This window comes from Pedobacter sp. JCM 36344, from assembly GCF_046546555.1.
GTDB lineage: Bacteria > Bacteroidota > Bacteroidia > Sphingobacteriales > Sphingobacteriaceae > Pedobacter.
Genome location: NZ_JBKHKK010000004.1, coordinates 1 through 57,671 on the forward strand (window position 1 = coordinate 1; position 57,671 = coordinate 57,671).

Annotated in this window: 49 protein-coding genes and 1 pseudogene (1 of these 50 running past the window's edge); 9 read left to right on the forward strand and 41 right to left on the reverse strand. The window is 39.8% G+C overall.

Going from position 1 to position 57,671, the window contains the following annotated elements:
• Positions 1 to 25 precede the first annotated feature (25 nt).
• Both ACHFIZ_RS05120 and ACHFIZ_RS05125 read right to left on the reverse strand, forming a co-directional pair.
• Complete coding sequence (locus tag ACHFIZ_RS05120; protein WP_410883521.1) at positions 26 to 1,261, reverse strand: endo-beta-N-acetylglucosaminidase H; 1,236 nt, start codon at positions 1,259 to 1,261, stop codon at positions 26 to 28.
• Positions 1,262 to 1,494: 233 nt separating this feature from the next.
• Complete coding sequence (locus ACHFIZ_RS05125) at positions 1,495 to 1,680, reverse strand: hypothetical protein (RefSeq protein ID WP_410883523.1); 186 nt, start codon at positions 1,678 to 1,680, stop codon at positions 1,495 to 1,497.
• A gap of 503 nt (positions 1,681 to 2,183) precedes the next feature.
• Here ACHFIZ_RS05125 and ACHFIZ_RS05130 point away from each other — a divergent pair.
• The 5 genes from ACHFIZ_RS05130 to ACHFIZ_RS05150 all read left to right on the forward strand — a co-directional run bounded on the left by ACHFIZ_RS05130 (position 2,184) and on the right by ACHFIZ_RS05150 (position 6,743).
• Positions 2,184 to 2,819 carry a hypothetical protein gene (locus ACHFIZ_RS05130; protein ID WP_410883525.1) on the forward strand — a complete coding sequence of 212 codons (636 nt, stop codon included), beginning with the start codon at positions 2,184 to 2,186 and terminating at the stop codon, positions 2,817 to 2,819.
• Positions 2,820 to 2,900: 81 nt separating this feature from the next.
• The gene (locus ACHFIZ_RS05135) at positions 2,901 to 3,122 is read left to right on the forward strand and encodes a hypothetical protein (RefSeq protein WP_410883527.1); all 222 of its coding nucleotides are present in this window, start codon (positions 2,901 to 2,903) and stop codon (positions 3,120 to 3,122) included.
• A 380-nt stretch (positions 3,123 to 3,502) separates the two neighbouring features.
• On the forward strand, positions 3,503 to 3,616 hold the full coding sequence (locus tag ACHFIZ_RS05140; RefSeq protein ID WP_410883939.1) for a hypothetical protein: 114 nt from the start codon (positions 3,503 to 3,505) through the stop codon (positions 3,614 to 3,616).
• Positions 3,617 to 3,720: 104 nt separating this feature from the next.
• Positions 3,721 to 6,387, forward strand: coding sequence for a cation-translocating P-type ATPase (locus ACHFIZ_RS05145; protein ID WP_410883529.1), 2,667 nt, complete (start codon positions 3,721 to 3,723; stop codon positions 6,385 to 6,387).
• A 161-nt stretch (positions 6,388 to 6,548) separates the two neighbouring features.
• Positions 6,549 to 6,743, forward strand: coding sequence for a hypothetical protein (locus ACHFIZ_RS05150; protein ID WP_410883531.1), 195 nt, complete (start codon positions 6,549 to 6,551; stop codon positions 6,741 to 6,743).
• A gap of 51 nt (positions 6,744 to 6,794) precedes the next feature.
• Here the strand turns inward: ACHFIZ_RS05150 and glgP are convergent, their stop codons facing one another.
• Positions 6,795 to 8,558: an alpha-glucan family phosphorylase gene (gene glgP / locus ACHFIZ_RS05155; RefSeq protein ID WP_410883533.1), complete on the reverse strand. Its 1,764-nt coding sequence runs from the start codon at positions 8,556 to 8,558 to the stop codon at positions 6,795 to 6,797.
• Between the two features lie 82 nt (positions 8,559 to 8,640).
• On the opposite strand from glgP, the gene ACHFIZ_RS05160 reads away from it, so the two are divergent.
• Positions 8,641 to 9,489 (forward strand): NYN domain-containing protein, encoded by an 849-nt coding sequence (locus tag ACHFIZ_RS05160; RefSeq protein ID WP_410883535.1) that lies wholly within the window; start codon positions 8,641 to 8,643, stop codon positions 9,487 to 9,489.
• A gap of 763 nt (positions 9,490 to 10,252) precedes the next feature.
• Here the strand turns inward: ACHFIZ_RS05160 and ACHFIZ_RS05165 are convergent.
• The 15 genes from ACHFIZ_RS05165 to ACHFIZ_RS05235 form a co-directional block, all read right to left on the reverse strand.
• Entirely contained in the window at positions 10,253 to 12,229 is a 1,977-nt protein-coding gene (locus ACHFIZ_RS05165) for a copper-translocating P-type ATPase (protein WP_410883537.1), read from the reverse strand.
• A gap of 82 nt (positions 12,230 to 12,311) precedes the next feature.
• Complete coding sequence (locus ACHFIZ_RS05170; RefSeq protein WP_410883539.1) at positions 12,312 to 13,451, reverse strand: efflux RND transporter periplasmic adaptor subunit; 1,140 nt, start codon at positions 13,449 to 13,451, stop codon at positions 12,312 to 12,314.
• A 6-nt stretch (positions 13,452 to 13,457) separates the two neighbouring features.
• Positions 13,458 to 14,804, reverse strand: a complete 1,347-nt coding sequence (locus tag ACHFIZ_RS05175) for an efflux RND transporter periplasmic adaptor subunit (RefSeq protein ID WP_410883541.1) — start codon at positions 14,802 to 14,804, stop codon at positions 13,458 to 13,460.
• The gene (locus tag ACHFIZ_RS05180; protein ID WP_410883543.1) at positions 14,804 to 16,066 is read right to left on the reverse strand and encodes a TolC family protein; all 1,263 of its coding nucleotides are present in this window, start codon (positions 16,064 to 16,066) and stop codon (positions 14,804 to 14,806) included. The genes ACHFIZ_RS05175 and ACHFIZ_RS05180 overlap by 1 nt, the downstream gene beginning before the upstream one ends.
• A complete protein-coding gene (locus tag ACHFIZ_RS05185) occupies positions 16,053 to 18,008 on the reverse strand; it encodes an efflux RND transporter permease subunit (protein WP_410883545.1) in 1,956 nt (651 codons plus the stop codon). The genes ACHFIZ_RS05180 and ACHFIZ_RS05185 overlap by 14 nt, the downstream gene beginning before the upstream one ends.
• Positions 18,005 to 19,312, reverse strand: a complete 1,308-nt coding sequence (locus ACHFIZ_RS05190) for an efflux RND transporter permease subunit (protein WP_410883547.1) — start codon at positions 19,310 to 19,312, stop codon at positions 18,005 to 18,007. The genes ACHFIZ_RS05185 and ACHFIZ_RS05190 overlap by 4 nt, the downstream gene beginning before the upstream one ends.
• Positions 19,313 to 19,607: 295 nt before the next feature.
• Entirely contained in the window at positions 19,608 to 22,148 is a 2,541-nt protein-coding gene (locus ACHFIZ_RS05195; RefSeq protein ID WP_410883549.1) for a multicopper oxidase domain-containing protein, read from the reverse strand.
• A gap of 10 nt (positions 22,149 to 22,158) precedes the next feature.
• The gene (locus ACHFIZ_RS05200) at positions 22,159 to 22,614 is read right to left on the reverse strand and encodes a heme-binding domain-containing protein (protein WP_410883551.1); all 456 of its coding nucleotides are present in this window, start codon (positions 22,612 to 22,614) and stop codon (positions 22,159 to 22,161) included.
• Between the two features lie 3 nt (positions 22,615 to 22,617).
• On the reverse strand, positions 22,618 to 23,196 hold the full coding sequence (locus ACHFIZ_RS05205; RefSeq protein WP_410883553.1) for a DUF3347 domain-containing protein: 579 nt from the start codon (positions 23,194 to 23,196) through the stop codon (positions 22,618 to 22,620).
• A gap of 91 nt (positions 23,197 to 23,287) precedes the next feature.
• Positions 23,288 to 23,755: a DUF3347 domain-containing protein gene (locus ACHFIZ_RS05210; RefSeq protein ID WP_410883555.1), complete on the reverse strand. Its 468-nt coding sequence runs from the start codon at positions 23,753 to 23,755 to the stop codon at positions 23,288 to 23,290.
• Positions 23,756 to 23,827: 72 nt separating this feature from the next.
• Complete coding sequence (locus tag ACHFIZ_RS05215) at positions 23,828 to 24,286, reverse strand: hypothetical protein (RefSeq protein WP_410883557.1); 459 nt, start codon at positions 24,284 to 24,286, stop codon at positions 23,828 to 23,830.
• Between the two features lie 146 nt (positions 24,287 to 24,432).
• On the reverse strand, positions 24,433 to 24,777 hold the full coding sequence (locus ACHFIZ_RS05220) for a four-helix bundle copper-binding protein (RefSeq protein WP_410883559.1): 345 nt from the start codon (positions 24,775 to 24,777) through the stop codon (positions 24,433 to 24,435).
• A gap of 22 nt (positions 24,778 to 24,799) precedes the next feature.
• Complete coding sequence (locus ACHFIZ_RS05225) at positions 24,800 to 25,360, reverse strand: helix-turn-helix domain-containing protein (protein WP_410883561.1); 561 nt, start codon at positions 25,358 to 25,360, stop codon at positions 24,800 to 24,802.
• Between the two features lie 110 nt (positions 25,361 to 25,470).
• The gene (locus ACHFIZ_RS05230; protein WP_410883563.1) at positions 25,471 to 25,683 is read right to left on the reverse strand and encodes a heavy-metal-associated domain-containing protein; all 213 of its coding nucleotides are present in this window, start codon (positions 25,681 to 25,683) and stop codon (positions 25,471 to 25,473) included.
• Positions 25,684 to 25,696: 13 nt separating this feature from the next.
• Positions 25,697 to 27,937: a heavy metal translocating P-type ATPase gene (locus tag ACHFIZ_RS05235; RefSeq protein WP_410883565.1), complete on the reverse strand. Its 2,241-nt coding sequence runs from the start codon at positions 27,935 to 27,937 to the stop codon at positions 25,697 to 25,699.
• A gap of 257 nt (positions 27,938 to 28,194) precedes the next feature.
• Here ACHFIZ_RS05235 and nhaA point away from each other — a divergent pair, with 257 nt between their 5' ends.
• Positions 28,195 to 29,517, forward strand: coding sequence for a Na+/H+ antiporter NhaA (gene nhaA, locus ACHFIZ_RS05240; RefSeq protein WP_410883567.1), 1,323 nt, complete (start codon positions 28,195 to 28,197; stop codon positions 29,515 to 29,517).
• Positions 29,518 to 29,554: 37 nt separating this feature from the next.
• Here the strand turns inward: nhaA and ACHFIZ_RS05245 are convergent, their stop codons facing one another.
• The 14 genes and pseudogenes from ACHFIZ_RS05245 to ACHFIZ_RS05310 all read right to left on the reverse strand — a co-directional run bounded on the left by ACHFIZ_RS05245 (position 29,555) and on the right by ACHFIZ_RS05310 (position 45,374).
• Complete coding sequence (locus ACHFIZ_RS05245; protein ID WP_410883569.1) at positions 29,555 to 29,965, reverse strand: response regulator; 411 nt, start codon at positions 29,963 to 29,965, stop codon at positions 29,555 to 29,557.
• On the reverse strand, positions 29,962 to 32,661 hold the full coding sequence (locus ACHFIZ_RS05250) for a PAS domain S-box protein (protein ID WP_410883571.1): 2,700 nt from the start codon (positions 32,659 to 32,661) through the stop codon (positions 29,962 to 29,964). Before ACHFIZ_RS05250 ends, ACHFIZ_RS05245 begins: the two co-directional genes overlap by 4 nt.
• 216 nt (positions 32,662 to 32,877) lie before the next feature.
• The gene (locus ACHFIZ_RS05255) at positions 32,878 to 35,916 is read right to left on the reverse strand and encodes an efflux RND transporter permease subunit (protein ID WP_410883573.1); all 3,039 of its coding nucleotides are present in this window, start codon (positions 35,914 to 35,916) and stop codon (positions 32,878 to 32,880) included.
• Positions 35,913 to 36,863 carry an efflux RND transporter periplasmic adaptor subunit gene (locus ACHFIZ_RS05260; RefSeq protein ID WP_410883575.1) on the reverse strand — a complete coding sequence of 317 codons (951 nt, stop codon included), beginning with the start codon at positions 36,861 to 36,863 and terminating at the stop codon, positions 35,913 to 35,915. Before ACHFIZ_RS05260 ends, ACHFIZ_RS05255 begins: the two co-directional genes overlap by 4 nt.
• Position 36,864: 1 nt before the next feature.
• A complete protein-coding gene (locus ACHFIZ_RS05265) occupies positions 36,865 to 38,127 on the reverse strand; it encodes a TolC family protein (protein ID WP_410883577.1) in 1,263 nt (420 codons plus the stop codon).
• On the reverse strand, positions 38,114 to 38,860 hold the full coding sequence (locus tag ACHFIZ_RS05270) for a phosphatase PAP2 family protein (RefSeq protein ID WP_410883579.1): 747 nt from the start codon (positions 38,858 to 38,860) through the stop codon (positions 38,114 to 38,116). The genes ACHFIZ_RS05265 and ACHFIZ_RS05270 overlap by 14 nt, the downstream gene beginning before the upstream one ends.
• A gap of 69 nt (positions 38,861 to 38,929) precedes the next feature.
• Positions 38,930 to 39,349 (reverse strand): hypothetical protein, encoded by a 420-nt coding sequence (locus ACHFIZ_RS05275; protein WP_410883581.1) that lies wholly within the window; start codon positions 39,347 to 39,349, stop codon positions 38,930 to 38,932.
• 73 nt (positions 39,350 to 39,422) lie between these two features.
• Complete coding sequence (locus ACHFIZ_RS05280) at positions 39,423 to 40,043, reverse strand: phosphatase PAP2 family protein (protein ID WP_410883583.1); 621 nt, start codon at positions 40,041 to 40,043, stop codon at positions 39,423 to 39,425.
• A gap of 139 nt (positions 40,044 to 40,182) precedes the next feature.
• Positions 40,183 to 40,593 (reverse strand): response regulator, encoded by a 411-nt coding sequence (locus ACHFIZ_RS05285; RefSeq protein WP_410883585.1) that lies wholly within the window; start codon positions 40,591 to 40,593, stop codon positions 40,183 to 40,185.
• A gap of 392 nt (positions 40,594 to 40,985) precedes the next feature.
• Complete coding sequence (locus ACHFIZ_RS05290) at positions 40,986 to 42,239, reverse strand: PQQ-dependent sugar dehydrogenase (RefSeq protein WP_410883587.1); 1,254 nt, start codon at positions 42,237 to 42,239, stop codon at positions 40,986 to 40,988.
• Between the two features lie 31 nt (positions 42,240 to 42,270).
• A pseudogene (locus tag ACHFIZ_RS05295) lies at positions 42,271 to 42,324 on the reverse strand (DUF2256 domain-containing protein); the annotation flags it as partial.
• A gap of 419 nt (positions 42,325 to 42,743) precedes the next feature.
• Entirely contained in the window at positions 42,744 to 44,177 is a 1,434-nt protein-coding gene (locus ACHFIZ_RS05300) for a PQQ-dependent sugar dehydrogenase (RefSeq protein WP_410883589.1), read from the reverse strand.
• Positions 44,178 to 44,251: 74 nt separating this feature from the next.
• Complete coding sequence (locus tag ACHFIZ_RS05305; protein ID WP_410883591.1) at positions 44,252 to 45,016, reverse strand: sulfatase-like hydrolase/transferase; 765 nt, start codon at positions 45,014 to 45,016, stop codon at positions 44,252 to 44,254.
• 61 nt (positions 45,017 to 45,077) lie between these two features.
• On the reverse strand, positions 45,078 to 45,374 hold the full coding sequence (locus tag ACHFIZ_RS05310; protein ID WP_410883593.1) for a sulfatase-like hydrolase/transferase: 297 nt from the start codon (positions 45,372 to 45,374) through the stop codon (positions 45,078 to 45,080).
• Positions 45,375 to 45,701: 327 nt separating this feature from the next.
• Between ACHFIZ_RS05310 and ACHFIZ_RS05315 the strand changes: the two genes are divergently transcribed.
• Complete coding sequence (locus ACHFIZ_RS05315; protein ID WP_410883595.1) at positions 45,702 to 46,160, forward strand: helix-turn-helix domain-containing protein; 459 nt, start codon at positions 45,702 to 45,704, stop codon at positions 46,158 to 46,160.
• Between the two features lie 308 nt (positions 46,161 to 46,468).
• On the opposite strand, the gene ACHFIZ_RS05320 is transcribed toward ACHFIZ_RS05315, so the two are convergent.
• A complete protein-coding gene (locus ACHFIZ_RS05320; RefSeq protein ID WP_410883597.1) occupies positions 46,469 to 46,666 on the reverse strand; it encodes a hypothetical protein in 198 nt (65 codons plus the stop codon).
• Between the two features lie 272 nt (positions 46,667 to 46,938).
• Between ACHFIZ_RS05320 and ACHFIZ_RS05325 the strand changes: the two genes are divergently transcribed.
• Complete coding sequence (locus ACHFIZ_RS05325) at positions 46,939 to 47,841, forward strand: prohibitin family protein (RefSeq protein WP_410883599.1); 903 nt, start codon at positions 46,939 to 46,941, stop codon at positions 47,839 to 47,841.
• A gap of 366 nt (positions 47,842 to 48,207) precedes the next feature.
• Here ACHFIZ_RS05325 and ACHFIZ_RS05330 read toward each other — a convergent pair whose 3' ends face one another.
• The 8 genes from ACHFIZ_RS05330 to ACHFIZ_RS05365 all read right to left on the reverse strand — a co-directional run.
• Positions 48,208 to 49,962, reverse strand: coding sequence for an ATP-binding protein (locus ACHFIZ_RS05330; RefSeq protein WP_410883601.1), 1,755 nt, complete (start codon positions 49,960 to 49,962; stop codon positions 48,208 to 48,210).
• A 26-nt stretch (positions 49,963 to 49,988) separates the two neighbouring features.
• Positions 49,989 to 51,119, reverse strand: coding sequence for a sensor protein KdpD (locus tag ACHFIZ_RS05335; protein ID WP_410883603.1), 1,131 nt, complete (start codon positions 51,117 to 51,119; stop codon positions 49,989 to 49,991).
• Between the two features lie 139 nt (positions 51,120 to 51,258).
• Complete coding sequence (locus ACHFIZ_RS05340; RefSeq protein WP_410883605.1) at positions 51,259 to 52,329, reverse strand: porin; 1,071 nt, start codon at positions 52,327 to 52,329, stop codon at positions 51,259 to 51,261.
• Between the two features lie 119 nt (positions 52,330 to 52,448).
• Positions 52,449 to 53,015, reverse strand: coding sequence for a K(+)-transporting ATPase subunit C (locus tag ACHFIZ_RS05345; RefSeq protein ID WP_410883607.1), 567 nt, complete (start codon positions 53,013 to 53,015; stop codon positions 52,449 to 52,451).
• 18 nt (positions 53,016 to 53,033) lie between these two features.
• Entirely contained in the window at positions 53,034 to 55,064 is a 2,031-nt protein-coding gene (gene kdpB / locus ACHFIZ_RS05350; protein WP_410883609.1) for a potassium-transporting ATPase subunit KdpB, read from the reverse strand.
• Positions 55,065 to 55,076: 12 nt separating this feature from the next.
• A complete protein-coding gene (gene kdpA / locus ACHFIZ_RS05355) occupies positions 55,077 to 56,795 on the reverse strand; it encodes a potassium-transporting ATPase subunit KdpA (protein ID WP_410883611.1) in 1,719 nt (572 codons plus the stop codon).
• Between the two features lie 9 nt (positions 56,796 to 56,804).
• A complete protein-coding gene (gene kdpF, locus ACHFIZ_RS05360; RefSeq protein WP_133575248.1) occupies positions 56,805 to 56,882 on the reverse strand; it encodes a K(+)-transporting ATPase subunit F in 78 nt (25 codons plus the stop codon).
• A 277-nt stretch (positions 56,883 to 57,159) separates the two neighbouring features.
• Positions 57,160 to 57,671, reverse strand: partial view of a sigma-54-dependent transcriptional regulator gene (locus ACHFIZ_RS05365; RefSeq protein ID WP_410883613.1) — the final stretch only. 823 nt of this gene lie beyond the right edge of the window; the window shows 512 of its 1,335 coding nt (coding positions 824-1,335); its start codon lies off the right edge, out of view; it ends in the stop codon at positions 57,160 to 57,162.

Below are 57,671 nucleotides of genomic sequence, written 5' to 3' on the forward strand. Positions count from 1 at the left end.
ACAACTATTAAATTATATCTATTTGTTACTGAATTTTAACAGATGTGACCAAGTCATTTGCATTTGGTGAAAGCGTAGTAAAATTTGATTGATTACCATTCAGTACCCAAGATGTTCCTGTGGAATTATTATCAGCGTACATGGTAACAGTCCATCCTGCCGGAATGCGTACTGAAGAAGCCCAGTCATTTATAAACCCATATCCTTCCAGCTGCGTCAACGTATACGTTCCTTTTGGGATGCCATTGGAAGTTACACCACCATAATTGGCATTTTGATAAAAGTTTACACCTGTTGTTCCTTCACCACCGGAATTATAAAGCGAATTTGTATTATATAATACATTTGAGACACTCGAAAGGTAACTTTCCACATTAGTATTTGGCAAATTGTAATAAAGGTATACGCCGTAATTGTTATTTTTTGTTTGCGTAGCCAGGTTTGCGGCTGTTGAACTGCTGGTAGCCTGGATATCGATTGCCGCTGGACCCAGATTACTTATTGGCAACCCAGGCACATTTGGAACTGAGTAACTACCATACATGGCGTTCCAGCTATAATCTATCTTAGAACCTACAGTTACTCCGTTAAAAGAAAGCCTGGATGTCGCAGGACCATAAAAATAAAATGAGATCAGCTTTGTTGGCATAAGCTGCCGTAGAGCTGTAACAAGGTAAACAAATGAACTGGCGTTAGGCTGACCTGTTCCGTTAACTCCATAATCTGAATACTCATCGTCAAAATCAATCCCATCCAGTCCGTACGTAGTTACCGCATTACTAAGTTGTTGCGCAAATGCCTGTGCGTCTGCCTGACTAGCCAGATTGCAGATGCCCATTCCCTGGTGGTTTCCAAGTATAGAAAGAGTGACTTTAATACCTTTTGCTTGCAGCGGCTCAATATAAGTTGCTTTGTTGTTGAGGACATTCGCAACATTCGCATTGAAAAAGAGTTCCGCTTTTCCAGTGCTGGCATTGCGATTAATATTGGCTGCAAAAATAATCGCCATATCAAAAAGTCTTTTACCACCAGCGTTGAGTGTATATTTACCTACATTTCTGATATCGGCATTGTTCACTTCTACATAACAGATGCCTAATGGTCCATTTTTAACGCTGGGGATGGAGATTGCCGAGACCGCCTGATCCTTTGGTAACTTCAAAGCTGGCGATTCCTGGATCGTGCTTTCTTTTTTACAAGAAAACATGGAGAGGCAAATAGCAACGATTGCTATAAACCCATAGGGATAGTTTCGATTCATTGGATTTGATATTTGGTTAAGATTTAAATAATCAACAAGTTAAGAACAATTCCTTGAAAATTTATTGTCGCAAAGTTAACGCTCCATTTTTAACAAATCCTTTTGTGCCTGAAGTAGATAATATAGCATAGCAAGAGAATAGAAATCGCTCAGCCCAACCCTGCACCCTGCAATTCTCAAATAGTGTATTCCTTCGGGAGTTTTTTATTTAATAGCAACTAAGGCGATCATTTCTAACATTTCTTTTGCTGATTACCAAGAAGCGTACGTGCCGAATCCAAAGCCTCTTCAAGGCAGCTTATATAATTTTCAAGTGGCCATTCTTGTATGTATCCAGATGTTTTCAGGGTTTTAGAAGCGACAGTTACATTGGCGACCTTGGCGCTCAGGTCATTTTTAAGGGATTCTATATCTTTCATTCAGAGCTATAATGGTGCAAACAAATTATGTTATTTGTCATAAATGAAAAACTGGCAGCGAAGATAGTGTGGATCATTAATAGTAAGAATCCTTAATCATCATAGAACATACAAGTCAAACATTTATGAAATTATATTGGCATAAATATAAGCGATTTATTCATTCGAAAGTATTATGGCTTACTCAGTTCCTTAAACAAGCTTCTTATCACTGTAGTACGTTATTAAATAAGATAGAACTAAATCTTATCTTATTAGTAAATAAACTATCAGAACACCAAAATCACGGTCTAATCATGACCATGGGCAAAGGTGGTGTGGGTAAAAACACTTCCTGACAATTACAGGTCCGGCAGCACATATCCGGGATTATACACCAACGTAAAAAACAAGGAGATGTTTGTGTAAAATAAAGCGTTAAGTTTACAAATCTAATCGTTGAAACAATGAGATTTCCTTTTCAAATACCATCTTTTAAACAATCAAACCTCATTCGAATGAGTATGAAAGTAAAACTATACTTCATTATCTTAATCACTATTAGTTTTAATGCTTGTCAAAATAATAAGCAAAAAAACAATCAAACAACCACAGAAAAAGACAGTTTAGTAGCATTAAAAATAGACTCAGCTGAAAATATTCAGCCTAAAGAAATGCAGTTTGCTTTAGCACTCAGTGCAAACGCCATTCAAATTATCAATCCAAACAATGGTTCTACCAAAGAAATTGGTTTCGATATACCCTTCAATCAGACCATAGAAATAGTTGAAAAAGTGTTAAAATCAAAACCAACCATTAACATCAATAGGGAATGTGGGGCTGGTCCGTTAAAAATGGCAACATGGGATAATGGCTTGACCTTACTTTTTAAAGAAAATAAGAATGATGAATGGCTATTTGTTGGTTGGGCTGCAAACCAAGCTAAAAACCCTCAATCTAAATTAAACACCATAGCAAGTATTGGCATTGGCAGTACCAGAAAAGAAATGGAAAGTGCTTATGTAGTTAAAGTTGTTAAAACAACCCTGGGTTATGAATTCTCTACCAAATCCAATGATCTTTTTGGAATATTTGATGGAGCTAATGAAAATGCAAAAATCACCAATTTATGGAGTGGTGTAAGCTGTAACTTTAGATAATTGAAATTCCCTACCGAAGACTCTATTTAGAGCGCGACATCTTAGTATAGATCTCTACTGATCATTTAGTACTTTTGTTCCATGTACTCCACTTACGTGATTTATGAATTGCTGATCAGATTGCAAGCTCTGGATCCAGCGGTAGGGGATTATGTCTCTTTCAAGAAAATTAAGGCCGGTATTTGTGTTATGACGACAACCGGACCATTAGAAATCCCAGACATACTTCTGGATTTGCAATTCAACAATCCGGCAAAGATCAACAATGAAGACTTACTCAAAGTCTTAAGATCCCTGCCCTAATTCGAATTAAGCACTGATATGCTACCTGGCATTGTTATAAAAGCATTTGGATATTCCTCTTTCACCCTACTATTTTTTGACTGTGGTTATTCTTTATTTTATTGTTGCAATTCCACTGTAAGCAATAAAATTCTTATTGGTTGTACCCTAACGATAGAGAAATAATAATTCCGATTTAAAAAGTTTCCGTGGAAACTCCAATAACATATTAATGCTGGCTGTAAAATTGATACTTCTTATTTAGCAAACTTGCTTTCTGTAGAACTCATTTTAATAAAATAAAAAAGGATTATCATCACAACAAAAACACCAAAGAAAAAATTACCCCAAAGCGTAATAAATTACTTAAATGCTGTACCGGAATTTAAGGCTTTGACGAAATTACCGAAGGCGGGCTTCCGCAGAACGGAACCACTTTAGTTTCCGGAAATGCCGGCTCCGGGGAAACGCTTTTTGGGATAGATTTAAATAAAGGTGTAAAAGTGAGGAAATAATAATCTAAAATCAATTTGAATATGCAGGTAGAATAATTGAGTATCATATCGCAGAAAGATTTAAAAAAGAAGAAAAATCAGGTAAGTAATAAAAACTTAAAACTATGGCAGCAAGTAATGATAAAACATATCCAATAAAAGATGCTCATTCAACAAATGTTGACGACCTAGCAAAGCTGCTAGACGTAAATTTAAAAGCTGGTTTGAAGGAAAGTAGTATTGAAGAAAGGATTACGAAATATGGGTTAAATAGTTATGCAGAGCAAAAGCAAAAAAGTATTTGGGTCATTTTATTTGAGCAATTTAAAAGCCCAATCATAGCGTTGCTGGTGGTAGCCGCCGGCTTTTCTTTTTTCTTTCAAGATTGGCTTGAAGGATTTGCTATTGTTGGCGTAATAGCTATTACTGCAGCACTTGGGTTTTTTATGGAGTTGCAAGCCCGTAATTCTCTGAAGGCACTAAAGGAATTGGACGTCAGCGTTTCAAAAGTATGGAGAGACAATGCCCTTAAAGAAATCCCATCTGAAAAAATTTTACCCGGTGATGTATTGGTTTTAGAAGCTGGTGATATGGTGTTAGCAGATGCAAGGTTAATTGAAGTAAATCAATTTGAGGTGGATGAATCGGCACTTACAGGGGAGTCATTAGCGGTTGAAAAAAATATAAAAATTCTAAAAAAAGATGTTTCCCTTGCTGATAAAATTAATTTAATATTTAAAGGCACATCTGTTGTAAAAGGCAATGCCAAAGCCATTGTAATTGGTACAGGATTACAAACCGAATTAGGGAAAATTACAGCTTTGGTAGAAACGTCAAAGCAAAACGATACCCCATTAGAAAAAAAGCTCCAAGGACTTACAAAAATATTAATGTGGATTACGGCTGCATTTGCTAGCATATTTATTATAACAGGATTGTTCCAAGGCAAACCCTTTTACCTAATTGTAGAAACAGCATTAGCATTGGCCGTAGCGGCCATCCCCGAAGGGCTGCCTGTGGTAAGTATTATTGCACTTACTTATGGCATGTTGCGACTTGCGCGAAAGAAGGTGCTTATTAAAAGACTGACATCGGTGGAAACACTTGGGGGTATAAATACCATTTTTACAGACAAAACCGGGACGTTAACAGAAAATAAAATTGATGTAAACAGCTTGATCTTTTTTGATGAAGACGTAGCAATAGACAAAAATAACGAGGACAGTAGTGCCAAGATTACTAAAAATAAGTCTGCGTTTGAAAAGTTGCTAATTATAGCCGCTTTATGCAATAACGCTGTAACCAAAAAAATAAAAAATAAGCAAAAACATTTAGGTGATCCCATTGAAATTGCCCTGTTACAATTCATAAATTCAGGCGAAACAAAAGCGGCAAAAATAAACGCCTTGTATCCCCGAGTGTCAGAAGAACCTTTTAATTCTGAAACAAAATTAATGGCTACTTTACATAAAAAAGATAATGGCAATTTTGTAGCGGCCAAAGGAGCTGTAGAGGAATTAATACATAGATGCAGTTCGTATTGTGAAGGCGATAAAATAGTGCCTTTAACAGATGCTAATAAAAAAATATTTCTGAAAAAAGCAGATGCTATTCAGGCACAGGGCTCAAAAGTATTGGCTTTTGCTTTTAAGGAAGCGAAAAATATCTCCACAGATAATTTTTCATCGGACTTAACACTTGCAGGGCTTATAGGATTTTTAGATCCACCCCGAATGGAAGTGGTAGCTGCTTTGCAGTCATGCAGAGATGCTGGAATTAAGGTAATTATGATAACAGGCGACCATCCGGCAACTGCACTCAATATTGCCGAAAAAATAAAGCTATCAGAAAAGGATAACGTGGTAATTAATGGTAAAGAGTTAGATTCAAAATTATCCGATAAAAAATTATTTGCCGCTACTATTTTCGCAAGGGTTACGCCAAAGCAAAAGTTAGATATGGTAAGCCTATATCAAAAAAAGGGCAATATCGTAGCCATGACAGGTGATGGTATAAATGATGCCCCTGCGCTAAAAAAAGCAGATATTGGGATTGCCATGGGCATACGGGGCACGCAGGTGGCCAAAGAAACGGCAGCAATGATTTTAAAAGACGATTCGTTTAATTCCATTGTGGCAGCTATTATGCAGGGCAGGGTAATTTTTAAAAACATAAAAAACTTTTTAATATATCTTCTTTCTTGTAACCTTAGTGAAATATTTATTGTATTTCTTTATGGATTATTAAATCTTCCATTCTTCGTACTTCCTTTACAAATACTTTTCCTCAATTTGGTTACAGATATTTTTCCCGCCTTGGCATTAGGGCTTGGCAAAGGCAATAAACTCATTATGACAATCCCGCCACGAAATCCACAGGAGCCTATTGTAATGAAAAAAGATTGGTTTACTATAACAACCTATTCGCTGTTGTTAGCAATACCCATTATAGCGGTGACATGGTACTGTAATATTTATTTAATGTACGATGCAAAAGTGTGTAACAACATTACCTTTTTCAGCCTTGCTTTGTCACAATTGTGGCATGTACTAAATTTATCCTCACGTAAAATTTCATTTTTTAATAATGAAATTACCCGTAACAAATTTATTTGGGGAGCATTACTGCTATGTATAGCTATAATAGCGGTATTCTATTCCATTAAACCACTTAGTGAAACTATTGGGCTTCAAGTACTAAGTTCGAGCACTTGGCTTATAATAGTTGCTACCAGTATTACGCCTGTTGTTTTAATCCAATTATTTAAGCGGGTTTTTAAAATCATTGATTAGGATGATGAAAAAAAATCCACGTTTGCCACTTTACTAAGGATCGACGTTATCAAAACAATTATTTTGATTTTTCGTTATATTAAATGAGCAATTATTATTAAAGAAAAGACCCTTTGGTTTACTATTCTTGAGCAATTAAAAAAATAATAAATTTTATTTACATGGCTAAGGACAAAAAAAGCACAGATCAACAGAAAGATTTGAACAAAAAAGTTAAGCAGGTAATTATAGCGCCTGTTAATGATGGCATGAACACACCTGTGCCAGATAGATCCGATGTTCCTGTTATCTCTGAAAGTGAAGCAGCACTCTTCAAACAAGCGGAAAACCCGTTAGGTGATCCTGACAAAATTTAATTCGATGTTTATGTTTGACACTCAACGCCTTGAAGCGTATATGTTCCCTGCCTAAGTCTTATTAGCCCTGTTATAAAGTTTTTGGTAATATTCTGTCACCATTCTAGCAGATTCAAACTCAGGCACGACATCTTCAACAGCATTTTTTACCATTTTGCCCCAACCTATTACATCCTCATAATAAAGCGGTAAAATTAAATGCTGCAAGCTGTCCATCAAGTTAAGATTTTCCTGTCTATTAATTTCTTCTTGCGAATAATCACCCGTAGCTGGAGTGATCAAAAAGCAATTCAGCCTATCCTTTGCAAATTCCGGCACCCAACCATCTGGGATGGAAAGATTGATCGCACCGTTCATTGCTGCCGTCATACCACTGGTCCCCGATGCTTCCCTATACATCATCGGGTTGTTGAGCCAAATGTCTGCTCCTTTTTTTAACAATGCCGAAAGATCTAGTTCGTGACCTGTTAGTACTGCGCAGTTGCCGAAAGACTTCGTACGCTCGGTAATTTCGTTGAATAATTGTGTAGCCGAATGATCTTCAGGATACGGTTTCCCAGCCCAAATTACCTGCACTGGTTTTACATTATCTGTAATAAGTTGAATGAATCTTCCCCAGTCCTGCAGCAAAAGATCCGCGCGTTTATATTCCGCAAAACGTCTTGCCCAGACAATGGTTAACACATCAGGATTAAACTTTTTACCAGTTCTCTTTTCTACCTCTCGAAAAAGATCAACTTTCATTTCCTTCTTTCTTCCGGCTAAATTGTCATCATCAACTTTCAAAATGTATTTTCTGAATGCCTCATCCTGCCAATATTTTTGGTTTTGTGCGTTGGTAATGGAGATTATCTCGCAAACGCCTGAGTTAGCACTCCACATCCTCTTGGCAACCTCAGCATGTATCTTGGAAACCGCATTTGCAATACCTGAAAACTTCAATGCCGCTAGCGTGTAATTAAATTGGTCACCTTCCATGTCCAATAAGTACTTTACCTCATGTACCTGCAGATGATAGAAAAACGACATTTCCTTCAGCAATTCAAAATGATGAACCTCATTGCCAGCCGCTTCCGGGGTATGGGTGGTAAACACCATTTTCATTTTGATCTCAGCCAAATCTTTAAATTTAGAATAAAGAAAAAAATTAAGCGGAATAGCATGACCCTCATTCATATGGTAACGGTCAGGTACTATTTTCAATAGATCCAGCAACATGCCACCACCGATGCCTAAAAGTATAGACTGAGCAACCCTAATTTGTTCATCATTATCGTAAAGACGCCCTGAGATAGATCTTCCAAAATCATCATTTTCTGGCAAATCCGTACTTAAAAGGTAAAGTGGAGTGGTTCCGAAAGTTGATGGCTTAAGAAGAAATGCCTTTACAGCAACATCATAGTTTCGGATTGGAACTTGAAATACTATTCCCGTATCTTCTAGAAAAGGATAACTTTTTGCTGTAAACTCGACCCGCATACTCCCATCCTCATTGCTGCACTGGTCGTAATATCCATATTTCCATAGGATACCGATACCGATCAGATTTTGTTTAAGTTCATACGCACTGCGAAGATGAGAACCGGCCAAAAAACCTAAACCACCGCTATAAATAGGCAACTGTTGGTCAATGGCAAATTCCATAGAAAAATAAGCAACTGAGGTATCGAATGCAGGACTTGGAGTATAACCTAAGATGTTTGTGTTCATATAGAATTGGAAGTCAGTAAAAAGTGTAAATTCAAAACTCAAATTTAGAATGGTAGTGGTCAGAAATATATGATTCGGCAACGGAAAGCCAATGATGTCCGTCATATTCTACCTAAAGCTATGATAAAATTTAGATCGGATTGATACAGGTTTCCTTATCTTTAAATAAAATCCTGCGCCAAGGCTTATGAAGAACGAGAGAGACCTGAAACTTGCTGTATTAATAGACGCCGACAATGTCCCTTATGCCAATGTAAAAGAAATGTTTGAGGAAATCGCCAAGTATGGTACGCCTACTTTCAAAAGAATCTATGCTGATTGGACCAAGCCAACAGTTTCCGGATGGAAAAAAGTACTGCTGGAAAATGCCATCACACCCATTCAGCAGTACAGCTACTCCAGCGGCAAAAATTCGAGCGACAGTGCACTTATTATTGACGCTATGGATATCCTTTATACAGGGAACGTGGACGGCTTCTGTATTGTCTCGAGTGATAGTGACTTTACCAGATTGGCTACAAGGCTTCGAGAAGCAGGAATGAAAGTAATTGGGATCGGTGAAAAGAAAACACTTGCCCCTTTTATTACTGCCTGTGATAAATTCATCTACATTGAGATCCTGAAACCTAACCTACAAGCTTCAGAAGACAATAACGTTCAGCAGACCGCTACAACTGCGAAATCTTCGGAAATGCAGCCTTTAAATAAAGTCGATCCCGGAATTATCAGGCTCTTCACAGATAGCATTACCGACTTGGCAGATGAAGACGGATGGGCCTACTTAGGAGATCTAGGCAATTTGATGATGAAGAAAAAGCCAGATTTTGATTCCAGGAATTATGGATTCTCTAAGTTGCTGCCCATGATAAAAAGCACCAATCGCTTCGAAGTGGATGAAAGAGAAAGTGGTAAAGCGAGCGTTAAACACATTTATATTAGAAAAATGAGCCAACCGGCTCCCGCAGCTACCATCACGAAATCTGATACCAAAAGAAAATCGACCAAACAAAAGGGTCATCGGGAAAGAGAGGTTTAAAGCTTAATTTTTCGTCAAATTTAGCGATTCGGTGTTCTCTGAAACATTCCACACTAGTATTTTCGCTCTAATTGACTCCTCAATCTTAGCTTAGACATAGTTTTTGTTGTACTGAACGCAAGGTATGCCTCTAAACTCCTAAAATTGCACGAATAAAATCCAGTTTTATTAATTGATTATCCCTGACTAACAGCACGTTAACAGCACATTAACTTGGGTACTACTTTGCCTGGAAACAACTAAAAAACACCTTAAAACCATATCAAAAACAGAGTTGCTGTATCCTTGCCGTATAGTTGCCATATTATTGACGTATCGTTGACGTATTTAATTAGATACCGCAACCATACAGCAAAGATATTTTAAGGATATAGCAATGATACGGCAACCCAGTTTTTAACTTGATGTTAATATGATTTTTACATGATTTTATATGTACTCCTTTCCAAGTTAATGTCACACTTAATGTTAACTTGCTAAAAACAAAATATTACGGGAATTTTAAAGAATGGCCTTAATGGCCCCGTTAAAGGAAGAGTGGGTAAAATAGTTTATCTCCAAAAAATTATCAATTTCCTTCTGGTTATTTTCATTTATAAATGTATTGGGACTTACAGCTTTAAAGTGTAAAAATTCACCGTCACTACCGTTGCTTTCTAAAAAAACCTGGCCATGCTGCTCATCATATGGTACAAAATGTGGCAATGGAAAAACTAATTAATATTGAGAAACATTTTCATAATAGCGCTACTTAAAATCTACACTATTTCCTTACTTTTAGCATGCTTGCATTTATAGCCACAATAACAGTACTCAAACTCATCAATACTGCGCCCGCTGCAGGGCTTAACAGGATGTCCCAATTATATAAAACCCCTGCTGCTAATGGCAAGGCTATCACATTATAACCCGTTGCCCAGGCCAGATTCTGTATCATTTTACGGTACGTTGCTTTCCCAAATAGAATTAAATTAACCACATCTTTCGGGTTGCTGTTTACCAAGATAATTCCAGCGGTTTCTGCTGCAATGTCGCTTCCTGAGCCCACTGCAATACCAATATTTGCCTGTGCCAATGCCGGGGCATCGTTTACACCATCGCCAGTCATTGCCACAAATTCACCTTTGTTTTGTAGCTCCTTAATTTTTTCGAGTTTTTGATGGGGTAATACCTCCGCAAAAAAACCATCCATATGTAAAGTGTCGCTTACGCTTTTCGCTACCCGCGAATTATCACCAGTTAACAAGTAAGATTTAATGCCGTTTTCTTTAAGTGTTTTTATCGCTTCTGCAGATTCTGGACGAAGCTGGTCTGACAGGGCAATGTAACCGGCTAATTTCTCATCCAACAGCAAAAAAACAACTGTTTCCGTATCGTTGGGCTTAAAGTTTTCCGGCAAATCAATGTTTGCATCTTTAAGATAACCTGGACTCACCACTTTTACATGTTTACCGTTTATTTTTGCTTCGACCCCTTTACCAGTGATGGCATTAAATTCCTGATTTTCTGGTATGGATATTTTCTTATCAGCAACTAACTGCAAAATACCGGTAGCTATCGGGTGCTCTGAATTTTTCTCTAGTGAACCGGCAAAGCCCAATAGTTCCTCTTCATTTATCTCCGGAGTAAGCACTACTACTTTTGAAACTTCAAATTTACCGACGGTTAACGTACCTGTTTTGTCAAATATCAACGTCGTAATTTTTCGTGAATCTTCAAAGGCAGTCCGATTTTTAATAAGCAACCCACTTTTTGCAGATAATGCAGTAGATTTGGCTACAACCAATGGAACTGCTAACCCTAAAGCATGGGGGCAACAGATCACGATCACTGTTACCATCCGTTCAATAGAGAAGGCAAGCGATTGTCCACCGATCCACCAGAACAAGAAGGTGCCGATGCCGGACACCAGCGCAATAATTGTCAGGATTTTTGCCGCACGATCTGCCAGGAGTTGCGTTTTAGACTTAGATTTTTGGGCATCGTCTACCAGTTTAATCACCTGGGATAAATAAGAATCTTTACTGCCATGGGAAACGGAAACCCGTAATGCACCACTGCCATTTAAAGATCCGGCAATTACTTTTTCACCCGTTTTCTTTTCTACCGGTTTAGATTCACCGGTCAGCATAGATTCGTTTAAATAGCTATTACCTTCTTGAATAATACCATCCGCCGGGACTTTTTCTCCGGGTTTTACTAAAATTAGATCTTCAGGCTTTAACGTATCGGTCTTTACGTCTTGTTCATGCTCGCCACTTATTAAATGTGCATCTGAAGGCATTAACTGTACTAAAAGCTCCAATTCTTTGGATGCCCCTGCCACAGACTTCATTTCGATCCAATGCCCCAATAACATTATCAAAATTAAGGTGGCCAGTTCCCAAAAGAAATCCATGCCTTTTAAGCCGAAAACCGTTGCAACGCTATACACGTATGCAACGCTTATGGCAAAGCCGATGAGGGTCATCATCCCAGGATTTTTTGCTTTCATTTCATCCAACCATCCTTTTAGAAAAGGCCATCCCCCATAAAAGAAAACTACGGTTGAAAGGGCAAATAAAATATACATGGATCCTGTAAATTGCCAATCAACTCCGGCAAATTTCTGGATCATGGGTGAAAGCAAAACGATTGGCAGGGTTAGGATCAATATGATATAAAATCGCTTTTTAAAGTCTGCTATCATCATGGCGTGATGGTCGTGGCCTTCTTGAGAATGATGTTGTGCGTGATCCATAATTTAATATTTTAGAAGAATTAGGTGATTTTTGTTATAAAGGTTGTAAGTCATCATAGCTTGCGACAATCAATTTATCAGCTCACATTTTCATTCCGTCCATCGGGTTTGCGCCATTTTGGAAGATAAATTCACTGTTTATCAGGTATGCCCCCGTAAGCACTACAATATCGCCAGCTTTCAGTCCTGATTTTATTTCAATCAGGTTGCCTGTTTCCATACCTGTTTCAACCATTTTGCTTTTATAGGTATTTTTTCCTGTTTGTATCCAAACTGTAGCACCTTTCCCGTCCCGTATTACGGCATCAATAGGCAATGAAAGCATGGAATGTTGGCTATTTTTTAAAATTACGTATGCCACCATACCTGGCTTCAGCTTATTGTCAGGATTAGCTATATTTACTCTCAACAAATTAGTCCGTGTATTTGTTACCACTTCCGGGTTTACAAATTCAATTTTACCCGTAATTGATCTGTCGGAAACATCAGGTATCTCCACTTGAACTGCGGCATTTGTATTAATTTGCGATAACTGTGAGGTGTAAATTTGAGCTTCTGCCCATATAGAAGATAGATCAGACAGCTTCATTATTGTTCCTCCTTCCATTGTATAATCACCTTCAATCAATTCAAGGGTGTTTATGTAACCGCTAACAGCACTATAGAAAGGAGTAGTTGAAGTTGCCTTTCTGGTTTTTACCAGCTGGTTTATTTGTGATTTACTCATACCCCAGAGCAGCAATTTATATTGGGAGCTTGTTACAATTTGATTGAAATCAATAAGAGAATTATCCAACTTATTTTTTTGTTCCAAAGCCAAAATTAGTTCCTGTTTAGCATTATTGAGCTCTTCGCTGTATAAATCGTAGATTCTGTCGCCCTTTTTAACATAATCCCCTTCATTTTTAAAATAAAGCTTTTCGATTCTTCCCATCACCCTGGCACTAATGGAAGTAGTTTTAGTTTCGTCTACAGTTAAAGTTCCCGTTAAAACAATTCGGTCTCCTAGCATACCGCTTTTTATGGTATCTGTCTGGATGTTTGCCAATTGTATTTGCTGATCGCTTAATGTTAAACCTTTTTCATCAACTGGAAGATTTTTGTTACCTGAAGCCATATCCTTCATTCCTTCATGCCCGGCACTTTCTTTTAGCTCTCGATTCTTTTCGTCTTTACAGGAAAACAACAACAGTGTAATAATCAGTATCCAGATTGCTTTCATAACTTGCTAATTAACCTTAATAAAACTTTCACTATCCATTAAGTATGCTCCGTTTTTGGCCACACTGTCTGTGACCGCTAATCCGCTCAATATTTCTGTTTTTTGCTTAACAGCTAATCCAGTTTTTACCATGTGGGGCATAAATCCGGTACTTGCTCTTACAAAAACCACTTTATTCAATCCCAGAGATACAATGGATTCGGTAGGCAGCCAATCAGCAGTGTGTGAACCACTAAGAATGGTTGCTTTCACCTGACTTCCTATCGGAATATTTAGCTTAGAATTGTCAAAATATACCCTGACCGAAAGCGTTTTACTTCCGTTTCGGAAGAAAGGCTCAATAAAATTGATCTTTCCGCTGAAGGGCTTATCAGGGGCTGTTTCTGCAACTATCCTCACATTGTCGCCTTTCTTTACCGAACTTTGATTTTCCGCATAGATGTTTATCAATGCCCATACCAGGGTAGGGTTATAAACAGAAAAAATGCTTTGTCCTTTTTTAATGTACATGCCTTCTTTTAACGACAGTTCTTCTGTAACGCCACTCGCATCATTCATTCCGGCAGGGCTATTTTTTTGGTTAGTCATGCCGGAAGTTTCATGGATGTGTCCGCTGTATTTACTGTAGACAGCTACAGTAAAGGATGGTTTTTGAGTTTTAATTACCTGCCTCAGTTGCTGGCTGCTCATCCCTAGTAATACTAATTTTTCTTTTGCTGTCTTTATAAAACTGGTATTGCCTGCATCATTGCTTAAAAGAAACAACAAATTTTGCTGTGCGGTCAATAATTCTGGACTATAAAGATCCATTATTTTTTGACCGGCATTTACTTTTTGATAACGAAAGCGGACATAAAGCTTTTCTATACGGCCAGATACCCTTGCAGAAATAGCACCCACCTGCCGGGTGTCGTACGCTACAGACCCTAAAGCCTCTATCTCCATATCCTCAGTGCTTCTTTTCAGTGTTATCACAGGAATTGTTGAAATAACAAAACGATCGGTAGGTTTTAAGAGGGTCGTGAGATTTATACCTGAAATTTTCTTATCGCCGGTGGTTTTCTTTACCAAATCCATACTGCAAATGGGGCATTTGCCAGGCTGGTCGCGTATAATTTGAGGATGCATTGAACAGGTGTAAACTTCAATACCAGCCTCTTCATTGTGTTCATGTTGTGAATGCGCAACGGTATCCTGTTTGGTGTCTTCATGCTGCGAGTGGTTTGTTACTTTCTTTTCGCTACATGCACTAAAAAAAACGGCAACTAATAGTAGCAGGGAAAGTATTACCTGGTGTGTGTATATTCTGACGATAGACATCTTATTTACAATATGTTTTTGCTTTCGCCTCATTATGGGTTTCGGTTTTCGATGAGTTGATCAAGCTGCGCCTGCATTTGCAATAATTGCTGTACCTGATTCATGTACTCCAGTTGTGTCATGTTAAGCGTTTCCCAGGCATCAAAAAGCATAAACAGTTCTTCGGTATTTTGCCCATAGCCCAACTGCATGCTTTGGTAATTTTTACGCAAGGCCGGAATTATATTTTGTTCATACAGTTTTATCTGATTTTTCTTTAGTTCAAATTCAGTACGCATTCCGTAAGCCATACCACTGTATTCGTTCAGCATCATTTCTTTTTGAGCTTGCATTGCGCTGGCTTTCCATTTAAGGCTTTCAATATTTGCTTTGTTCATTTTAGCTGACCACCCGGCCATGGGCAGCTTCACCATTCCCATTAAAGAATATTGCATAGGTAAACCCCCGAAACCAAACATGTGCTCGTACCGAATGGCGAACTGAGGCTTCAAACTTTGCTTCTCGGTTTCCTGCTTTAGTAAGTTAACATTGATATTGCGGTCTATGGCTTTCAGATCGCTTCGATTGGCATTAAATAGTGTACTGTCGAACACTAAGTCGGAATAATCTTTCAGAACGTAGCTTGTATCAATATCAAAATCGATCATCGCATTTCTACCCATCAAAGCATTAATACGGATGCGATTAGATTTGATTTCGTTTTTAAACATCAGCTGCATGTTATTGATATTGCCTAAGGCCGCTTTGGCTTTGTAATAGGCACTCATTTTCTCCATCCCGTTTTTATACCGTATCTCTGCGTTTTTAATCATGAAATCTAAAAGCTTTTCGTTTTTATTAACGATATCTAATTTCTTTTTCAGGATGATCCAGTCGTAATAAAACTCTTTGGCATTATTTACCAAATCGTTTAATGAGGCGTTTTTATTTTCTTTTTCTACGGATGACATGGCTTCCATATAAGCCGCATCAGCATTTTGCTTCTTTCTGTTAGGAAGCATTTGCTGTCCACCTATCATATACTGTCCCATCCCGGTGCCTCCCATATCTCCTTTTTTCCAAAGCCTGGTGTTGTATGGAACCATCCATAATCCGGTGGTTACCTCTGGCGGCATCCAGCTTTTTGCACCCTTGGCGGCTTCATCCATTGAACGGATTTCATTGTTGTACATCTTTACAACAGGATGCGAATGTGTGATGCTGTCAATAATAGCATCCAGTTTCAGGGTCTGCGCATTACCGGCAGAAGCGGTAGTTACTGCAAAAAGGAATATGACAATTTTATTCTTTAACATCGATGAGTTTAATTTTGCCTTTGTGTTTTAATTCATGTTCTTTTACCATTTCAAAAACTACCGGCGTTACAAACAATACATAAACAATGGCGGTTAATGTCCCCCCTATCAATGGAATAGTAATCGGAAGCATTACATCGCTCCCGGTACCTGTTGCCCATAATATGGGAATAAGGCCAAACAGGGATACAGAAACGGTCATTACCACTGGACGTAATCGTTTAGTAGCCCCCTCAATAATATAATTCCGTATATCTTCGGGTTCAATAGTTTCCTTGGAGTTGCCTTTGTCTTTTACTAATTTCTGCATTGCTTCGTTTAAGTAAATGGTTAGTATCATCACCGTCTCTATAGCCATACCAAATAGTGCGATAAAACCGACCGCTACCGCTACAGATAAATTTACGCCGTAGAAATAGACCATATAAACACCGCCGATTAATGCGAAAGGAACGGTAATCATACTTATTAAAGCTTCTTTCACGGAGTGATAGGTAAAATACAAAACCATAAAAATGATAACCAAAACAATGGGTATTACAATTTTCAAGGTCTTGTTTGCCCTTATCTGATTTTCCCATTGACCGCTCCAATCGATAAAATATCCTTTCGGCATCTGCTTCAGCATCGTATTCAATTTCTGCTGGGCTTCGGTAACGGTGCTGCCCAAATCTCTGTCGCGGACGTTGAATAAAACGGTGCCCCGAAGCAAAGCATTTTCAGAATTGATCATTGGCGGCCCGTTGGTAATTTTTACATCGGCAACAGCTTCTAAAGGAACAGGGCCGAAACCCATCGTTTGCACCTGTAGCCGCTTTAAATCCTGAATATTATTTCTAAAATCTTGACCAAATCGTGCATTCACAGAAAAACGTCGTCGTCCTTCAACCGTTGTGGTTAATTGCATACCGCCCAAGGCAATTTCAACTACTGCATTTACATCATCCACACTTAAACCGTATCGACCTATCTCCTCACGTTTTATAATAATATCAATGTATTTTCCACCTGTTATCGGTTCTACGTACAAATCTTTTACGCCGGGTATTCCTACCAATGCTTTTTTTAATTTTTGGGAAAAGGCATAAATAGTGTCCAGGTTTTGCCCGTATACTTTTAAACCGACATCGGTACGGATACCGGTAGAAAGCATGTTGATACGGTTGATAATGGGCTGCGTCCAGCCATTGGTAACACCGGGTATCTGTAGTTTGGCGTTGAGTTCGTTAATGATTTTATTCTTTGTAAAACCTTTTCGCCATTCGCTTTTAGGTTTAAGCATGATAATAGTTTCCACCATGCTGATCGGCGAATTGTCGGTAGCGGTATACGCCCTGCCTGCTTTACCTAAAACATTATGTACTTCGGGCACGGTTTTGATAAGCCTATCCTGGAGTTGCAATAGTCGCTTTATCTCACTGTTAGAAACATCCGGCATGGTGATCGGCATAAAAAGAATGGAGCCTTCATCCAATGGAGGCATAAATTCTGAGCCAATTTTAGTCATCATAAATACTCCCGCAGCCAGTGCAACAATATTAACTGCGATAATAGTTTTTCGCCAGTTAAGGCAAAACTCTAAAGCGGGCCGGTAAATTTTCTCAAGTAACCTAGTCACCGGATTTTTTGCATCTGGTCGAAGCCTGCCTTTTAATATAAATGAAATTAACACGGGGGTTAGTGTGATGGCTAAAAAGGCATCTACCAGTAAAATGAATGTTTTTGTCCAGGCTAATGGGCTAAATAATTTGCCTTCCATACCCGTCAATAGAAAAACCGGCAGAAAGGAAGCAACTACAATAATAGTAGAAAAAAACACGCCCGGCCCAACCTGCTTAGAGGAACGTTCGATAATTACTAGCTTATCTGCGGAGGTAAGCGGGTCTTTTTTACTGATGAACAAATCTTTAAAGTAAACCCATATCATTTTTCTCTTTGTCATTTGCTGTCTATGTTTTTGTCTTCGGGGAGAGCAGCATCTGCGGCTTCCTGCGCATCAGAAATATGCCGGTACGAATTTTCAACCATCACAATGCTGTCGTCCACTACTACTCCTATGGCCAGCGCTATACCAGTAAGCGACATGATGTTGGAAGAAATACCGAATGCCTGTAATAATATAAACCCGATTGCTACAGAAATAGGAAGTTGGATAAGAATGATTAAGGCACTACGCCAGTGAAAAAGAAAAAGAATGACCACAATAGATACGGTGATCAACTCTTCGATCAACGTTCCTCTTACAGATTCAATGGCCTCCTCAATTAGTACACTCCGGTCATAATCATAATGAAAAGTTACGCCTTCGGGCAAACCTTTCTGTACTTCTTTTATTTTTTGTTTGACAGCCTGTATCACGTTATTGGCATTTTCACCGTAACGCATCACTACAATTCCGCCCACTGCTTCTCCTTCGCCGTTCCGGTCAAATATCCCTAACCGTAAATCGCCACCCATTTGTACACGGGCTATGTCTTTTACCCTTACGGGGATGCCATTATTATTTGTTATCGCAATACTTTCCAGATCTTCTTTACTCTTTACATACCCCAATCCACGGATAATGTATGCCATATCGGCCATCTCAAATTTCCTACCACCAACATCATTATTGTTGGCTTTTACCTTATTCATTACATCCATTAATGAAACCTTGTAATACTGTAGTTTGATCGGGTCAACCACGAGTTGGTATTGCTTTTCAAAACCGCCAAACGAGGCAACTTCGGCAACGCCATTTACGGTTTGCAGGGCAAATTTGATGTACCAATCCTGCAAAGCCCGCTGCTCGCCCAAATCCATATCTTTAGCTTTAAGCGTGTACCAGAATATATGTCCTACACCAGTTCCGTCTGGCCCTAGAGAAGGGGTTATTCCTTGCGGTAAAAGCCGCTGGGCATAATTAAGTCTTTCCAATACCCTTGTTCTTGCCCAGTAAACATCTACGTCATCATTAAAAATAATGTACACAAAGCTCATCCCGAACATGGAGGTTGCCCTTATATTTTTGATCTTGGGAATGCCTTGCAAATTGGAAACTAGCGGATAAGTTACCTGATCTTCGATTACCTGCGGACTGCGACCCATCCATTCAGTAAAAACTATTACCTGATTTTCGCTTAGGTCGGGTATAGCATCAATTGGATTTTGCTTGATGCTGTAAATACCCCAGGCAAACAATACTCCGGATATTAGCAATACCACAAAACGGTTTCGAAGTGATACAGAAATGAGTTTTTCGATCATATGATGAAGTACTTTAGCGCTAAATGAATTCGCTTATTTTATTTTTTTAGCCTTTTCCTTTATCGCTAAACAATGGGCGGCACACGCATGGAGCTTATAGTTTTTGTGTACCGTCCCCATATTTGGTAGAAAGTGCCAGTGTTAGGATAAGTAGATAGTTTATTTTTTTCATGATTTCTTTTTTTATTCAATCAAAGATCCTAAATCATAGGTATTGCCATGTGACAGCCATTGTGTTAGGTAGTGATCTTAGTCATATACTTGCAGAAAAAGGACCAACATTTAAACTGTAAGTTTAATAAGTGATTGTAACCCCTGCCCCATAACCCATATCACTATCGTAATGCGTTGAGAAAGAGAAGTATTTGGTAACAATATATCTCAATCCTCCCATATACTCCCTATCGGTATTGGCCATAAAGTTCATTCGTAACCGGCTGGTCAAGGGAACATCCTCTCGCTTAAGCTGAAAACGTAATTTGCCTTTGCTATCAAGCCTAACTTCGGCATTTACGAGCATTGGGAGTATGTACTGAACCCCTATCACAGCAGCCTTCCGGTTCTTTTGGTTACTGAGCTGACCGAATAAATTGTTTTCTCTTCCATTGTTTATACTGTTGTAGTGATAATCAAAACCAATAAAGGGAAACAGCCATTGCATCCTGCCGATGTACCGGCCAAAATAGGTTTCGCTTTCAGTGCCATGATCTGCCTTTAAGCCAACTCTCCACTCTGTGGAAAAGCGGTAGCGGGTATTGGCCAGCATAAATTCACCATCGCTTCCGTTACTTTCCAGCCCAACTGTGGCCATTGGATGATATGCCCTGTCATCAGAATTTAATCCGCGCTTAGCAACTTTAGGGTCGGTAATATCAGTTTTATCAACAAGGGCGTTCTCATAACTAAAAACCCTGCCCATGCCACTCATCATATGGTACAAAATATGGCAATGGAAGAACCAATCGCCACCCGCTTCATTAGCGGCGAATTCAATAGTATCCCGTTCCATCGGCATGATGTCAAGCACATTTTTCATAGGTGCGTTTTCGCCTTGCTCGTTGAGTACCCTAAAATCGTGCCCATGCAGGTGCATTGGATGGCGCATCATGCTATTGTTGAACATGATAATCCTTACATTCTCCCCCTTTTTGATGAGGATATTGTCGCTTTCGGAAACGGTCTTATTGTCCAGAGTCCAAACATAGCGGTTCATATTTCCCGTCAGGTCGAATTTTAATTCTTTCCAGGGTCCTTTAGGCAGCGTAGTTTTCTTGGGGTCACGGAGCATATTGTAATTAAGGGTTATAATATCCGTGCTTTCGGCAGCCATATTCATTCCCGCCATGCTTTTATCATTAGGCATTTGCATGCCAGGCATATCGGTTTTTTTGTTGTCAGCTTTTGTGTTTTTCGAGCCTGTTATCTCAGGGTACATGACCGTGTTCATATCCATGATCTGATTCTGCATTTTCATGCCTTCCATCTCAATCATATTGCCCTGCATATCCATCATCTCATTCATCATTTTCATCCCGGCAAAGTATTTCAACTTAGGCATCTTCCCGGCCGGCACCTTTTCTCCCTTCCCTAACCATAAAGAAGCAGATTTAGTACGGTCTTCGGGAGTTACCAAGAATTCGTAGCTTTTATTTTCAGGAATAGTCACCACCACATCGTAGGTTTCGGATACAGCTATGATCAACCTGTCTACTTCTACCGGTTCCACATCATTTCCGTCTGTAGCTACCACGGTGATCTTACCGCCAGCATATTTCAACCAGAAATAATCCGACGCGCCACCATTAGCTATACGCAATCTTACCTTATCGCCAGCTTTAAATTGTGGCTGCTCGTTTTGGTTTTTACCATTAATCAGAAATGCATCATAGAAGACATCACTCACATCCATAGCATTCATGCGCTTCCACTCATTATTAACTTTAGTTTTGAAATGACCTGTTTTGATCGCTTCGGCATAACTTTGGGTAGTACCCTTTTGTATAGCGAACCAATCTGTCGCATTCTTTAGACTTCGGTGAACTTCTTCAGGTTTCATGTCGGTCCATTCACTTAATACTATTGGGATGGTTGGTATGTCCCATTCCTTTCTTTTATTCATAATGAAAGCACCGTACATTCCAATCTGTTCCTGCAACCCACTATGACTGTGGTACCAGTGTGTTCCATGCTGAACGATAGGAAACTTATAGATGTAGGTACTGTGTGGCTTTATTGGCATCTGCGTAAGAAATGGAACACCATCCATCCTGTTTGGTAAAAATAATCCATGCCAGTGCAAGGACGTTTCTTCATCGAGGTTATTGTGTACATAAATTAACGCCGTGTCGCCTTCGGTAAAGGTTAGTGTAGGCATTGGAATTTGCCCATTTACGGCAATTGCCCGTTTTGATTTATTTCCATAAGTCACAGTCGTATCGGCTATGTAAAGATCGTAACGAACAGTACGAGGCGCTGCACTACTTGTAATGGTTTTGATCGGACCTAAATTTGTTTTTGCCTTTTTGATATTTTCCATCGTTGGATTGTCATCTCCCATCTGCATCCCCTCCATGTTGTCCGTCTTTTTAGACTTTTCTTTCATTGGCATGTCCATACCATCATGCTTGATGGGGGATGGCTTAGGAGTTTCCTTCACCAGTTTCATTCCGCATTTAGGACAGTTACCAGGTTTGGAAGCATGAATTTCCGGATGCATTGGACAGGTGTAGGTTACAGGTTGCTGCTTCGCTTGGCCAGGCATTTTATGACCCTCATGCTGTGCAGAAGCGAACACATAGAGACCCATGAATAAGATATATAATATTAGTTTTTTCATTTTATTTATTTTATAAAAGACTGTATCTCATTTGTTCCACCCAATTGGTTACTAGGTCTCGTTCAGTTTGGGAGAGTTTTGCACTCCTGTGGATTAATGTGTACGAGCTTAATGGCATAGTTTCATCTTTAATGCTGTTACCAATTGATTTTAGTTTGCTTTGCTGTATACGCCTAGAGTAACTGCCAAACTCATTAAAATTCAGTTCTTGTTTTCCTTTTTTAATGTGTGAGGCCAAAAGCCAGCCTCCCGGCTGTAACATGGCATACCAGGGATATCGGGTATTGTTACTGTGGCAGTCATAACAGGAATTTTTCAATATTCCATTTATCTTTTCTGGAACGGGGAAAACCCTCGTTATATCCATTCGGGACGCCTGCCTGCTTTTATTGCGTGTGGGCTGAATGAACTGTATAGTAATAAGAACCAGTAACAGAAACATAAATCCCTTTGTTACCCAGCTCATGACTTAGTTCAATTCTTCTTTAACACTTCCACAGTTAAGCATTGCTTTACCCAAATAAGGGTTTTGTATATCCTTAGTTTCACTAATCCAATTACCCCCTTTACCACCATTGTACATCGGGCAGTTAACATAATAAAGCTTTTGGCCAGTTTTGTCTCCGGCCTTAACCAATTCATAAATCTCCGGGCTGAGCATTTCGAAATGCTCCCGCTGGTGATTTATATTTCCGGCATTGGAACCGATATGTTCCGCGTGTTCTTTGGCATCATCAGAAATATCCTTAAATACTTTGGATTGCTGAGCGGTCAAGGAAGCTTGATCTACATTACCTATTGCCTTCACCAGGTTATTCCCACTTTCTGCGGCATCCTTATCGTTGTCGTTAGCTAATGCATTTTTTAATTGTAGGTATGCAGAGATAACTTCTTTGGTCGAAGCTGTGCTAATGCCTGCTTCAGTATGCGCAACCTCAGTTTTAGCGCTATCAATTCCGCCAACGGAATTATTGGTTGTCTTTGAACCGTTATTGCAGGCTGTGAATAAAAGAATGGACACAGCCATGCTCAATATTGTGAGTTTCATATTGTTTTTTTTAAAATATTAAATTAATTAATACTTGTAGAATTTATTAAAGCCCTAAGCGAAATACTTAGGGCTCTTGAAATGGCAAGAATTACTTTATAGTTTCTACTACCTTCCCGCAAGTCAGCATAGAGCTGCCGTAATACGGGTTTTTAACTACTTTCTCACTGCTTAGCCAATTGCTCTTTTTCATGGGGCAATACATTTGATAAACAGGTTCGGTGGATAGTTTTGATCCTTTAGCAAGGACGATCATGGCAGTCGAAAGACCGGCAAAATGTTCACGCTGACTATTAAGATCTTTGCTTCCGGCAATCTTTCCTGCATGTTCAAGCAGTTTGTCGCGGTTAGTAGCACTCAGTGTCTTGGTATCTGCGCCGTTAAGGGCTTTTACCAGCTCTCCGGCTTTCGAGGCGGCAAGCTTTGCGTTTCCGCCTACTAAGGCATCTTTGACATTGTAATATAAGGGAAGCAAGGCAGATCCTTGAACTTGTTGTGCAAATCCGATTTGTGTAAAGGCAGTCGCCATGATAGCAACCATTAAAAATATCTTTTTCATAATATTGATTTTAAAAGTTAAATAATTATTATTCCGAATAGTCACCTACCCGATCAAACTTAAAACTCTAAATCAAATCTGAAAACTTTGAATGGCTATACGTACATCTGGGACGGGTGCTCGGAAGTGCCGGACGAAATACACATTAGGAGTGTTTACCGGAAATCTTTTTAACCCGCCTATAGGATATGTCGTAACTGGCAGATTAAAAACAGAAATGGTTAGCAAACTGTAGTCGAAATTGCGCTGGGCCACTTTTTCAGCATTTGTGATTCTAGCCACTTCATCTTTACAGCAATCGTCTTTCGATCCTTTGGAAGAATGATGATCGGATGTAGCTTTATCATGCCTATGAGGCTCCATATGCTTATGTGCATGGTGGCTATCAAAAGTTCCATTATCTTCCTGGTGATGATCAGAATTAAACCCCATGTTGACACCAACAGCACAAGCAAATCCAACTAGGGTATTCAAAAGGAACACTGTAGTTAAAAATGCAGCTTTAAACTGTGTGGATCTACGGATTTTCATTTGAGATAAAAGTAAACTATTATTTTTAATTACATTCTAATATCTAAATATAGCCGAATGCCTGTTCCAAAACTTACATAATTTTGTAAAAAACATACAAAATTCATGCCTACCCGAAACCAGTAGACTAGAATTTTCCAGCTTATTTAGGCGGCTGTTGCTATTTGCTCACAGGCCTCAGCACATTTACGGCAAGCTTCAGCACATTCTTTGCAATGTTGGATGCCCATTTGTCCATGCTTTTCACATTCTTCAGCGCAAGCGCTACAAACATCAGCGCAAACTCTGCACAAATGAGCACTGTATTCGCTTCCCAAACTCATGAGTTCTGTAGCTGAGCGGCAGATCGCCGCACATTCCAGGTCTAATTGAATACATCGGACCATCATTTTTACATTTTCTTCTTTTAAACATTCGGTAGCACAGTGGCTACAGGCTACTGCACATGCTACACAGGCATCAATGCAATCTTGAAATCTTTGATGTGACATAATCTTTTGTTTATAAATAGTTTTATACTTTGTCAAGTGGTTTACGACTGTTATTCTCTAATGCTTTAAATTCTCTGGGCGACTGGCCGGTAACTGCCTTAAACTGGTTGGATAGATGGGAACTGCTGCTATATCCCATTTTCCAGGCAATTTCGTTCAGATTTAGTTCACCGTATTGAAGCAGTTCTTTTACTTTTTCAATTTTTTGCTGAATGATGAACTTTTCAATGGTAAGATCCTCCTTGTCGGAAAATAACCTACTTAGATAGCTATAATCTTTATTAAGCCGCTCTGACAGAACCTGGCTAAAGATAACGTGTTCTGGTAGATCTGAATGATGCACCAATTCAATAATGATGTTGCGGATACGCTCAATAAGCTTATCCTTGTCTTTATCAATCAGTTCAAAACCGAGTACCTTAAGGGAAGCAGCAATTTCACTCAGTTTGTTTTCCGAAGGTTCCGGATCTACAAGTGCTGTGCCTAGAGAAATCTCGGAGACCTGCATATCGAGGTGTTCCAATTGTTGGCGTACAACAGTAATACACCGGTCGCAAACCATATTTTTTATATGTAATAACATTGTTTAAAATCAAGTTAAAATAAAAAAAAAGCCAGGGGGATTAATTTTTTGCAAGGTTTCCTCATCATTCTAGATGGCTTAACAACAGGTGAAATCCAATTTTGTTCTGATTAGACTTTTTCTGCTTTGTAACCAGCTTTTGCAAGTGTATCGATCACTTTCTGCTCATCTATTCCTGCTGTGCCCTCAACGGTCAATATCTTATCCGGATTTTGCGTATCAACTTCCCATTTTTCGATATCAGAAAGCTTATTTAAATGAGGGGTAACGGCAGCTATACATCCGCCGCATTTGATATTTGTTTTGAATTTTAGTGTTTCCATGATTTGTTATTATTTAATTTGATAATAATTGAGAAAATTTAAGACGGAGACTGTTACTAACCACTGATACCGAGCTTAAGGCCATTGCCGCTCCGGCAATCATTGGGTTTAATAAGAACCCGTTTATTGGATACAAAATACCAGCAGCAATTGGAATACCGATCAGGTTATAAATGAATGCCCAGAACAAGTTTTGACGGATGGTTCGAACCGTTAGCTTGGATAAGCGCAGGGCTTTGGGCACCTGCATCAGGTCGGAAGACACCAATGTGATTTTGGCTACGTCAATGGCGATATCGGACCCTTTACCCATAGCAATGGAAACGTCGGCCTGTGCCAATGCCTGGCTGTCGTTGATACCATCACCGATCATAGCTACAACCTTACCTTGCAATTGTAGTTGCTTTACAAATTCTGCCTTATCTGTTGGAAGTACCTCAGCCTTGAAATTAGTGATACCAGCTTGGGCAGCTACCGCAGCAGCCGTCTGTTGATTATCTCCGGTAAGCATATAAACTACTATTCCCTGGCTTTTTAATTCATTTACAGCATTTGCAGAATTTTCTTTGATCTGGTCTGTTATCGCCACAATAGCCAGTACATTGGTTTGATCAGTAAAATAGATGACCGTCTTTGCCTGTTCTTGCAGGGCAAGTACCTGTTGCTTTAAATCCCCGGGAACATCGATCTGCTGATCCGTTAATATCTTATGGCTTCCCGCCCGATAGGTCTGTCCTTCGTAAACTGCCTGCACGCCTTTTCCAGTCAGGCTTTCAAACATGGTTAGCTCCGCAGAACTACCATTTTCTTGTTTCAGGTAACGGGTAATGGCTTCTGCAAGGGGATGTTCGGATTGCTGCTCCAAGGCAAAAAATATTTTCGAAAGTTTTTGCTTGTCCTGTTTTAATCCCTGTTGCCAGATCAGATCCGTTACTTCGGGTTTGCCTTTAGTTAGGGTTCCTGTTTTATCTAGAACAACGGCATTGACTTTATAACCCAGTTCCAATGCTTCTGCGTCTTTGATCAGAATGCCGCTTTCTGCGCCCTTGCCAATACCAACCATGATTGCGGTAGGTGTGGCCAGACCCAGTGCACAAGGACAGGCGATTACCAGTACGGTTACCATTGCGATCATTCCCTGCGTAAAAGCATTCTCACCGCCAGTCAGCACCCAGATCAATAAGGTGAGCAGGGCAATGCCGATGACCACAGGCACAAATATCCCGGCGATCTTATCCACCAGTTTCTGCACTGGAGCCTTAGATCCCTGCGCATCCTGAACCATTTGGATGATCTGCGCTAGCATGGTTTCCCCGCCTACTTTCTCGGCGATAAAACGAAAGCTACCTTTTTGATTGATCGTTCCCGCAAAAACTTTGTCGCCCTTATTTTTGGCTACTGCCACAGGCTCGCCGGAAATCATACTTTCATCAACATACGAACTGCCCTGGTAAACCTCCCCGTCTACGGGTATTTTTTCACCCGAACGCACCATGATTTTATCGCCGATATGCACATCAGAAAGAGGCGTCTCTTTTTCGCCGCTTTCGGTAACGATAAGTACTGTCTTAGGTTGCAACCCTATCAATTTTTTAATGGCAGACGAAGTGTTGGACTTCGCCCGTTCTTCTAGTAGCTTTCCGAGCATGATAAAAACAATCACAACTGCAGCAGCTTCAAAATAAACATGTGAATGCAGCCCCCTGAGATGCCAGAATTCGGGATTTAATGTATTAAATACGCTGAACAGGTAGGCAATACCTGTGCTTAAGGCAACCAGCGTATCCATGTTTGCTCTACCATGACGGGCCTGTTTAAAGGCACCGATAAAAAAGTTATTTCCAAACACAAACAATACAGGGGTGGTCAGTCCCCACATATAATAGTTTGCATTGGGGATATTCATAAAAAACATCCCTATTACAACAATAGGCAGTGTCAACAACGCTGCTGCTATCATTCGGGCTTTCAATGCCTGGTAATTGCTGCGCTGTACTTCTTCCTGTTTTTCTTTCCCGCTCTCTGTGTCTAGTATAAGATCATAGCCTATGGCCTGAACGGCTTTTTGAAAAGCAGATGGAAGAACCTGGTCAGGGTGGTAAGAAACTTTCAGGGACTGGGTCGCGTAGTTTACTTCTGCCCTGTCTACGCCGGGTTGTGAACCGATTATGCTTTCTACGCTGACTGCGCAGGCTGCGCATGACATCCCCAAAACGGGTAGCGACAGGGTTTCTATATTTTCTGATGATGTCATCTCTCTTGTATTTATCTTATACAAAAGTAGGCTTTAGCAGGGCGGATATTTTACATGATTTTGGGAAAAAGTTATACTATTCCGTCAGAAATTTGGAGTATCAGACTTACAGATTTTACAATCTAAATTTTGAAGTTACCAAAGGGCATTTACGCTCCTCTTTTAAGTTATATTTGCTATCAGCGTAAGAATAAAAATGCTTGGTGGATTACCTACCTATTTTCTTAAATTTATTACCTGAACAAAGTCCGATACCAATGAACAAAAAATCCCCGATAGAAAAAATCATCGCCCCGGTAAGCAGGTTCATACATTTAGAGTACACCAGTGGAATTGTTTTGCTGATTAGTGTCATTGCCGCCATCATCTGGGCCAATTCTGCCTGGCGTGAAATGTACCATCACATTTGGGAGATTAACTTCTCTATAGGCTTTAATACTAATGTGCTTAGTCATCCTCTGCACATCTGGATTAACGATGGGCTGATGGCAATTTTCTTTTTTGTAATCGGACTAGAGCTCAAAAGAGAATTTATGAATGGCGAGCTCTCCTCCTTCAAAAAAGCATCGTTACCAATGAGTGCGGCCTTTGGCGGGATGATCGTTCCAGCGCTGATTTACTTTGTAATTAATAAGGGCACCGATGCCGATCATGGCTGGGGTATTCCCATGGCCACTGACATTGCTTTTGCACTGGCTTTACTCTCTGTGGCTGGCAGGCATATCCCCTCTTCCATAAAAGTATTTCTGTCTGCCCTTGCCGTAGCTGATGACCTGGGCGCAGTACTGGTGATTGCATTTTTTTACACTGCTGATGTTAATTTTACTGCTTTGGGCATTGCCGGAGCTTTTCTGCTGGTATTGATTGTAGGAAATCGCCTAGGAATAAGAAGCAGCATGTTCTATTTAATAATTGGATTCGGAGTATGGATTGGTTTCCTGCTCTCAGGAGTACACGCCACGATTGCGGGTGTTCTGGTTGCTTTTACCATTCCTGCAGTCACCAAAATTAACGAAGTTGTATATTCGAGTAATCTCAAAAAACTTACCGATGAATTCGAAAAAGAAATACCAAGCAATAGCACGCTAACAACACCACAACAGCACAAAACGATACAGCACGTAAAAAAATTGAGCATGGAGGCCGAAACTCCTTTACAAAAGATTGAGCATGCGCTTCACCCCTGGGTGGCTTTTGGCATTATGCCCCTGTTTGCCTTAGCCAATTCCGGAATCGTGATTGGTTCTGATTTCCTGACCTCAGTGATCAACCCGGTTTCCATCGGCGTTACGGCAGGGTTAGTACTGGGTAAATTTATTGGTATCCTGTTTTTCACTTGGCTAATGGTAAAAACAGGAATGGGTATCCTGCCAGAAGGCGCCAATTGGAGGCACATCACAGGTGTTGCCTTGCTTGGAGGAATCGGTTTTACCATGTCATTGTTCATTAGTGGACTGGCCTTCAAAAATCCAGAATTTGTAAACCAGGCTAAATACGGGATTCTGATCGCTTCCATACTAGCAGGCTTATTAGGCACTTTAGTTCTAAAAGGCGGACTAAAAAAGAGTAATATTGAATGAATTGTTAAATGAACTGTTCTTCCTGATATAAAGTCGCTTATGATAATCTCAACTCAGTCTCCAAAACTTCCTGGAACTGTGACTTTGATATGGGCTTGATCAGATATCCTTTTAATTTGGGATAAGTTAGAAATTTATCACGGTCATATTTACTGTCGGAAGAAGTGGAAATGTAGATTGTAATCAATTCCTTCTTAAAGGTATTAGTGGTGAATTCGTCCAGAAATTGCCATCCATCCATGTAGGGCATATTTAAGTCCAGAAACACGAGATCCGGCAACATCGCTTCTTCATCCTTATGCGCTAAAAAGTATTGAATAGCAACTTCCCCATCAGAAAATTCAATTAAATTTTCTACCAAATTGGTAGCCTCTACAATCTTTCTGGTTGAAAACTGAAAAAACCTGTCATCATCAATAACACTAACTAAAGCGATCTTCTTAATCATAAAATAATTTTAAACTCTGTCCCAACGTTTGGCTCGCTTTTAACTGTTATGTTACCTCCAAATGTTTCTATTTGATTCTTCGTCATAAACAGCCCAACCCCTTTACTATCAAACCCCCGGTGAAATACTTTATTTAATTTAAACATATTGTTCCCATGCCTTTTTAAATCTATACCGAGGCCATTATCCATAAAGGTTAGCTCGGTGCGGCCATGACTCATTTTGGACGTAATAGTAATTTCAGGCGGCACATCTGGCCTTGCATACTTCAGTGAATTGCTAATCATATTGTAAAAAATGCTTTCCAAATAAATCTTAGGATAGCTAATCTTTGCACTCTCAAAATAGTGCGAAATAACTGCTCCTTTTAAAAAGATTTCACCTTTCAGCATGTTTTCTACACCTTTCAATATAGTAGCTGAGTCGCATTCCTCGAAAGAGATATCCTTATTTAATCTTATTTCTAAAACCTGCATGAGTTCCTCAAGCGTTTGGTTGAGGCTTAAACTTGATTGCTTTAACATCGACAACAATTCTACCCGTTCGGTTTCTATATCTGTGGTTTCGAGCATGGTGATTATCATACCCATACTTCCCGCGGGACCCCGGAGATTGTGTGCGACTATTAGATTATAATCTTCAAAATGGCCGATCTTACGTTCCAAATCAAGAGCTCTTTTGTATTCGTCAATATCGGTGCAGGAGCCAAACCATTTTATCACCTCACCCTTTTCATTTTTCATCGGATGTGCACGGCCTAAGTGCCAACGATAGAAACCATCTGAAGCCCTTTTGAATCGATATTCGACATTATATGGATTTCCTGTTTCGAGAGATTCTGTCCAGGCCTTAACACAATCATTCAAATCTTCCGGGTGCAACACCCGTTCCCATCCCCAACCTTGAGTTTGTTCTAAAGTCATTCCTGTATAGTCAAACCAATGTTGATTGTAATAATCTATATGTCCATCAGGTTGAGATGTCCATATAATCAGCGGAATTGAATTTGCTAGAAACTTGAACTCTTGTATTTTTTGGATGGTTTGATCCTGTAGCTCAACAATTGCGATCTTTTCCTTAAGCATATTATTCAATTCTTCCTTTGTAGCAATCGATGCTTGTAAAGAAAGTTGAAGAAGCTTATAATCATCTATATTTTGAAACGTTCCGAACAGCCGTTTACAAATACCATCCATAAATTCCGCATTACCAATCGCTCGTACCCAAATCTCTTTACCATTCGCGTCTATCAATTGTAATTCTTCATCCCAACTGACACCTTCACTAATTGCTTTATTCAGCACCTTGGTAACGGTATCTCGGCTTTTCCCCTCTTTATAAAAATTAATGCTCGATGCAAGTTCTGGTTGATAGTTCAATTCCACCCCGTGAATATCCTTGGTTATCGAAGTCCATCTTATTTTCTGCGATTGAACATCAAACTCCCATCCACCAACCCTTGCCACTTTATTGGTTTGTTCCAATATTTCCTTTAGGTGTTCCAGTTTTTTTTCAAGAAAATGCCGCTGGGTAATATCTATAGCATTTCCGATAACATAAACCTTATTTTCAAGAATGTTATTGAATAACCATATCATGGTTGATCCGTCCTTATGCTTGGTCAACATTTGACCTTTAGAATAGCCTTGTTCTATAATTTCAGATAAGTAGGATTTTAATTGAGTTTGAAGATTTTCAGGGACGATATCGACAAGATTAAGCTTTAAAAGCTCTTCTGTACTGTAACCTAATATCGCCGCCCCGGCACTGTTAACAGATAAAAAATTACCGTCTAGATCATGAGTACACATTAAACCTTGAGAATTCTCAAAAAACACCCGAAGTTTGTTTTCACTATCTTTCAGTTGCTGCTCCCTTAACTTTTCTAAAGAAATATCGCGCCCAATACAAAATAACTCACCGTTGGATTTGTCCAGGGTTATTCTCCATTGTATAGTTTTATATGCTCCCGACTTTGTCCTAACCCCATAAACTGGAAAAATCTGGTCATTTCCATCAGCAAATTGATGTAGATCATTTTCGACAGTTTGTCGATCATCTAAGTGAACGAGGTTTATTAAGCAGGTTGATAAGAGAAAAGCTTTGTCCCAGCCCAAAACTTTTTCAAAAGCAGGATTTATTTTTTTAAAGCAGCCCTCGGCGTCTGAAATGCAGATGAGGTCATCCGATAAAGTAAATAAGCGGTCAAAGTGTTTGAGCTCTTGTTTTTTTCTACGTTCGATAATTAGCGTTATAACTTCTTTTGCCAATATAGCTAACGCTTCTTTTTGATTTGTGTTCAGCGACCTGGGTTTTCGGTCGATTACGCATAGGGTCCCTAAAGCATAACCATTATCATCAATTAATGGGCACCCGGCATAAAACCGGATATCAGGGCGACCGGTCACTAAAATATTGTTTTTAAACCGTTCGTCTTTTGAGGCATCTTCCACCTCTAGTATGCCGCTACCGGCGATAGCATACAGGCAAAAAGCTAGTTCTTTAGGCGTTTCTTTCACCTCAAGTCCCAGTTTTGATTTGAACCATTGTCTTTCTTCGTCGATAAGCGAGATCAGCGAAATTGGCATATCGCAAATTAGTGACGCAAGTTTAGTGACCCGGTCAAAATCCTCTTCAGGGCTGGAATCTAGTATAGCATAATTATGAAGGGCTTTTAACCGTTCGGCTTCCATCATTTCGTTTTTCGATATTCAACCGCAATAAAAATTCTGTGGCACTAATATGAATAAAATTATTTTTAGTATTAAGTTTATTTCTGACAATTAAAACACCTTCATTTTCTTTTACTCTTTTAACAGATTTAATCCGCTTCCAAATGGGACAAAAGAAAAATGTAAGAATTCTGAATTTAACTTTAAAGGATTGAAACCCATTTCTCCAAAATCTTAGCCTTATGCAGCTGAAATGTTATTAGTTTTATACCAAAGGTTGATCATACTAGGCAACACAATTAACAATAATGGTATAGCTACTACAAACCCTCCAATTACTGCGATGGCAAGTGGTTGGTGCAACTGTGCTCCGGCGCCTATTCCTAAGGCGAGCGGGAACAACGCGATGATTGCGCCAAGAGCGGTCATCAGTTTTGGCCTCAGCCTGGTGGAGATCGCATAGGTAATGGCTTGATCTACGTCCTTATCATGCGATGAAGCCCTGAACTGCAGGAAGGTGAATATGGCATTCTCCGCAATAATTCCCACAATCATGATCAGGCCAGTGTAACTTCCCACATTCAGCGGTGTTCCGGTGAAAAATAAAGCTAGATAGCTTCCTGATATGCCAAGTACTGATATTAGGAGAATTAAAAGTGCAATTCTGAAATCTTTAAACAAAAATAGTATGACACTGAACACCAGTAGACTTGAAGCAATCAGAATCGTTAATAGCTCCTTAAATGATTGCTGCTGTTCCCCATAAGCACCACCGTATTCTATATTATATCCCGGAGGCAGACTGATTTTAGCTGATATCTGTTGCTGCACATCGTTCATCACACTTCCTAAATCTCGGTTGTCCAGCCTACTGGTGATGACGCCGATGGACTGTAGGTTTTCACGCTGTACTTGCGCACTCCCACCCTTCATGATAATTTTAGCAAGCCCTGCTATTGGAATAACTTTACCATTGGGCGAAAAAATTTTCAGGTTTTGAATACTTGCGGTTTCAAAGTTTGAACTGCCTGGGTATACCAATCTAATGGGAGATAAATATTTATCGTATAAGTTGCCTGTGACGTTACCTTGCATTGCGGTTTGCACTTGAAACTGGAAACTTGCGGGTGTAATGCCATACCTGGCCATGGCAGAAAAATCAGGCAGAATTTCCATTGTTGGTCCTGAGCGCACAATGCCATCAAACACATCTGCAGTACCTTTAATTCCAGTAAGAATTGAAGCTATTTTTCTGGATAGTTCCTGCAGTTTCAACTCATCATTACCAAATACTTTTACTTCTATGGGCTGCGTTGAGCTCATCAAATCTCCAAGCATGTCCCCAATCACCTGCCCAAAATCCACCTTTAAAGACGGCTGGGAGCTCTCAATAATTTTACGAATTTCAGAGATCACTTGTTCTGTTGTTTTGGTTCGTTTTACTTTGAGTTGAATCAAGTAGTCTCCGGTATTTGGTTCAGTGATGAAAAAGCCCATTTGGGTTCCTGTTCTCCTGGAATAGGCTTGTACTTCAGGGATTTTTACTATATCATTTTCTACCTCTTTTAGAATCCTATCCGTTTCCTCAAGGGAAGTTCCTGGCGGGCTACTATAATCAATTACAATACTACCTTCATCCATTTCTGGTAAAAAGCCTGTCTTCAATCTGGGAAAAATTAAAATAATAGACATAGTTAGCACCAGAATCATACCAATGCTAATGTATGGTCGATGAAGAAAATATCCAACCCAGGATTGATTCTGCACATGCTGAACTTGTCGTTTTCCTGTTTGGGAAGCAATAGCTGCGTGCTTTGTGAGTAATAGGTAAACGACAGGAAGACCAATCCAGGTAACTAAAAATGAGCAAATTAGGGTAATAATCATGGTATTGGTCATCACCTGAAAATAGGAACCTGCCACCCCAGTCATTAGTACAAATGGAACAAAAATCACAATGGTACTTATGGAACTACCAAGCATTGCGGGAAATAGGTAATCAATTGCCTTTTTTAATAGGCTGGTCGTCGGTTCTTCCGGGTGCTCTTCGTGCGTCCGGTGGATTTGTTCCGCCACCACAATAGCATCATCAATAATCAACCCCATTGCTGCGGCTATTGCTCCGAGGGTCATGATATTTAAGGAATATCCTACTGAATAAAGCACAATAATCGTTAGGCAAAGCGTGATTGGGATAACGATCAGGATGGTTGCGCTCGCCTTTAAAGACCTTAAAAAAATGATCGCCACAATAATGGCCAATGCAAGCCCAACTAACAAGCTGTCACTCACACTCTTTATGGATTCATTTACAAAATCTGCCTGCAGGTAATAGGGTTTAATAGCTACCCCGGATGGCAGTATTTTTCTCAGCTGCGCAATCTTTGTCGACATCTCTTTCGATAAGTCGATCAGATTGGAATTGGGTTGCTTGATAACGGCTACAAGAATTCCATCTTTTCCGTTCGCATTAATTTTGGTGTACTCCAAACCCTCCCTGATCTTAACATTAGCAATGTCTTTGATAGTTAGTATCCGGTTGCTATTTTTGCCAACAACCAGGTTCTCCAGTTCTGTCTTTGTTTTCACAGTAGCGTCAGTAACAGATAAGTAAAGGTGGCTGTAATCCGAAAGATAACCATTGGATCTGATAAAATTAGTTTGACCAATCGCGGTATTTATCTGCTCAGGAGAAACTTTTAAAGCCATCATGTTTGCTAAATCCAGTTCCAACCAATATTCCTTTGTCTTACCACCGATGATCCTAATTTCGGATACACCATCTACTTGCGATAAGAAAGGCTTGACAATAGTGGTGGCAATTTGCTTAAGTTCAATTGCAGATTTACTTTTACTTTCCAGGCTGTACCCGCTTACCGGAAGTATGGATGGGTTCATCTTTTCCACAGATATGTTCAACCCTGTAGGCAAGCTAGCACTAATTTTTGCGATCTGAGCTTCGATGCGTTGCTGGCTTAAATCAATATCTGCACCAGGACTCATATAGGCAGAAATTTCTGCGCTTCCACGGCTAGTCGTACTACGTATTAATCTCAGATCCGGAACTTTCTTCACGACATTCTCTAGTGGACGAGTAATAGTCAGCACCATTTTATCCACAGGCTGTAATTCCGCTTCGACTATAATTTTGATTTTTGGAAAAGTGATCTCTGGAAAAAGTGATGTTTTCAATTGTTGGAAACTGTAAACCCCAGCTGCAACTAATAGCACCAGTAAAATAAGCAAAGGGTTTTTATAGGCAACAAAAAAGTTCTTCATGGTTTGAAGCCTTTAACAATTTTGACCCTTGCTGTATCAGGAATACCATAATTTCCTACCACTATGATGCGGTCATTTTTATTAAATATCGGACTAATGACCTCAACTCTTTGACCATAGGATATTCCTTTGATAACTGGTATTTTAATAGCAGTCGAATCATTTATCAACTTCATTACCCAAAACTTATCCTCAGTTTCGTTAGCTAGAACTGTAGATTTTGGAAGCGTTTGAGCAGCTGGCTTAAAGTTTTTCACCAGTTGAACTTTTGCAACCAGGCCTTCTGGAATAACAGCATTACCATCCACAATAATGATCAGGCGTTTAGTTTGAGCCAGGGAATCAACCGAGGGCAGTGTATTGCCAATGGTGCCATTGATCTGCAACCCGTCAGGTAAAGTTATCTTTACTCTTTTATTCATTTGAATCATCCCATTAAGTTCATAGGGGAGATCAAGCAAAAAAATCAAACTGCTTTGATTGGTGATCACTGCCATTGGTTCCCCGTCTTGAACATAGTCTCCCGTTTGATGGTTTACTACAGTAACAAAACCAGTTTGATCTGCTCTCAAGGAGGATATGCCAGAAAATTTCAAAGAAGGATCAAGGTCATTTATCCCATTACCGATGGCCCGGGCTTCTTTAGTTATCAGACGAAAAAGCAACATACCCGAACTAACATGCTGACCAACACTGGCATTAACAGACTGCACATAACCGTTGATCCCTGCCTTGATATAGCTTTTACGAGGATAAGACGATACCGCAGTAAGCTCAATATATTCCGAAAGTGGAGCAATTTGAGTGGTTGTTACCTCAACGGGTGTTACAACTACTGAACTAATCTCGTCTGCCGGATCCGCAGCTGGAGAGCAATAGATATTCAGCATCAACATGGCGAGAAATACTAATTTACATGCTTTATTATTCAATGGGTCGTTTGTCATGTTATCTATTCCAGTAATTAAGTTGACCGATCAGTTTCCAGCGATTGATGTTATTTTGTTTCAATAAATTTTGTGCAGACAGGTAATTGCTGATAGCAATGATAAAGTCTGCAATTTTTACATTGCCGGTATGGAGTAATTTGGCATCAACGGAAATTAGTCCACGAATTAATTGAATTTGACTCCGAATCTGCTGAGATATGTCCGAAGTAGCAACTATTTGTTGTTTCAGCTGGCTTAACTGCTGCTGCTGCTGCAGGGAAAAGAACCTGTGATATTGTGCCGTAGTTTCTAATTGAAGGTTGATCTGATCATGTCGCATTTTACGCTGACCTCCATCGTAAAGTGGTAAAGCGAGTGTAAACCCTAAACTTGTTCCGAAATTTTTATAGGGCTGCAACATCAGTGAGGAATTGTATCCACCATTGACATAGATGGTTGCCTTAGGCTTATAATAATCCAGGTCTAGAGCCTTACTTTCATTTACAGCCTTTAAACTGTCGATTTTAAACCTGGTATTAAAAAAACTATTTACGGGCATTAGTGCCATACTATCTTTTAACAGCGGTTCTGTAAGAAGCACTATTTTAGTATCTAGAATTCCTGAGAGGTAATTCAAACTAAACAAATCATTTTCGTATTGTGTCTCTGCTTGTTTTAAAGAAAGCTGCTGTTGTTTAAAAGTAACAGAAAATGTGAGGTATTCCACCTGGGTGTATACGTTGGACCTTGTCAAAGACTTTAATACCTTTTCTTCTTCGGATAGCAACTTAAACACTTCTTTGTTAAAGGCTACCTGCTGCTGACTCGAATAAGCCGTAATGTACTGTTCAACGATTGCCCTTTGTAAGTCAAGAACGGATAATTTGTTGGCATAGTTGATTGAGTCGCGCTGCAAACGTATTGCTTGAAACTGGTTCGATCTCCTGGCTTTTCCTGTGATAGTATAATTCAGCGTAAGCAGGGCATCCAAATTCTGTCCATTGGTAATAACCTCGTCAAACCCATATCCGTGTATCCTGGGCGCATAGACAGCACTTGAACTGGCAATGAGTTGTGGTCCAAGTCCTGCAACAAGCCTCAGACTGTCGATTTCTGCTATTCTGAGTTGATTGGTATAGTCCTTAAGAAGTGGACTAGCCTTCAACCCTTTGTCTATAAAATAATCCAATGTTTTCTCTGGTAGGGTTTGTTGCGCTATTGCCGGTAAATTCAAAGCCCAAAGAAGGAATATGACAAATAATTTAAATTTAAAATGCCCCATTTAAAGAAAATCCAAAATGATTACCCTGATAAGTGGGCATCAAGTTATAATTCATATTACCCTTGCCTACCACAAGCCGTTTCAGCTTAGGGTAAATAATGTATGCAAGTTTTGTGGATAGGATTCCAAACCCGGCGCCAGCGACAACGTCGCTTAGCCAATGCCTATTGTTGTACATTCTAAAAATCCCAGTTGCTGTTGCCACCGTGTAGCCTGCATACCCATACCAGGGCGATAAGTCCTTATATTCTTGATTCAAAAATTCAGCAGTAGCGAAAGCGTTGGCTGTGTGTCCGGAGGGAAAGGAATTGAAGCCAGAATGATCAGGCCGCTCACGATTGGTGATAGTTTTTAGTACATGTACTGTTCCGTTCATAATAACTTCAGATACAAGAAAAAAACCAGTGGCATCCCCCAAATTGTGCCTTCCCTTGATGCCTGCCAGATTCAGCCCATATACTGCAACAGCAGGAACAAATTGAAGATAATCGTCGACATGGGAAGCAAATAATGGATGGTCTTCCTGGAGTTCCTCTTTGGTGGTCCTGTCTAACTCCCGGATTACATTGTTTCCTGCCAGGGATACCGCACCATATCCTATTAGTGCAGCTGGAATAATAAAAGACGAGACCTTGGGATGAAAGGCGGCGGTATCCTTTACCTGAGCCCTAGTGGGGGCAATGATTGACAAATAAGACCCAATAAGGCAGAACCAAAACAATTTACGATACATAATAGTAATTTTGATCAAAACTTTTGTAAACTACGTAGAAAATCTGGATTTCAGTTGAGCAGCTTGAGGCTAGTTGATAGGATTTCCTTTCTCGTCAAACAGAAAATCCTTACCTCCGATTTCTGCTTCATACTGTATCTGTCCATTGGCTTTTGTAATTTTTGCGGCCTCTTTGACTTTCAAACCTTTGTGATGAATGGCAAGAAAGTCAAGCACTGATTTGGGCAGTTCTGTAATGGCAAGTCCTTTCTCAGACTCAAGAAGATTACCGGAAGCGGCATAATTTTCAGACATTTTTCTTCCATTTAGCTTGAATACAGCTTCATAAGCACCTTTCTCTTTCTCCCAATTCACGTCCTTCACTTCCGGATGTTGACCGGAAAATTTATTCTTCACTGCTACAGGCACTCTCGAGAGCGGTAACTTTTGGGCTTCGACCAAGGAAACATAACTTACTAACCCTACCACAAGAATGATTGCTTTTTTCATAATTTTCATGTTTTTATGGTAAGTTAAAATTGAAGTATGAAGAAATTCTGAATTTTGTTACCTTTTATGAATCTCATTGTGTAGGGTTTTTTAAACCAAGGTAAATATACCCGAGGATGAACAGATAAACAATACCTAATATGAAACCTCCTAAGACGTCGGTGAACCAATGCGCGCCCAGATAAACCCTTGATATCGGGATCAAAAAAATCATTCCTGCCGAAAACGATATGACTGCAAACTTAAGCACTTTATTTACATGCTTTAAGTTACCCATGGCTATGATCAGAAAGCCAAAAAAAACCGTGTAAAAAAGAGTGTGACCGCTTGGATAGCTTTGTTGTTTTGCCTTTTCGATAATCCTCACTAGATTCTCAGTTGGGCGAGGTCTCCCAATAAGTAGTTTAAGCGATGAACTAAAAACTCCTGATAGTAAGGTTAATAGCGTGAAAATGGCTTCCCTTTTTAACTTGAATAAGAAAAAGAGGATGGCTGCAAAGATTACAATGATTAGAGATTGCGGCAAGTTTCCAAACCAACTGACCAATTTCATTATAACTTCAAGTGTCCCGTTGTGCCGCTCCTGAATCTCCTCAGAGATGTGCATATCAACATAAGATGGCGGAGTAATTAGTACAAAATAACTCAGGCTGATGAAACCAACAATCAGGGTTGTAATAATGCCAAACAGCATTCGTGTCTTATTTTTAAGAAAATCATTTAACACAGACATATCAAGAAATTATTGCTCGAAATTAAAGGAAAATAATGTAGAAATTCTGGATTTAGCTGAACCGGATCTATTTCCCATCAATGTTAAATATTAAGATTCCTTAGACTAATCCCAACTCCGCCTCCAGAACTTCCTGGAACTGTGACTTTGATATGGGCTTGATCAGATATCCCTTTAATTTGGGATAAGTTAGAAATTTATCACGATCATATTTACTGTCGGAAGAAGTGGAAATGTAGATCGTAATCAATTCCTTTTTAAAGGTATTAGTGGTGAATTCGTCTAGAAATTGCCATCCATCCATGTAGGGCATATTTAAGTCCAGAAACACAAGATCCGGCAACTTCGCTTCTTCATCCTTATGCGCTAAAAAGTATTGAATTGCAATTTCCCCATCAGAAAATTCAATCAAATTTTCTACCAAATTGGTAGCCTCTACAATTTTTCTGGTTGAAAACTGAAAAAACCTGTCATCATCAATAACACTAACTAAAGCGATCTTCTTCATCATAAAATAATTTTAAACTTTGTCCAAATGTCTGGCTGGCAATTAACAGTTATGGCCCCACAAATGTTTCTAGTTAATTCTTAGTCATAAAAAGCCCAACCCCTTTACTATCAAACCCCCGGTGAAATACTTTATCTAATTTAAATATATTGTTCCCATGCCATTTCAAATCTATACCTAGGCCGTTGTCCATAAAGCTTAGCTCTATGACCTTTTAGGCATAAGTGGCTTGCTGACAATGAAAAAGGTTTTGAATTGATAGAATACAACCCTTCACTAGCTCAGGAAATTGGAAAAGAAGAACGTTATCGGTAAACAAAATTCCAATTAATCATTGATTCAAAAAAACGCTAAACAAGGAGCGAGAATGTTTTAAACTAAAGTTGCCATTCGAGTTATTTTTTATCCATCCTGTATAATCGACCCTGATCTGTAATGGCATACAAGGCGCCATCAGTTCCTTGAGTGATATCCCTAAAGCGTTGGCGCTCGCTTGCAAGCAATCTCTCCTCCCCCACAACCTTATCATTTTCGAATGCCAGGCGAATAATATGCATTCCACTAAGAGCGCCTATAAAGAGATTATTCTGCCACTCAGACACACGGTTGCCGCTGTAAAAAGTCATTCCGCTCGGTGAGACTACTGGATCCCAATAATACGCCGGTTGTTGCAATCCGCTACGCTGTTGAATACCCTCTCCAACCCGCTCACCACTATATTCTATTCCGTAAGTGATGATCGGCCAACCAAAATTACCTCCCGCCTGTAATTTATTGATTTCATCACCACCACGCGGACCGTGCTCAGCCTGCCAGATGGCTCCGGTAACCGGATGGATGGCCAGTCCCTGTGGATTTCTATGTCCCAAAGAATATATCTCTGGACGAGCATCTGCCTGTCCAATAAAAGGATTGCCTGCTGCGGGCTGTCCGTCTTTTGTAATCCTAACAACTTTACCCAATCCTGAATTCAATGATTGTGCCTGTGGACGGGTAACTAAATCCGATCGTTCTCCAGTACTTGCCATCAGGTTTCCAGTTCGATCAAATAATATCCTCCCACCATAGTGATTGGTTCCTGAATATCCAGGAGTTGCCCGGTAAATTACAGTTACACCTTCCAGGCTTCGCTCGTCAATAGATAGTTTTCCTTTAGCAATCGCGGTGACATTCCCATCTGCCGATGGCTGAGAAAATGACCAGTATACCATTCTGTTAGTAGTAAACTCGGGGTCGAGACATAGTCCTAGTAATCCACCTTGTCCGGCCGCATTAACAGCAGGCAGACCCGAAATTGGCTCACCAATTGCCCCCGTTGCTGTTACAACCCGCATCTTACCGGCTTTCTCATTCACAAGAAATTTACCACCGGGTAGTGATGCTATTCCCCATGGACTTTGAAGGGCGCTTGTTATAATTGCTGAACTATAGGACGTAGTTGTTTTGATACCGCTAACCCTGGTTTGCCCTGTAAATTCTGGCTTATAATTGGCGTTAGGAGGCATCGTTTCTACAGGAGCAGTTTGGGTACCTGGAGATGGCGTTTCAGGTTCTTCCGCGGGGTTTTTATCTCCAGAACAGCTGTTCAATGTAAAGACCGATAAAATTATTACAATTATATTTTTGAGTTGATGATACTTGGTTTTCATAAGCTTTCTTTTAACTGACTTTGGCGGAGCTTCACTTTTTACTACAATAACGAACCTGTTCCCAATTCTCTTTCCATTTTTTTCGCTACGCAAAAAGACACTGGCAGAATAGACAATTTTTTGTTGGTAAATCCTGCATTTTAAGGTGCTTCATCCTGATAGTAAAACACATCCGAGTGCAAATAGTTTCATAGTACGAGCTTCAATCACTCTAAACTGCCCCTTAACTATGAGCAGCCACTTTATGTTACAGAGATGGGATTAAGGATATTCTGTTGAAACCAATGGAAGACGAAGACAAAACAAAACCAACCTGCGTATGGGCTCATTGGGAACTCGGAGGGAACTCAGAGCAAGCTCGTTGGGATAACACCCCCCATTTGTGCTAGTAACTAGCTCCAATCCCGCTTTCATACCTCTTTAAGCCTAGGCGATGATCAATATTAAGTTGAATAACCTAGATACAATATCCTAAGAAGCGCATTTTTATTAGTAAGCGTGTATTTATTCAGGCTTAATCCTTAAAACGGCATCAGGCGAATTGGTTAGTACGTATAACGCACCATCCGGTCCCATACAAACATCCCTTACCCGACCATAGCCTTTCAGCAAAATCTCCTGTTCTTTGACTTGATCGCCCTCAACCACCAATCTCCTCAGCTCTTCAAACTTAAGGGCTCCTACCAGCAGGTTATTCTGCCATTTAGGAAACAACTTTCCTCCGGTGAATGCAATCGCACTAACGGCAATTGATGGTGTCCAATAAGTGATTGGTTGCTCCATTCCTTCTTTTTGAGTCAAATCAGAAACCTTACTGCCATTGTAATCAATACCATACGTGATCACTGGCCAGCCATAATTTGCACCTTTTTTAATGATGTTTAGCTCGTCGCCTCCCTGCGGACCGTGTTCAGTCCCATAAATGACGCCTGTTAAGGGATGCTGGGCGATGCCCTGAACATTTCGATTTCCGTAACTATAAATCCCTTCTAAAACACCGGGCTGACCGTAAAAAGGGTTGTCTTTTGGTATCGTTCCGTCTTTATTAATCCTATAAATTTTCCCGGCGGGTCTGGAAAGAATCTGTGCATCTTTAGCCCGATCCATGTCGCCAATTGTAAAATAAAGGTAGCCTGCCTTATCAAATAGGAAGCGACATCCCCAGCGTGATCCCCCTTTAACTAATAAGGAATCATTTACCTGAAACAACACTTGTTCTTCCAGCCAACGGTGGTCTTTTACTTTTCCCCGAACAATTTTAGTCATTCCGGGCGTTCGCTTGTCTGGACTGTTCGCAGGGTTATGACTATATGCAAGGTACACCCATCCATTTTTAGCATAATCGGGATCAATAATTACATCTAACATACCCCCCACCTGATCAGACGCGTACGACTTTGGGATTCCATCAACCTTTTGGGTATCCAATTTTCCATTCAGCATCCAGCGTAATTCTCCTTTGTTACCTGTAATTAAAGCCTTTTTTGAATCTACAAAAGCGATTCCCCATGGCCGCTCTATCCCTTGAGTTATTAATCTTTCGATCTTAAGCTTATAGTGTTTAGTTTGAACTTGCAGCGGCTTCTCCGTTTTCGTTTTAGCAAGGTCAGGCGACTTCCTCACTGCCAAAATATAGTCAGTAACTGCATCAATTTGCTTGTCTGTGATAACCCCAGACCATTTGATCATTTCAGTCCCAGGAATGCCGTTGCGTATACTGCTGATTATAGAATTGCGGTCTCCTCCATGTTTAAGCTCCTTACTGAGGAGTGAAGGTGCCGATGCACCTTCCAATTGTTTGCCATGACAACCCGCACAATTGGATTGATAAACCAGGGCTCCATCTTTACTGATAACCTCTTTACTTTGCGTGTAGCCAGACTGTTGGAAGGCTATTACAAGCAGCAAAGAGGGCAAACAACTGAGTTTTATTTTCATTTTAGACATTATTTGTTTTCTGCCGGAACTAACATGCAGTGAGCGCAATAGTTTTGTTAAGATAGTAATTAAATTTAAGCACCAAGCTTTGGGATTGATCGCCACCAGACAATCAATTTTTCACTCAATTGCGCTGTCATCTTTGGTTCAGTAGTCATGAGGTTATTCGTTTCCTTCGAATCCTTTACAATATTATAAAGCTCAATTTTACTTTTATCGCTATCCATCAAAAGTTTCCAGTCGCCCGATCTGATCGCCAATCTTGGGCTTCGATCCCTTCCCTTGGGAAAATTATATGCAATATCATTTCTACCATACTCCCAGTAAAGATCTCTATTTCTTGAAGCAGGTTTGCCAAGCAACAATTCAGATTGGTCAAGACCATCACCGCTATAATTTTTGGGGAGCGTGATACCAGCGATCTTAGCGAGAGAAGGCAGTAAGTCCGTAGTATGCAACACGGAACGATCATCAATTTTACCAGCTGGAATATGTCCCGGCCAGCTCACTAGGAAGGGCATGCGGATTCCACCTTCATATAAAGATGCTTTCGCCCCGCGAAACCCTCCACTCCTACTACCTCGAAAACTTGGTGCCGGACCATTATCGCTAGTAAAAATGATGATGGTATTCTCTGATAGTCCCATTTCCTGAAGCCCGTCTAGTAAGCGCCCGATTTGAACATCGTATTCTTCAAGCACCCCTTTAAAAGCTGTCTCCTCCTCCGGATTCATTGGGAATTTTCCATTAAATTCTGTTTCACTTCTAGGCACCCATGGTGTGTGAACATCATCAGACCAGAGGTTTACAAAACAAGGCTTCCCTTTGTGACGTTTCATAAAATCAAGGGTTTTATCTACAAAATACCTTGCTCTATCCCATCTCTTGATACTGTCTTTATCAGACCAGATCCAATTGGTAGCGGTAAGCGCGGGATCGGGCTCTGGAGGGCGAACAGATTGGAGCACCACAATAGTATTGGGTAAATTTCAATCCCTTAGATGCAATCCTATCAATGTTAGGGGTTTTCACAAACTTGCCCCCAAATGTACTCACATCGCCATATCCCATATCGTCTGTTAATATAATAATGATATTAGGCGGCGTATTTGGCTTTACAGAACTTTGGCTTGAAAAAAGGAGATAGGTCGAGGCGAGTTCAGCGCAAATTAGGAGGTTTTTTAGTTTGATCTTCATTTGGGGCGTATCATTTTGTCAAAATGTACAAAAATAAATACTAAAAATGCGATATTAGAATCAGATACTGACCCATTGCTTAAGTAGTTTGACCCCCTCCCCAAAAATTGGCCAATTAAAATTAGAGAATCGGGTGTTAAATTTAAGATTTCAATAAACTAATTCGGACTCAGACATTAACCATCAACGTTAAAAAGTATTACATTTAAACATCATCAAAGCAACATAATAAAATAGATTTATGAAATGACGATAGTGTAAATATCCAATTGATAAGCACAACAGGCTGAAGCCTTGTTAAGAATTTACAAATCCCGGAGCAAACTTATGAGCATAATACTAGGCATAGAAACACTAATTGATAATCTTGACTCTGATAAACTGGAACAATTAGATAAAGCTGCGGCAATACTTAAAAGTCAATCAAATATTGAATTTCGCATCCTTAGCGTTGATGAAACGAATATTTCGATTGAAACTGCACAGTCTGAAACTCGCTCAGGCAAATATGCCAACCAGGCTACACTCGTAAAACGCACGCTGGAAATCTTTGAAAAGATCCTTTCGGGGTTCAACATTGACGTAGAGCCTGTCCCCTACCTTCCTACCCCAACTTCAGTAGTTAATCCCGCTTGGCTTAATAAGAAAATGAAGGAAAAAGGAGTCCGCATTAAACAAATCGCCTTCGAAACAGGCGTTGACAGAGAAAGTATTTCCGATTGGATAACCGGTAAAAGGGCGATGAGCCAGATTGTTAAAGCAATGTTTTACTTCTACTTATCATGATAGTCATTTGAAACAAATTTATAGTGTGATTGATGTTGCCATGGACCTCCAAGGTATTCCCACACATCCATGCCCCTCAGCAGTTATTGTAAATGCCTCGAAGCTTGCCAACAGTACCTTCAGAAGTTCCCTTGCCCGCTCTGGAGTAGTCTTGTTTTGCACTGTAATATGAACTTTAAATCTGTGTTTATCCTGAGGAATAAGGTGGTTTTCAAAAGCTTGGCAAAGTTGTTATCGAAGGTTTTCAAGTTCAAAACTTTCCAATTTATACGCCACCCCCGCACCGAGATTGATTAGCCTAATTGTTTTTATTTTAAAGGGCTTCCATTCAATGTCAATAAAATTCTAAAGGTTTCTAAACTGAAAGGCAACTGATGAAACAACGTAAGATGCGCTTTCAAAAGATTAAGTTCAGGAAGGAAGTACCGACTCCTCATCTCATTAAAAAATTGCTGACTCTTTTCGTCCAGTCTTACTATTAAAATCAGAGGATTTCCTGTTTCCATTTATCAATGCTAAAGTAATTCATTTTTAATCAAGTCGGAGTTAAAAAACACCTTCTGTTCCAGACATCATTGATCTTTTAGCGTTGCCAGTCCAAATTATCGAACCCTACCAAAATGACAATTACCGCTTCATTTTGGTAGCTTTAACTTATCTAAAATACTAATGGGAAAAATAAAACATTATTTTAAAGCCGTCAAACAGTTCTTTTTACCAAGTTATTTTTTGGGGCATGCACTTTGCAATACTATCTAAATTACTTAAACCGAAATATATGTTTCTCATTATCCTGGGCCTACTAATCACTATTGTAAGCTTTTTTATTGCCAAAGGCGATAGCCCCTTAACAAGTTACAGCGTTGTTATACGCATAACTGGAATTTTATTTATGCTATTAGGTACTGCCCTTTCCATGTTTAAAGTCATCGACGCGGGCCAAGTCGGTGTCAAAACTCTTTACGGCAAGGTTGATAATGAGGTGCTTTACAGTGGGTTGAATGTAATCAATCCATTAGTTGAGGTGACAACTTTTGATGTTAAAACCCAAAATTACACCATGTCTGCGATCCATGATGAAGGAAATAAGGTTGGCGACGATGCCATAAGGATCCTTACATCCGATGGGCTGGAAGTTACCATTGACTTGTCGGTATTGTTCAGTGTTAAGCCGAAAGATGCACCACGAATCCTGAAGGAAATTGGCGATGATTACCTTGACAAAATCGTCCGTCCGATAGCCCGAACTGCTATACGGGACAATGCAGTGTCTTATGAGGCTGTAGCACTGTATTCTACTAAGCGTCAGGAATTTCAGAACAAAATATTTGCTGCTATCGACTTAAGCTTTGCTAAACGCGGATTGAAATTAGAACAACTGCTTGTTAGGAATGTCACCCTTCCAGAATCGGTAAGGAAAGCTATTGAATCCAAGATTAATGCAGAACAAGACGCCCAGAAAATGCAATTTGTGCTTCAGAAAGAAAGGCAATTGGCAGAGCGTAAGCGTATAGAAGCTCAGGGTATTGCAGACTACCAACGCATACTTTCTACAGGCCTCAGCGATAAGCAGCTTCAATACGAGTCTATTCTTGCTCAAAAGGACATTGCACTTTCACAAAATACGAAGATTATAATTATGGGGAATAGCAAAACTCCGGTAATATTAAGCTCCAATTAAAGAACTTTAAGCGATTCTATTACTGAATTATAGAAGCGCTTAAAGTTAATTTCTAGTCATCTTAAGAACCAACACATTTTCATTCTAAACAGCGTATTGGCGGAGACGATTTTATAGGCTATTTCATTTTTCGGAGATGATGATGCAGAATTTTCCATAGGATCATCGGTGACAAATTACCTACCCCGACTTGCCAAATCTATTGCAATACCCTCTAAATGATCTGTAAACATCGATTATCTGCTAGTTTTATTAAAAACGTTTGCTTCACTTTACGAAAGGTTAATTATCCCATTCCTGGTAGAAAAGAAACACTTTAGAACTGCTGTAATAGCGCTAAACAGCTCAATGAACGAACTACAAAACTCAACTTACAACGGGAAGCAGAAAACAAAATCTGCTTCCCTCACCTATAGCACTTTCTACCCAAATTTTCCCACCTTGTGCATTAATAAAATCTTTGGAAATGGCGAGACCGAGTCCCGATCCCGATTTATTATTGCCATCAGTAGGTACTTGAAAATACCGGTCAAACAAACGCTTCTGATATTGTTCATCTATCCCTTTTCCAAAATCACGGACTGAGAATTCAATGTTATTTCCTGATTCTATAATTTGAATAACCACTCTGGATTTTTGAGGACTATATCGAAGGGCATTCGAAAGAAAATTGACCAAGACCCAAGCCGTTTTTTCAGTATCTACGTTTACTTTAGGCAAGTCATTTTTGGAGATAAGTTCAAGTTCTACTTCTTTCTGCTCCGCCTGAAACCTAACGGCATCCATAGCATAGATCGCTATTTTACGAGGATCAGACTTCACAAAATTCAATTGAAGATTTCCAGTTTCAACTTGCGCCAGATCAAGTAATTCGCTGGTAATCTTTAAAAGCCGGCCACAATCCTCTTTCATATGCTGAACAAGTTCCTTCTGCTCAGGATTCATGCTGCCGACACGTTCATCATCCATTAATTTTAAACTCATTTTTATAGAAGATATGGGTGTTTTTAACTCATGAGAAACGGTAGCGATGAAATTTGTCTTTGCTTCATCGAGTTCTTTGTACTTAGTAATATTTTTAAGAATATAGACCTCTCCTGCGGTTTTCCTGCTGGCTTTGATTACTAAATCTTGTTGGTCTTCCCAAACCGGTACCGTAATCTCTCTACGCTCAAGCTGAAAGTAAGATTCTTTACTGTCTGCGTAAATTTTCATTGGCTTGTCAGTACTATTGATCTGCAATATCTTGTTGAGGAGGTCATTTTTCTTCATCAGCTCACGCGCGTTTGCACCTAGCACTTCTTTTTCATTTAAATTGAGTAGCTGTGCTGCAACGGTATTCATAAACAATACTTCATTTTTTTCATTTAACCCGATGATCGCATCCTGCATTTGCTCAATAATAGCCTCTATCCTTAATTTTTCCGATTGAAGTTTTGCCAGGTTACTGTTTTCCCATTTATTTAATTGAGCAGTCATCAAATTAAATTCTTCCGCAAGTTCGGAAAACTCGTCACTACCGTTAAATTCCAGGCGCTGCTTATAATTCTTACGGCTAATTTCCTTAAGAGCAGCGGAAAACTCCCTTAATGGATTAGCAACGAATCCTGGGAAGTTTATAACAAACGAAAACAGGATCAGGAAAGACATTGAAGCGGCAAAAATAAGATAGGTGGCAGCCTGTTTAACACCACGCTGTGCAGCATCGTTCTTTCTTACAATAGCATTCATATTCAAATCATCGATAGATCTGAGTAGCTGGCGTGCGTTATTCAGCGCCAATTGAACTTCTGCCCGACTGCTGGATGGATTGGAAAACTGCAGGTAAGCGTTTTTAAGCATTTCTACAGCTTTTGCTTCACCAAGCTCGGTGATGTTTTTTTCTTCGAGCATCAGTTGTGAAACAAACTCTTTATTGATTGCGGGAGACAAGGGAAGACTGTGGTCTTCCAAGATAGATCTCATTTTTCCGCTGAATTTTAAGCTCTTATAATTATCCTTCAATACTACCTTCGCACTTTCAGAAATCCGATTCATAAAGAACATGGACATTCCTCCAAAAACCAGGATTACCAGAAATAGGAACCCGAAGCCCAGGCGTAATTTTGTTTTTATTTTCATTTCTATTGAAATTTACATAATAAGGTTTAAGACAGAATCACAAGATCGGTCTCTGTGTCGGCAATACTTTTTAATAATTTACTGAATATAGCTGTCCGCATGATAACCTGGAATAAGTTCAAATGTGGCTTACCAATGCAAATTGTAGTAATCTCTTTTTCAGCAGCAACTCTGGTAATCGTTTCTGTTATATCATCGCTTTTAATCTTGAGCACTTCCCCTCCTAGTTCAGTGGCTAGCTTTAAGTTATTGATTAAATGCCGCTGCAAATCAAGCTTTATCCGATCTCCATTTTCAGCACTTCGCTGTACATAAAGTACAATCCATGGAGAGCGATAGTAGGACGCTAGTCTTGCAGTTTTACGAATGATAATCTTAGCAGTCTGGTGATTGGTAGAAATACAGGCCATAAACTTCTCCGGGCGAAGTTTTATCTGTTTTGGTACTTCAATATTGATCTTCCTTTCCAAATGATGGGCTACTTCTTTCAATGCCAGTTCTCTCAATTGAAGTATCCGTTCAGGTTGAAAAAAGTTATTCAATGCCCTTTCGATTTTTGTCTGATCGTAAATCTTCCCGGCTTTTAAGCGTTCAATAAGCTCATCAGCTGTCAAATCTATATTTACAATCTCATCCGCAGATTCCAATATTTTATCAGGGATGCGTTCGGTTATTGGTATTCCAGTGATGGTCTCAATTTCCTCATTCATACTTTCCAGATGCTGAATATTTACTGCGGAAATGACACTGATGCCGGCTTCCAGGATATCAGAAACATCCTGCCAACGTTTCGCGTTCTTACTTCCCTCCACATTACTATGAGCCAATTCATCCACAATCACTACTTCAGGGTGAATATTTATAATGGCATTGACATCCATTTCCTCCAGCTCTTTTCCTTTGTAGAAAATTTTACGTCTTGGTATGGTATTGATCCCATCTAGTAGTGCATGTGTCTCGGCCCTATTGTGCGTCTCGATATAACCAATTCTTATGTCTATGCCGTTTTTTCTCAAGGCATGGGCTTCCTGGAGCATTCGATAAGTTTTCCCAACTCCAGCACTCATACCAATGTAGACCTTGAACTTCCCCCTCCTTGATTTTTTTACCAATTCTAGGAATTTCTTTACTGAGCCAGATTTATTTTCATCTTCCATTGTATAACGTTACCATTTTAAATAGATATAACATTCTTTATTTAGATACCAAATTATAGCAACAATTACTCCTATGAATGTTCACAGGAGTAATTTTGCAAGCGGATTTTTAAAGAACTCCGGTGCCATTGTTGTCGTTTTAAAATGAGACTGCAAAACTTGCTGTAAGTGCTGCGTTATGATTAACAGCGTTCAAATCTCTCGTAAATATCCTATCCTTACTATCATATAATTTACCTTCCAACCTAATAACTGCGTTACTAATTGGAGCGTAATCAAGGTTTAAAGAATACCCTGTAGTTTTAAATCCATTAGCGGTGCCAGTTGATATAAAGACACCATTCTTATCTTCATAATATTCTACTCTTCCGGCAACAGCCCAATTTCCAGAAATTTTATATTGAGCAATAGCCACTGGGGACAATACCACATTAATTTCATTGCTGCCTTTTTCCTTTTCCTGGGTACCATAGTCGAATCCAACTGTAACTCCAAACTTCTCAGTTAGTTGAAAGATCCCGTATACATTGTGATAAAATCTTTGCACACGAACCGAATCTGCACCCTCTGTACCCAAATAATTGCTGTAGTTTACGGTGATTGTAGCGGTTGGCTTCCAGGTCAACTGCAGTCCTCCCGCAGGCTGACTATTTCCGTCTTGACGGGTCATTCTTTGCCATCCGTTTAAGTAAAATCCGGCAACGGTAAATTTCCCATCGTTAGTTCCGTACGTAAGTTTAGTGCCCGATTCATAATAAGGCGTATTTTCCGAAGAAATATTACGGGTTAGTACCCAGCAGTCTTTAGAGATCGCACTTTCGAAACCTATATGCGATGAGAAGATGCCGGCATCTAACCATAAGTTCGCGTTCCTGGATAATTTTAGCCCCGCATTTGCTTCAAAAACATTTTTTAATACTCCGGGCTCAGCTGCAAGATTGGCATTGGCATAAGTACCTGCCATTACCGCTAGGTTTGCTCTGATTCTTCCGTTCTCATAATTCCCCTTTATAAAGCCAAGGTTCAGGTTCATCTCATTATGTCGGTTATGAGAGTAGACAAAGCCCGGTCTGTTGTTATCAGTCGGCTTGTTAAAATCATATCCAAAGTAAGTTTCCAAATAGCCTGTCACTCTAATTTTAGGTTTTTCCTGGCCATAAGCAATCGATCCTGTAGTTAATGCAGCAGCTAGTAATAATAGTTTTTTCATGTAAGTAGTGTACTTATTTATTCGTATATGATATTCCGATTCCGTTGAGCTGCCTGTTCCTGAGGTCGGCAAACGCTAATGGATCAGGCAGCGGATCGGAATTTATGTTTTTTAACCTTCTATTTTTTTAACTCGTCTAAAGCAAGGTTAAGCGTCAATACGTTCACAGATGTAGGCCCAAACAACCCTAACAAAGGCTCCTGTGTGTTTTTTACAACTAATTCTGCTACTTTTTTCTCGTCTACATTACGGGCTGCAGCGATTCGTTTAATTTGTATAATAGCGCCTTGTTCAGAAATATTAGGGTCAAGTCCGCTTCCTGAGGCAGTTACCATATCAGCAGGTATATCTGCTTTACGCAAACCAGGATTGTACTTTAAAAGCGTGTCAATTCTGTCGGAAACCTGTTTCAAATAGTCTGCATTTGAAGGCCCCTTATTGGATCCGGCAGAGCCGGCAGCATTATAGCCTACAGCAGATGGTCTACCCCAGAAATATTCTGATTTTGTAAAAGACTGACCCAGTAGCGCATAACCAACTACTTTTCCGTCTTTTGTTATTTTTTCACCACCGCCATTGCCTTTGGAAAAACCACCGGCAAAAGCTACAATTAGTGGATATACTACGCAAAGCAATACCATTAAGACTGCAGTTAAGCGTATAGATTGTAAGATGTACTTTTTCATGATTATTGATTTTAATGCTTATACAAATAAGCCTACAAGTAAATCGATTAATTTAATGCCAATAAACGGCGCAATTACACCCCCAAGACCGTAGATCAGAAGGTTTCTGCGCAAGAGTGCACTTGCTCCGATCGGTTTGTATTCTACTCCTTTCAGCGCAAGCGGGATAAGGATAGGTATGATGATCGCATTGAAAATTACGGCCGACATAATTGCACTTTCCGGACTATGTAAACCCATTATATTAAGGCTCTGCAATGCAGGGATGGATGCAATAAACAATGCTGGTACAATTGCAAAGTATTTAGCCACATCATTCGCAATGGAGAAAGTAGTTAGCGTACCACGTGTAATCAATAGCTGTTTACCAATTTCAACAATTTCGATCAATTTGGTCGGGTCATTATCTAAGTCGACCATGTTACCAGCTTCTTTGGCTGCCTGAGTACCACTGTTCATCGCTACACCTACATCTGCCTGTGCAAGGGCCGGTGCATCATTAGTACCGTCGCCCATCATAGCAACTAGTTTGCCCAATGCCTGCTCGTCTTTAATGTAATTCATTTTATCTTCAGGCTTAGCCTCGGCAATAAAATCATCTACGCCTGCCTTTTCGGCGATAAACTTAGCTGTTAATGGATTGTCTCCTGTAACCATCACTGTTTTTACGCCCATCTTTCTAAGGCGCTCAAAACGTTCGCTGATACCAGGTTTGATAATATCCTGCAATTCGATTACGCCCATGATTTTTTCGTTGACAGCAACAACGAGCGGTGTCCCTCCATTATTAGAGATTGCTTTAACCTGATCTTCGGTTTCTATTGGGAAAGGATTACCTGCCTTCAATACCATATTACGGATGGAATCAAATGCACCTTTACGAGTTCTTTTGCCATCAGTTGTATCCAGACCGCTGGAACGGGTCTCAGCAGTGAATTTGATGAATGTTGACTCCACTGGAGCTTCCATTACTTTAAAATCTTGAGCGATAGCAAGTTCCAATATCGATTTACCTTCTGGGGTTTCGTCAGCGAGTGAGCTCATCACACAAGCTTCTATAAATTCCAGGCTTCTTACTCCTGGAGCAGGATAAAAATGAGTTGCTTTACGATTACCGATTGTGATGGTACCTGTTTTGTCCAAAAGAAGTACGTCAATATCACCTGCAGTTTCTACAGCTTTACCTGACTTGGTAATTACGTTTGCGCGTAATGCCCTATCCATTCCAGCGATACCAATTGCAGATAAAAGTCCTCCAATGGTTGTGGGAATTAAACACACAAACAAAGAGATCAGTGCAGCAACTGTAATAGGCGTATTTGCATAGTCTGCGAATGGTTTTAATGTTACACAAACAATGATAAATACTAAGGTAAAACTGGCGAGCAAAATTGTTAAGGCGATTTCATTAGGGGTCTTTTGTCTGGATGCACCTTCTACCAATGCAATCATCTTATCTAAAAAACTTTCACCTGGTTGGGTATTAACTTGTACCTTGATTTGATCTGAAAGCACCTTAGTACCCCCGGTTACTGAGGATTTATCACCCCCAGATTCACGGATTACCGGCGCAGACTCTCCTGTGATGGCAGACTCATCGATGGTTGCAATACCTTCGATAATTTCACCATCTGTTGGAATCGTGTCACCCGCTTCGCAGATAAATACGTCACCTTTTTTTAACAGTGCAGAAGAACGGGTTTCAATCGTACCATTTTCCAACATCACTTTTGCAGGCGTTTCTTCACGGGTTTTGCGCAAGGAATCCGCTTGAGCTTTACCTCTTGCTTCGGCGATTGCTTCGGCAAAATTGGCAAAAAGCACCGTAAGTAAAAGGATAAGAAATATAAAGAAATTGTATAAAGGTGATCCCTGACCTTCATGGCTGATGGAGTATACGGTCATATAAGCCATGACTAAAGTTCCGATCTCGACGGTAAACATGACCGGGTTTTTAATCATCACTCTTGGATCAAGCTTGATGAAAGACTGTTTCAGTGCAGTTTGCACTAAAGCAGGTTCAAATAATTTATTTGATGAAGTTTTCATGTCTGGAAAATTCTATTTAAGCATAGTAAAATATTCTGCAAGTGGACCCAAAGCCAGAGCAGGGAAGTAAGAAAGTGCATTTAAGACAACAATTACTGCGAAGGTCATCAGACCGAAAGTAAGTGTATCTGTTTTTAAGGTCCCTGCAGATTCTGGGATGTATTTCTTTGCACCCAATAAACCGGCGATAGCAACAGGACCAATGATTGGAATGAAACGACCAATCAGCATTACGAAACCTGTTAGTACGTTCCAGAATACGTTGTTATCTCCCAATCCTTCAAATCCAGAACCATTGTTGGCATTGGAAGAAGTGACCTCGTATAACATTTCGGAAAAGCCATGGAAGCCTGGGTTATTCAACCAGTTCTGCGGTTGCACTGCCCAAGCAGCGTCTCCGTGGTTTGTAAAGGTGTAACTCGCGATTGCTGTTCCTGCCAATATTAAGAAAGGACTTAGAAGCGTGATGATCGCTGCTATTTTCACCTCTCGTGCTTCAACCTTATGACCGAGGAATTCTGGTGTTCTTCCTACCATCAAACCGGATATAAATACAGCGATGATCAGGTAAATAAAGTAGTTTAAGACACCAACACCGCAACCTCCGTAAAAGGAATTAACCATCATACCTAATAGTTGCCATGCACCTGTCAATGGCATGGTACTATCGTGCATATTGTTTACGGATCCCGTAGAAATAATAGTAGTAACCGTACTCCAGTATCCGGAAATAGCCGGGCCAAAGCGAACCTCTTTACCTTCCATCGCTCCAGTGGATTGAGAAATCCCAAGTTTTTCAAGGGCAGGACTACCACCAAGTTCTGAACGCATAGTTGGAATGAGCAGTAAAAACATTCCAACGGTCATTACACCAAAGATGATCCAGCCAAGTTTTCTTTTCCTTATAAAGATACCAAAAGCAATAACCATGGCAATTGGGATAATCACCTGCGCAATCAGCTCTACCATGTTTGTAACGTAATTAGGATTTTCAAGTGGATGCGTTGAGTTTGCACCAAACCAGCCACCACCATTTGTACCCAGGTGTTTAATGGCAATCATGCCAGCTGCAGGTCCTCTTGATACATTGACTGTATCTCCCTGTAGCGAAATAAATTGGTCTTTAGCTTCGTAGCTGGTCGGGGTACCATTAAATGCAAGTATTAACGCTACAATTAGAGATAATGGCAATAACAACCTGGTGATTGATTTCACAAAGAACTCCCAGAAGTTTCCTAATTTCTCACTCGTCTTATCGCGGAAAGCTTTAAAAAATACCACCGCAGCTGCAATACCGGTTGCACAGCTTACGAACATCAAAAACATCATAACGACGTGTTGAGTCAAATAAGTCACACCACTTTCACCAGAATAATGCTGCAAATTGCAATTCACTACGAAACTGATGATGGTATTAAAGGAAAGATCAGGCGTCATACCTGGATTTCCGTCCGGATTAAGAGGTAGCTTATCCTGAAATATCAATATAAAAAAGCCGTATACTAACCACACAAGGTTTATAGTAAGAAGCGCTTTCATATGCTGCTTCCAGTTCATTTCCTCTTTGGGATTAATTCCCGAAAGTTTATAGATTCCTGATTCAAAAGGTTTAAGAAAGTCTGTCCAAACTTTTTCACCGGCAAATACCTTTGCCAGGTACTTCCCCAGCGGAATAGCGATCAAGAGCGTGAGCCCGTAAGTGGCTATGACTCCTAGTAATTCTGTGTTCATGGCGTTCAATTAAAATTTTTCAGGTTTAATCAGCACGTAGATCATGTAAATGAAAACGGCGACTGCGATAATGAATAATGCGATCATAATTTTTAGATTTTTTCGAACCAGTCGATGGATTTGTAAACTACCCAGCAGAGAATCAGCAAGGCTAAGAATAATGAGATTGTGAGCATAATATGTTTATTTGTTAATAGCCCTATGCCAATATAGATGCCATAATTACGAATTCAATCACAATAAACTAATTGTCAGTGTCTTACATTATAAAAAATCAGCAATTGGTATCATTCAAATGACAAAAACCCTTCCATAATGGAAGGGTTTTTGTCATAGTGGGGTGAGCAACCAGAAGGCTGCGTTTCTAAGCTTCTAATTTATACTCATCAATTTTTCGATACAGTGTTGTTAGTCCGATACCAAGTAAACGGGATGTCTCTGTTTTGTTCCCTCTTGTAAATTTTAAGACCTTTATGATGTGTTGCTTTTCCACTGTCTGCATATTCATAGGATCAGCAGATTTGGTTTGATGGTGAAATTCATAGGGCAGCAGGCTAGAGGTAATAAAGGCATCATCCGCAAGAATTACAACGCGTTCCATGACGTTTTTCAGCTCTCGGATGTTTCCTTTCCAATTGTGACCAGTCAACAGTTTTGTAAATTCTTTATCAACGGTAAAATCAGGCTTATTAACTTTCAATGTAAATTCAGCAAGATAATACATTGCTATGGGCAGGATATCTTCCCTTCGATGCGACAACGGCGGGAGTTCTATTGAAAAGATAGAGAGTCGGTAAAAAAGATCTAATCTAAACTTGCCGGCTTCAGCTTCAGTTTTCAGATCTCTGTTGGTGGCTGCGATAATCCGAACGTTGA

Bases quoted from the DNA above. Each gene is read 5' to 3' on its own strand.
- ACHFIZ_RS05335 (WP_410883603.1), bottom strand. From the start codon at position 51,119: ATGGAAGATGAAAATAAATCTGGCTCAGTAAAGAAATTCCTAGAATTG.
- ACHFIZ_RS05185 (WP_410883545.1), bottom strand. From the start codon at position 18,008: ATGACAAAGAGAAAAATGATATGGGTTTACTTTAAAGATTTGTTCATC.
- ACHFIZ_RS05305 (WP_410883591.1), bottom strand. From the start codon at position 45,016: ATGAAACGTCACAAAGGGAAGCCTTGTTTTGTAAACCTCTGGTCTGAT.
- kdpA (WP_410883611.1), bottom strand. From the start codon at position 56,795: ATGAACACAGAATTACTAGGAGTCATAGCCACTTACGGGCTCACGCTC.
- ACHFIZ_RS05190 (WP_410883547.1), bottom strand. From the start codon at position 19,312: ATGATCGAAAAACTCATTTCTGTATCACTTCGAAACCGTTTTGTGGTA.
- glgP (WP_410883533.1), bottom strand. From the start codon at position 8,558: ATGACGGACATCATTGGCTTTCCGTTGCCGAATCATATATTTCTGACC.
- ACHFIZ_RS05315 (WP_410883595.1), top strand. From the start codon at position 45,702: ATGAGCATAATACTAGGCATAGAAACACTAATTGATAATCTTGACTCT.
- ACHFIZ_RS05225 (WP_410883561.1), bottom strand. From the start codon at position 25,360: ATGTTATTACATATAAAAAATATGGTTTGCGACCGGTGTATTACTGTT.
- ACHFIZ_RS05270 (WP_410883579.1), bottom strand. From the start codon at position 38,860: ATGTATCGTAAATTGTTTTGGTTCTGCCTTATTGGGTCTTATTTGTCA.
- ACHFIZ_RS05200 (WP_410883551.1), bottom strand. From the start codon at position 22,614: ATGAGCTGGGTAACAAAGGGATTTATGTTTCTGTTACTGGTTCTTATT.
- ACHFIZ_RS05180 (WP_410883543.1), bottom strand. From the start codon at position 16,066: ATGTTAAAGAATAAAATTGTCATATTCCTTTTTGCAGTAACTACCGCT.
- kdpB (WP_410883609.1), bottom strand. From the start codon at position 55,064: ATGAAAACTTCATCAAATAAATTATTTGAACCTGCTTTAGTGCAAACT.
- ACHFIZ_RS05275 (WP_410883581.1), bottom strand. From the start codon at position 39,349: ATGAAAAAAGCAATCATTCTTGTGGTAGGGTTAGTAAGTTATGTTTCC.
- ACHFIZ_RS05215 (WP_410883557.1), bottom strand. From the start codon at position 24,286: ATGAAAATCCGTAGATCCACACAGTTTAAAGCTGCATTTTTAACTACA.
- ACHFIZ_RS05120 (WP_410883521.1), bottom strand. From the start codon at position 1,261: ATGAATCGAAACTATCCCTATGGGTTTATAGCAATCGTTGCTATTTGC.
- ACHFIZ_RS05135 (WP_410883527.1), top strand. From the start codon at position 2,901: ATGTACTCCACTTACGTGATTTATGAATTGCTGATCAGATTGCAAGCT.
- kdpF (WP_133575248.1), bottom strand. From the start codon at position 56,882: ATGATCGCATTATTCATTATCGCAGTCGCCGTTTTCATTTACATGATC.
- ACHFIZ_RS05340 (WP_410883605.1), bottom strand. From the start codon at position 52,329: ATGAAAAAACTATTATTACTAGCTGCTGCATTAACTACAGGATCGATT.
- ACHFIZ_RS05125 (WP_410883523.1), bottom strand. From the start codon at position 1,680: ATGAAAGATATAGAATCCCTTAAAAATGACCTGAGCGCCAAGGTCGCC.
- ACHFIZ_RS05320 (WP_410883597.1), bottom strand. From the start codon at position 46,666: ATGGAAACAGGAAATCCTCTGATTTTAATAGTAAGACTGGACGAAAAG.
- ACHFIZ_RS05160 (WP_410883535.1), top strand. From the start codon at position 8,641: ATGAAGAACGAGAGAGACCTGAAACTTGCTGTATTAATAGACGCCGAC.
- ACHFIZ_RS05245 (WP_410883569.1), bottom strand. From the start codon at position 29,965: ATGATTAAGAAGATCGCTTTAGTTAGTGTTATTGATGATGACAGGTTT.
- ACHFIZ_RS05255 (WP_410883573.1), bottom strand. From the start codon at position 35,916: ATGAAGAACTTTTTTGTTGCCTATAAAAACCCTTTGCTTATTTTACTG.
- nhaA (WP_410883567.1), top strand. From the start codon at position 28,195: ATGAACAAAAAATCCCCGATAGAAAAAATCATCGCCCCGGTAAGCAGG.
- ACHFIZ_RS05175 (WP_410883541.1), bottom strand. From the start codon at position 14,804: ATGAGGCGAAAGCAAAAACATATTGTAAATAAGATGTCTATCGTCAGA.
- ACHFIZ_RS05195 (WP_410883549.1), bottom strand. From the start codon at position 22,148: ATGAAAAAACTAATATTATATATCTTATTCATGGGTCTCTATGTGTTC.
- ACHFIZ_RS05285 (WP_410883585.1), bottom strand. From the start codon at position 40,593: ATGATGAAGAAGATCGCTTTAGTTAGTGTTATTGATGATGACAGGTTT.
- ACHFIZ_RS05165 (WP_410883537.1), bottom strand. From the start codon at position 12,229: ATGGATCACGCACAACATCATTCTCAAGAAGGCCACGACCATCACGCC.
- ACHFIZ_RS05205 (WP_410883553.1), bottom strand. From the start codon at position 23,196: ATGAAACTCACAATATTGAGCATGGCTGTGTCCATTCTTTTATTCACA.
- ACHFIZ_RS05330 (WP_410883601.1), bottom strand. From the start codon at position 49,962: ATGAAAATAAAAACAAAATTACGCCTGGGCTTCGGGTTCCTATTTCTG.
- ACHFIZ_RS05130 (WP_410883525.1), top strand. From the start codon at position 2,184: ATGAAAGTAAAACTATACTTCATTATCTTAATCACTATTAGTTTTAAT.
- ACHFIZ_RS05230 (WP_410883563.1), bottom strand. From the start codon at position 25,683: ATGGAAACACTAAAATTCAAAACAAATATCAAATGCGGCGGATGTATA.
- ACHFIZ_RS05345 (WP_410883607.1), bottom strand. From the start codon at position 53,015: ATGAAAAAGTACATCTTACAATCTATACGCTTAACTGCAGTCTTAATG.
- ACHFIZ_RS05290 (WP_410883587.1), bottom strand. From the start codon at position 42,239: ATGAAAACCAAGTATCATCAACTCAAAAATATAATTGTAATAATTTTA.
- ACHFIZ_RS05325 (WP_410883599.1), top strand. From the start codon at position 46,939: ATGTTTCTCATTATCCTGGGCCTACTAATCACTATTGTAAGCTTTTTT.
- ACHFIZ_RS05220 (WP_410883559.1), bottom strand. From the start codon at position 24,777: ATGTCACATCAAAGATTTCAAGATTGCATTGATGCCTGTGTAGCATGT.
- ACHFIZ_RS05280 (WP_410883583.1), bottom strand. From the start codon at position 40,043: ATGCTGTTTGGCATTATTACAACCCTGATTGTTGGTTTCATCAGCCTG.
- ACHFIZ_RS05235 (WP_410883565.1), bottom strand. From the start codon at position 27,937: ATGACATCATCAGAAAATATAGAAACCCTGTCGCTACCCGTTTTGGGG.
- ACHFIZ_RS05300 (WP_410883589.1), bottom strand. From the start codon at position 44,177: ATGAAAATAAAACTCAGTTGTTTGCCCTCTTTGCTGCTTGTAATAGCC.
- ACHFIZ_RS05150 (WP_410883531.1), top strand. From the start codon at position 6,549: ATGGCTAAGGACAAAAAAAGCACAGATCAACAGAAAGATTTGAACAAA.
- ACHFIZ_RS05145 (WP_410883529.1), top strand. From the start codon at position 3,721: ATGGCAGCAAGTAATGATAAAACATATCCAATAAAAGATGCTCATTCA.
- ACHFIZ_RS05260 (WP_410883575.1), bottom strand. From the start codon at position 36,863: ATGACAAACGACCCATTGAATAATAAAGCATGTAAATTAGTATTTCTC.
- ACHFIZ_RS05265 (WP_410883577.1), bottom strand. From the start codon at position 38,127: ATGGGGCATTTTAAATTTAAATTATTTGTCATATTCCTTCTTTGGGCT.
- ACHFIZ_RS05250 (WP_410883571.1), bottom strand. From the start codon at position 32,661: ATGATGGAAGCCGAACGGTTAAAAGCCCTTCATAATTATGCTATACTA.
- ACHFIZ_RS05170 (WP_410883539.1), bottom strand. From the start codon at position 13,451: ATGAAAGCAATCTGGATACTGATTATTACACTGTTGTTGTTTTCCTGT.
- ACHFIZ_RS05310 (WP_410883593.1), bottom strand. From the start codon at position 45,374: ATGAAGATCAAACTAAAAAACCTCCTAATTTGCGCTGAACTCGCCTCG.
- ACHFIZ_RS05210 (WP_410883555.1), bottom strand. From the start codon at position 23,755: ATGAAAAAGATATTTTTAATGGTTGCTATCATGGCGACTGCCTTTACA.